This is a genomic window from uncultured Thiodictyon sp. (assembly GCF_903946935.1).
Classification (GTDB): Bacteria; Pseudomonadota; Gammaproteobacteria; order Chromatiales; family Chromatiaceae; genus Thiodictyon.
This window is the reverse complement of the sequence record NZ_CAJAXH010000008.1, coordinates 1-57,671: the sequence shown is the minus strand read 5'-3', so window position 1 is coordinate 57,671 and position 57,671 is coordinate 1. Positions and strand designations below refer to the sequence as shown.

Genomic DNA, 57,671 nt, shown 5'->3' with positions numbered 1-57,671 from the left:
CCTTCTCGTTATAGGGGTTCTGGATATCCACCGCGGTAATCGCGCGGGGCAGGTCCGCGCCGAGGACGGCGTTGAGGAAATGGATCAGCAGGTCACGATTGGACTCTGCCCCCAGCAGGGCCTTGAAGACGCAGTCAACTGCGCTGGCCCCGGCGCACCGCAACCGATTGTTTCCGGCTATATATGACCAAGGCCGGCCGTGCGCTCATGCTTCAGGGCGGCCGTCCGACCCGCGCTTGGTGCAGGGCGGGCGGTGGGTGCTAGAATGTCGGGCTTTTCCAGCCGTGGCCGGCTTGAAGCACCCCCGCCAGTCGCGCGGTGCGATGCGCCGGTGACAAGGCAAGACCGCCCGGTCTAGTCCGGGTGCATCAGCGTCAGGAGTTCTCAACGATGGCCGGGCATAGCAAGTGGGCCAACATCAAGCATCGCAAGTCCGCCCAGGACAAGACCCGCGGCAAGGTTTGGACCAAGCTGATCCGGGAGGTCACGGTCGCGTCGCGCTCCGGCGGTGGCGACCCAGGCTGCAACCCGCGCCTGCGCCTGGCCGTAGACAAGGCCTTCCAGGCCAACATGCCGCGCGACACGGTGGAGCGTGCCATCAAGCGTGGTAGCGGCCCGGCCGAGGGTGAGGACTACGAGGAGATCCGCTACGAGGGCTACGGCCCGGGCGGTGTGGCGGTGATGGTCGACTGCATGACCGACAACCGCAACCGCACCGCCGGCGAGGTCCGTCACGCCTTCACCAAGCACGGGGGCAACCTGGGGACCGACGGCTCGGTCGGCTATCTCTTCACCAAGCAGGGGGTGATCAGCTTCCAGCCCGGCACCAGCGAAGATCGGGTGATGGAGGCGGCCTTGGAGTCCGGCGCCCAGGATGTCGTGGTCAACGACGACGGCTCCATCGACGTCATCACCGATCCGGACGAGTTCACCGCGGTGAAGGATGCACTGACCAAGGCCGGGCTCGATACCGAGGTGGGCGAGGTGACCTTCAATTGCTCCACCAGCGCCGAGCTGGACCGGGAGACGGCCGAGCGGATGCTCAAGATGGTGGATGTACTGGAGGACTGTGACGACGTGCAGGCGGTCTACCACAACGCCGACATCTCAGACGAGATCATGGCGACCATCGATGGCTAATGAAACGCGTGGGATTGGCTGAAGCCTAGCGTGCCCATCCCCCCAGCGGAGACCCTGCGGCACCGCATCCTGGGCATCGACCCCGGTTCCCGCAACACCGGCTTCGCCGTCATCGATACCGACGGTCACCGCAGTCGGCGCGTGGTGAGCGGCTGTATCCGCGTGGGTGGCGAGCCCTGGCCGGCGCGGCTGGGGCTGATCTTCGACCGGGTCGTGGCGATCGTCACCGAGCATCGACCCCACGACATGGCGGTCGAACAACTGATCTTCGCCCGCGACCCCGCGGCCGCGCTCAAGCTCGGGCAGGCGCGCGGCGCCGTCCTGTGCGCCGGCTTGAAGGGCGGGGTGACGGTACACGAATACAGCCCCAAGACCGTCAAGCTCGCGGTGGTCGGCACCGGCGCCGCGGAGAAGTCCCAGGTGCAGCACATGGTGAGGGTCCTGCTGACGCTACCCGACGAACCGGGCGAGGACGAGGCCGATGCACTGGCCATCGCACTGTGTCACGCCCATTCGATGGGCATCCCGGCGCGCAAACGGGCTGCGGCCTCCTGGCGGGACTGGCGGCCATGATCGGGCGCCTGCGGGGTCAGATCCTCGTTAAGCAGCCGCCCCACCTGCTGCTGGATGTGAACGGCGTCGGCTACGAGCTGGAGGCGCCCATGTCCACCTTCTACGAACTGCCCCCGGTGGGCGACACCGTGACCCTCGTGACCCATCTGGTGGTGCGCGAGGACGCCCACTGCCTCTACGGCTTCGCCCGGGTGCGTGACCGCGACCTCTTCCGCGCGCTGCTCAAGGTGAGCGGAATCGGCGCCCGCATCGGGCTGGCCATCCTCTCCGGTATGGACGCCGCGCGCTTCGTCCAGTGCGTGGAGCAGGAGGACATCACCGCACTCACCCGCGTCCCCGGGATCGGCACCAAGACCGCGCAGCGCCTGGTGGTGGAACTGCGCGACCGCCTCGACGGGGTCGGCGCTGGCTTCGCCACCGTGTCAGCCCCCGGCGCGGTCGGCGCCGGCGCGGTTCCCGGTAGTCCCCCCGGCGCCCTGGCCGACGCCGTCAGCGCACTGATCGCGCTCGGCTACAAGCAGGCCGATGCCAACCGCATGGCCCGTGCAGCCGACGACGGCGCCCGGCCCTCGGAAGAAATCATCCGCGCCGCCCTGCGCGCGGTGAACCCCACCTAACCCGGATTTCTCGCGAGTTTCACACCAAGCTCGCAAAACTTACCAAGTTTTCCAGTGTGTTATCCGAAGCCCGGGAATTGCTCACGCCAAGACGCCAAGAAGAAACAAAGAGATGTCCGCAGCATCGGCATCACCCGGAGGGTGCGTTGCTGAACGCCGATAACGTTTTGAAAAATCTTGGCGAGCTTGGCGCCTTGGCGTGAGATATCCGGGCTAGCTCCCTGGGTAGAGGTTCGGCAGCGGATCGGTGCCCGCTGACGCATCGGTGCGCTCCTGCGCCAACAGGGCGGGTTCCAGGACCTGCCAGGCGGCGGTGCCGTCCCAGTCCTGTCCGGCCGGGGCGTAGATGGCCCGATCGATCGCCTCAAGCAGGCCGCCGGCGGCCGGACCCAGGCGCTCGCCGAGCTCGCCCAGACCGCCCGGCGGGTGCTGCGGCCAGCGCGCCTGGCCCCATGCGAGCAGGGCGGTGCGGGCGGCGCGCAGATCGCCCGCGCTGCACGCCTGGCGCGCCTGGGTGCGGGCGGCACGGATGGATTCGACCTGGCGGGCGGCGGCCTTGGGGCTCGACGCCCTGGCCCCTGTTTGGCGGCGCACCGCCCAGGCCAGGGTCAGCAGCCAGGCGAGTGCAAAGAACAGTGCCAGCCAGGACCAGGGTGCATGGGCCTGAAGCCCGGCGATGAGTCCGCTGCCGGCCGCCGTCTTGGTTTCAGTCGCCGCCGCGTCGCCCTGCGGCGCCGCGGGCTCAGGTACGGGCGCCGCGGTGGGGGCCGTGGTGGCCGGCCGCGGCGGTTCGGCGACCGCGTTGTCGCCCGGTGCGACCTGGACCGTGCGTGCGGGGATGACCGCCACGCGCGCCTGGTCGGTGGTGGTGTCCCACCAGTCGAGTCGAATCTCCGGCAGGGTGAGTGCCCCGGCGCGGGTCGGGACCAGCGCGAGCTTCAGGGTCTTGAGCGCGGTGAGGGTCGGGCCCGGGACGTCTTCCAGCTTGGGTGGCTCGGGATAGACCTTGGCGCCGGCCGGTGTGCCGGGGTCCAGGGTCGGCAACTGGGCCGCACTGGTGCCACGGGCGGTGATCGCCAGGGTCCGGGTGACTGGCTCGCCGACTCGCCAGCGCGGTGGGGTTGGGGTCCACTCGTCTGAGAGCTGCACCGACTCGGCCGGCAGCCAGGCGGCGGCGCCGATGTCGGGCTGGGGCCGGATCTGGATGGTGCGATCGGGACCGCGCTCGATCACCCGGCGCCCGGCCGTCTGGTCCAGCAGGTTGGGGAAGCCCGGCCCGAAGTCGCCGAAGTCAGCGAAGGGGCTGCGGCGCGCCGCCCGGGCGTCCGGCATCAGTGCCTCCAGCCGCGGCCCGCCGATGGTGAGCGCGCCGCTGCGTTGCGCCACCACCCGGTAGCGCCGCTCGACCACGCTGTAGCGCTGGCCGTCGACCTCTTCCGTGTAATTCTTGTCATCCCCCTGCCGCTCCAGGGTGGCCCCCTCCACTGCGGGGTCGCCCAGGACCGCGCGCCGCGGCTGCTCCCGAAACAGCACCCGCACCCGATAGATGAAGGGCTGCTGGACATAGGGCTTGGCGGCCTCGATCTGGGTATCGACGAAGATCGGCTTGGGCGCCTGGCCCGCGTTGGCCTGATCCGCCGGTACCACCTCCACCTTGAGCGCCTTGCTCTGCCGACCGCCCTGCGTGAGCGGGGGGACCTCCAGCGTGCCGGTGCGCCGTGGGGCTAGTTCCAGGGTCCACTCCCGGGTCTGGCTCATGGCCCCGTTCACGATGTTCACCCGGCTGCCGCTGGACTGGCCCAAGACCTCGAAGTCCTTGCTCAACGGGCTCAGGTCCGGGTCATCCGCGGATTGGCCCTCGGCGCTGAGGTGCAGGGTTAGGGTCTCGTTGGCGCCGATCCGGTTCCGGTCCAATTCGGCGCTGAATCCATCCGCCCGGGCGAGCGGGACGGCGAGCAGCAGGAGTGCCAACAGAATGAGCCGGGAGATTAGCGGCTGGCGGTGCTTGAGACTCGGCATAGGGGTCGCGCCTGTGTAGATCGAGATTGGCAAACTCACTGCAACCGCCCCTCGCGGCGCAGTTGTTGCAGCAGGAAGCGCTGGCGCAGCAGGCCGGCGGGATCGTCGGGGACGCGCCGCAACTGCGCCTCCATGGCCTGCTGTTGCTCGCGTTGCTCCGGGCTCAGGTCGGCGGTACCGGCGCTGGCGGCCTTGTCGGTGGGTGGGCGGTCATCCGGCTTTCCTTCTTTGGCCGGGCCGGTCGGCCCCGCCGGTTGGTCAGCCGACGGCTTGGCGTCGGGCAAGTCGATCGCAGGCTCCTGCTGACCCAGGTCGCCGGGCTTGGGTGGCGGTGCCTTACCGGTCTGACCGGCCGCTGAACCCTGTGCATTTTGGGTGTCCTTATCCTTGTCCGAGTCCTTGGCCTGCTTGCCGTCGGCGGTCTTGCCGCCTGACTCGGGCTTGGGCTTGGACTCGGGTGGCGCACCCTTCCCGGTCTGTTGGTCCTGACCCTGGGCGCCGGATTGATCGGCGCCGGACGTCTGTTGGTCCGCACCGCCGCCTTGATTCTGTTTGCCGCCCTGGTCATTTTGATCTTTCTGATCCTTCTGGCCGTCTTGCGACTGTTTCCCCTTCTGGTCTTCTTGGTCCTTCTGGTCTTTCTGGTCCTTCTTGTCCTGTCCCTGTTGCCCCTGTTGCCCCTGGTCGCCCGGTTGGTCTTTGCGCTCGTCCTGTTTCTTTTGATCCCGCAACTGCTTGACGAGCTCCAGGTTGGCGCGGGCGTCCGCGTCGTCCGGGGCCTGCTTGAGGGCCTGCTCGTAGCCGGCGATGGCCTCGTCCAGCCGGCCCTGGCGGGCCAAGGCGTTGGCGCGATTGTAGTCGGCGTCCGGCCCGCGGGCGCCGGCCAGGTCGGCCACGGCCGCCGCATAGTCCCCGCTGCGATAGCGGGCGGCGGCGCGCCAGTCCCGGTCCTGGAAACGGGCCGCCGCCGCGGCGGCATCGCCGGCGGCGAGCCGGCTCGCCGCCTGCTGGTCCGGCCGCTGCCACAGGTCATCCCAGCCGAAGGCCCAACCCGGGCTTGGCGGCAACACCAGGGCTAGCGCCAGGACCGGCAGCCACCAGCCGCGTCTGAAAGCCAGCGCCGCGATGGGCAGCAGGACGAGCAGCAACCATGGACCCTCCTCCCGCCACTGGTCGGCAACCAGGCCCTTTTGTTCGACCATGCCGGTCCCGGTGGTGGCGGCCCGCGGTGAGCCGGCGATGAGCGACTTGGTGTCCCGCTCCCCCGGGTCGAAGTCCACATAGCGGCCGTTGCCGGCCCGCGCCAGCCTCTCCAATGCGCCGCGTTCGAGCCGGGACATCGCGATGGCGCCGCCGCGCCCGGCGGCAAAGCCCCCGTCGGCGCCCGGCACCGGCGCCCCCTGGGTAGTCCCGACACCCAGCACCGAGAGTCGATCGCCCTGTGCGGCCAGGGCCCGGGCGGCGGCGTCGGCGCGCTGGCCGGCCCCGCTGTCATCGCCCACGCCATCGGTGATTAGGATCGCCTCACCGCCACCCCCACCGGCCTGGGTCAGCAAGTCGCCGGCCATCGCCAGTGCCCGGTCAGTATGCCGGGGACCCTGGATCGGGAGCAGGTCGGTGGCGAGTCGCTGGACCTGATCGGCAATGGTCCGGGCGTCACCGGTCAGCGGCGAGACGATGAAGGGCTCCGGGCCGAAGGCGATCAGCGCCACCTGGCCCTCGTGGGTGGCGTTGAGCAGGTCCAGGACCTCGAAGCGCGCCCGCGCCAGGCGCGAGGGCGCCACGTCGGTGGCATTCATGCTGGGCGAGAGATCGAGCAGGATCACCCGCTTCGTCGTGGTTGAAAAGACCGGCTGCAGCAGTCGCTCGTAGACCGGGCCGGCCAGGGCGATCGCCCCGATCAGCCAGGCCAGTGCCAGCAGGATGAGCGGCAGGCGGCGCGGCCGGCCCGCCTCGCCCACCAGCAGGTGCGGCAGCAGGTGTACATCCACCAGTCCGCGCCACGCATTGGCCGTGCCCTCGCTACGCCACAGCCCGAGCAGGAGCAACAGCAGGGGCGCCAGTGCCAAGAACCACTGGGGTCTTAGAAAGTGCAGTTCAGGCGGCATCGCGGACTCCCGGCACCCGCCGGCGAACCAGCGACAATGCCATCAGAACACTCAAGACCAAGGCCCCTGCCGCCGGCCAGACAAACAGCGACTCACGCGGGCGGTAGGTGCGCTCGTCGCGGCGGCTCGGCTCCAGCCGGTCCAGCTCCCGATAGACGGCCTCCAGTTCCTTGCGCCCGGTCGCGGCGAAGAAGCGCCCGCCGGTAAGCTCGGCGATCCGCTTGAGGGTTTCTGGGTCATAGTCGTCGCCCTGACGCATCAGACGCACACCAAATGGTGTATTGATGCCGACCTCACCCCCGCCGATGCCGATGGTGTAGATGCGCACCCCGGCCTGTTTGGCCAGTTCGGCCGCCGCCAGGGGCGCCAACGCACCGGTATTGCTGGCCCCGTCGGTGAGCAGGATCAGCACCCGATTGTCCGCCGGCTGCTCGCGCAGGTGCTTGACTGCCAAGCCGATGGCGTCGCCGATGGCGGTCTCCTGGCCGGCCAACCCGACCACCGAGTCGCGCAGCATGGCGGCCACCGTGTGACCATCGAAGGTCAGTGGCGTTTGCACATAGGCATTGCTGCCAAACAGGATGAGCCCCAGTCGGTCCTGGGTGCGCCGCTCGATGAATTTGGCGGCCACCGCCTTGACCACCGCGAGCCGCGAGACCATGCGGTTATCCAGTTCGTAGTCCGCTTGATCCATGCTGCCCGACAGGTCCACCGCGAGCATCAGGTCGCGCCCGGCCATCGGCAGGTGTACCGGCGCCCCGACCCACTCCGGGCGTGCCGCCGCCAGCACCAGCAGCAACCAGGTCAAGAGTGCAGCGGCGACCCGCCACCTGGAGCGGCGCCCGGTCGTCACCGCGGCGACTCCAGGCAGCTCGGCGTAGAAAGGCAGACGCAGCGCGGCCCCACCGGACGGCCTGGCCGGGGGCAACAACGCGGCCAGCAGCGGCAGCGGCAGGGCCGCGAGCACCCAGGGCCAGGCGAGCGAGATCATGCGGTGGCACCTCGATTGGCACGGATCCAGCGCTCGGCCAGGTCCGCCAGGGCCGCGGGGTCCCCGCTGGTCGGCGCGGCGGGGTTGCGGTAAGGGGATTCGGCCAGTACACGTCCCGGCCCCTGCGAGAACCCCTCGCCGCCGCCGGTGGCATCGAGAAAGGCCAGCCAGTCCGCCCCGCTGAGACCGGCCACCCGCTCGCGCGGGAACCGGGTGAGTGCCAGGCGCCGCAACAGGACCGAGACCTTTGCTGCGAAACCCTGCGGGTTCAGCCCGGCGCCCAGTTGTGTACGCAAGGCGTGTAGTTCGCCGAGCGCCGTCCTGACCGCGGCCCCGCGGCGGCGGCGACGCCGCCACAGCACGACGGCCAGCACGAGCGCGCCCAGGGCGAGCCCGGCGATCAGCCACCAGCCCGGGGCCGGCGGCCACCAGGACACCGGCCCCGGCAGGTGCCAGTCGCGCAGCCCGGCCAGGGGGTCGGCGATCGGGGCAGTGGGTAGGGGTGCAGGGTTGGCCATGGACGATGATGCAGCGTGTTGGCGGTCGGGTGGGCCGCAGTTATAACCGAAATTGGCGGTCCTGAGGACCTGGACTGACGGCCCCCGTGGCCCGACGGCGCCCAGCAACGAGCACGCCACCCGCATCCCTCCAGGTCGGCAGCCGCGCCCAAGCGCTATACTCCCGCCCTTTTTGCGGAGTCTCGCCGCCGTGTCATCCCTCGCCGCGTCCACCGCCAAGGTGGGCAGCTACACCTTCCTGTCGCGCCTGCTCGGCTTTGTGCGCGACCTGGCGATCGCCCGGGTCTTCGGGGCGGACGCGGGCACCGATGCCTTCTTCGTCGCCTTCAAGATCCCCAACCTGATGCGCCGGCTGTTCGCGGAGGGGGCCTTCTCCATGGCCTTTGTGCCGCTGCTCAATGAATACAAGGAGCGACGCGACGCCGCAGATACCAAGGGCTTCATCGACGCCATGGCGGGCACCCTGGGGGCGGTCCTGCTGGTGGTGACCCTGCTTGGCATCCTGGCCGCACCGCTCCTGGTGATGCTCTTTGCCCCGGGATTTGGGGACGAACCCGGCCAGAGGGAACTGACGGTGGCGATGCTGCGGCTCACCTTCCCCTATGTCCTGTTCATCTCGCTCACCGCCTTGGCCGGCGGCATCCTCAACACCTACGAGCGCTTCGGGGTGCCGGCCTTCACCCCGGTCCTGCTCAACCTGGCCCTGATCGGCTGCGCACTCTGGCTCGCCCCGCGGATGGACGCACCGATCACCGCCCTGGCCTGGGGTGTGCTGATCGCGGGCATCGCCCAACTCGCCTTCCAGTTGCCGTTCCTGGCGCGTTTGGGGCTGCTGCCCCGTCCACGGCTCGCGCCGCGCGACCCCGGGGTGCGGCGCACCGTGCGACTCATGGGTCCGGCCCTGTTCGGCGCCTCGGTGGGCCAGCTCAACCTGCTGCTCAACACCATCCTCGCCTCCTTCCTGGCGAGCGGGAGCATCTCCTGGCTCTACTACTCGGATCGGCTGATGGAATTCCCCATGGGCCTGCTGGGTGTGGCGCTTGGCACCGTGATCCTGCCGCGGCTCTCGCAGCGCCACGCGGCGGAAGACCCGGGGGCCTTCTCCGACACCCTGGATTGGGGACTGCGCTGGCTCCTGTTGCTCGGGGTGCCGGCGGCGGTGGGGCTCCTGGTCCTGGCCGGCCCGATCGTCGCGACCCTGTTCTATGTCGGTGAACCGGCGGGCGCCGGCTTCAATGCCGAGGATGCCCGTATGACCGCCCGCAGCCTGATGGCCTATGCCCTGGGACTGGTCGGCTTCATCGGTGTCAAGGTGCTCGCCCCTGGCTTCTATGCCCGCCAGGAGATGGTCGTCCCGGTGCATATCGCCGTCATCGCCATGGCGGTCAATGTCGTCGCCAGTCTGCTGCTGATGTGGCCGCTGGGGCATACCGGCTTGGCCCTGGCCACCACCCTCTCGGGGCTCGCCAACGCCGCGCTCCTGCTGTGCGGACTGCGCCGGGCGGCGATCTATCGCCCCCGGCCGGGTTGGGGCGTGCTGCTCGCCAAGGGCCTGGGCGCCAACCTGCTCATGGGCCTCGTGCTGTTCCTGGGCACCGGGCCGATCGACGACTGGTTGGCCATGAGTGGCGGCCGACGGGCCGTGGAACTCGGTCTATGGCTGCTGGCCGGCGGCGGTGTCTATGCCGCCACCCTGCTGGCCGTCGGCATCCGGCCGCGGCACTTGCTCCAGGTCTGAAGGCCATCGCCGCACCGGTTTCGGCTTGTCGCTCCCGCGGCCGAGGCCTGCTGCCGCTCTTGCGCGGGCGTGCTAACCCGGCGTCGCGGGGTTATGCTTGCCCCTTGCCCCGACCCAGTGAGGAGGACCCCCTTGATGAACCCCCTCTCCCATTACGACCCGGACGACCCTTACCCTTCGAGCGACGGCGCACCCATGGCGGAAAACACCGAGCAGTATGAATGGCTGGTGAAGATCAAGGAGAACCTCGAGATACTCTTCGCGCAGGACCCCAATGTATTCGTCGCCGGGGACCTGTTCTGGTATCCGGTCCCCAACCGCCGCATCACCGGCCCGCTGGCCCCGGACGTAATGGTGGTGTTCGGCCGGCCCAAGGGTCCGCGTGGCTCCTACAAACAGTGGGAGGAGGGCGGCATCGCCCCCCAGGTGGTGTTCGAGGTCCTCTCCCCGGCCAACAGTGCCAAGGAGATGGCCGATAAGCGCGGCTTCTATGACACCTACGGGGTGGAGGAATACTACGTCTACGACCCCCCCGCCAATACCCTGGAGGTCTGGCTGCGGCAGGACGGACGGCTGCGCCGGATGTCCCACATCAAGGGCTGGACCAGCCCGCGGCTGGGCATCCGTTTTGCGCTGGGCGGTGCAACCCTGGAGATCTTCGATCCGCAGGGTCAACCCTTCCTGACCTCGGTGGAACTGGCCGCGCGGCTGCGCGAGGCGGCCGAGCGGGCCGCACAAGAAGCCGCCCGGGCCGAGCAGGAGGCCGCCCGGGCCGAGCAAGAGGCGGGACGCGCGGATCGGCAACAGCACCGGGCGCAGCAGGAGTACGAACGGGCGGAGCGCCTGGCCGAGCGGCTGCGTGCCCTGGGCATCGAGCCTTGAGCCCGCCCAGCCCCATCGCCGGCACCGCCACCGCATGAGACTTATCCGCGGCTTACACAACCTGCGCCCAGCGGATCGGGGCTGCGTTGCCACCATCGGCAACTTCGACGGGGTCCACCTGGGACACCGCGCGGTCTTCCAGCGACTGATTGCGCGCGGGCGCGCCCTGGGTCTCCCCGCGACGGTCATCACCTTCGAGCCCCAGCCGATGGAGTTTTTCGCCCCGGCGCGGGCCCCCGCGCGCCTCACCCGCTTGCGCGAAAAGCTCAAGGCCATCCTGGACTGTGGGATCGAGCGTGCCATGCTCCTGGAGTTCGGGCCGCGTCTGGCCACGGTCGATGCGCGCGATTTCGTCCAGCGCCTGCTGCTCGACGGCCTGGGCGTGCGCTTCCTCATGATCGGCGACGACTTCCGCTTCGGCCACGGTCGCAGCGGTGACGAGGCACTGTTGCGCACCATGGGTGCGGCGGCCGCCGACGGGGGCTTTGAGGTCGAGAACCACCACACCATCACCCATGCGCAGGAGCGCGTGAGCAGCACCCGGGTCCGCGAGGCCCTGGCTCGCGGCGACCTGGAACAGGCCGCGCACCTGCTGGGCCGGCCCTACCGGATGCAGGGCCGCGTGGGTCATGGCGACCAACGCGGGCGCACCATCGGCTTTCCCACCGCCAACCTCGACTTGCACCGCCGGGTGAGTCCATTGCACGGTGTGTTCGCCGTCCAGGTCCATGGCCTGCCCGGCGCCCCCCGCCCCGCGGTGGCCAACATCGGCACCCGCCCGACCGTCGATGGCCAGGGGTATCGACTGGAGGTCCACCTGTTCGACTTCGACCAGGACCTTTATGGTCGCCATCTGGAGGTCGAGTTCAGCCTCAAGCTGCGCGACGAGCAACGCTTCGACTCGTTCGAGCAACTGCGCCGCCAGATCGACCTGGACGCGTCAGCGGCGCGGGCGTTTCTCGGCGGCGTGGGCCGGGCACCAGCGCACGAGACGAGCTGCCTGTGAGCCTTGGCTCCCAAGAAAAGCCGTCAAGCCGCAAATGGTCTTTCTAGATTCGCCGATCAACCCCACTCGCCCGGAGCCCCGCCATGGACGACACCCCCTTGCCCCTTGTCTCTGACTCCTTGCCCCTTGCTCCGGACGACCCGCCCGCCGCCGACGCCCTCGCCCCCGCCCTCATCGACACCTTCATCGCCCGCTGGTCCACCGCCACCGGCACCGAGCGGGCCAACTATCAGCTCTTTCTGACCGAGCTCTGCGCCCTGCTCGGCCTGCCCCAGCCCGACCCGGCGCGCGCCGACGGTGAGGACAACGCCTACTGCTTCGAGCGCCGGGTGGTTTTCCAACACGGCGACGGCACCGCCAGCCTTGGCTTCATCGACCTGTATCGCCGCGCCTGCTATGTGCTGGAGTGCAAACAGACCGGCTTGGGACTCGATACCGGCGGCTGGGACAAGGCGATGCTGCGTGCCCACGGCCAGGCGGTGCAGTATGTCCGCGCACTGCCCCCGCCGGAGGGTCGCCCGCCCTTTGTGGTGGTGGTCGACGTGGGTCGCAGCATCGAGCTCTATAGCGAGTTCAGCCGCAGCGGCGGGGCCTACATTCCCTACCCGGACCCGCGCTCGCATCGGCTGCGCCTGGATGACCTGCGCCGGCCTGAGATCCGCGCCCGGCTGCGCGCGCTCTGGCTCGATCCCGGCAGCCTCGATCCCAGCCGCCGCGCCGCCCGCGTCACCCGCGACATCGCCGAACGGCTGGCGCGCCTCGCGGTCTCGCTGGAATCCGCCGGCCACCCGCCGGAGGTGACCGCGTCATTCCTCATCCGCTGTCTATTCACACTCTTCGCCGAGGACGTGGGACTCCTGAAACCGGACGGATTCACCGACCTGCTGCGCTCGGTGCGCGGCGACCCGGCCCAGTTCGTCCCGCTCACCGAACACCTGTGGCGCGACATGAACACCGGCGCCGCCTTCTCGGTGATCCTGCGCGAGCGGGTGCCGCGCTTCAACGGCGGGCTCTTCGCCCAGGGCCAGGCCCTGCCGCTCGACCGCGACCAGCTCGATCTGCTGATCGACGCGGGCCGCGCCGACTGGCGCCAGGTCGAGCCCGCCATCTTCGGCACCCTGCTGGAGCGCGCGCTGGACCCGCTGGAGCGCCACCGGCTCGGCGCCCATTACACCCCGCGTTCTTATGTCGAGCGCCTGGTCCTGCCCACGGTCATCGATCCGCTGCGCGAGGAATGGACCGCGGTCCATAGCGCCGCTTTCAACCTGCACGAACAGGGCAAGGACGCCGAGGCCATCAAACTGGTCAGCGCCTTCCAGGTCCGCCTGGCCGGCATCCGGGTGCTGGACCCCGCCTGCGGCTCGGGCAACTTCCTCTATGTGACGCTGGAACACCTCAAACGCCTGGAGGGCGAGGTCCTGGACACCCTGGAGTCCTTGGGTCAGCGCCAACTGCTGATGGCCATGGAGGGCATCAGCGTGGACCCCCACCAACTGCTCGGGCTGGAACTCAACCCGCGGGCCGCCGCCATCGCCGAGACGGTCCTCTGGATCGGCTATCTGCAATGGCACTTCCGCACCCACGGCGCGGTGAAGCCGCCGGAGCCGGTCATCCGCGACTTCCGCAATATCGAGTGCCGAGACGCCGTGCTCGACTATGACCGCATGGAGTGGGTGACGGATGAGGCCGGCCGCCCCGTCACCCGCTGGGACGGGCGGACCGTCAAGCCCAGTCCGATCACCGGCGAGGCGGTGCCGGACGAGGCCGCCCAGGTACCGCAGGAACGCTATGTCAACCCGCGGCGGGCGCGGTGGCCGGCGGCGGATTTTGTGGTCGGCAATCCGCCCTTCATCGGCGCCGGCCCCATGCGCCGGGCACTGGGCGACGGCTATGTCGAGGCCCTGCGCGGGGCCTGGTCCGAGGTCCCGGAGTCCGCCGACTATGTGATGTATTGGTGGGAGAACGCCGCCGAGCTCACCCGCACCGGGGCACTGCGCCGCTTCGGCTTCATCACCACCAACAGCCTGCGCCAGACCTTCAACCGGCGGGTGCTGGAGCGACACCTCACCGCCGCCGAACCCCTGTCGCTGCGCTATGCCGTACCGGACCACCCCTGGGTGGACGCGGCGGACGGGGCGCAGGTGCGGATCGGCATGACCGTTGGCGAGGCGGGCGAGTCGCCCGGCGTGGTCGACCAGGTGGTGGCGGAACGCACTGGCCAGGGCGAGGGGCTGGAGGTCGATCTGGAGCGGACGGCCGGCCGTATCCATGCGGACCTGCGCATTGGGGCGGATGTGACCGCGGCGGTGGCGTTGCGCGCCAATCAGGGACTGAGCTCCCCCGGGGTCAAGCTCCACGGTGCCGGGTTTATCGTGACCCCGCTGGAGGCAGCGGCCCTGGGGCTGGGCCGGGTGCCTGGCCTGGAGCGGCATATCCGGCTGTATCTCAACGGCCGCGACCTGACGCAGAGTAGGCGCGGCGTCATGGTCATCGACCTGTTTGGCCTGACCGCCGACGAGGTTCGGGGGCGCTATCCGGAGGTCTATCAGCGGGTCCTGGAGCGGGTGAAGCCGGAGCGGGACGCCAAGGGCCACACCAAGGACGGGGCCGGCTATGCGGCCTTGTGGTGGTTGCACGGCAAACCCAGACAGGAGTTGCGGCGCTATCTCGCCGGGCTGCCCCGCTACATCGCCACTGTCGAGACCGCCAAGCACCGGGTGTTCGTCTTCCTGGATCGGAGCGTCCTGCCGGACAACATGCTGATCGCCATCGCGCTGGACGACGCCTGGGCACTGGGCGTGCTCTCCAGCCGCGTCCATGTGTGCTGGGCGCTGGCGACCGGTGCCCGATTGGGGGTCGGCAACGACCCCCGCTATACCAAGACCCGCTGTTTCGACACATTTCCTTTTCCGGCCCCAGCGGGGCCGGAAAAGGAAATCGGCCAACTGGCCGAGGCCCTCGACGCCCATCGCAAGGCGCGCCAGGCGCTGCACCCTGGGCTCACCATGACCGGCATGTATAACGTGCTGGAGCAATTGCGCCGCGGCGAGCCCTTGGGCCCCAAGGACCGGGCGATCCACGAACAGGGCCTGGTCTCGGTCCTGCGCCAGCTCCACGACGAGCTCGACGCCGCCGTCCTCGCCGCCTACGGTTGGGCGGACCTGACCGCCGCGTTGCTGGCAACCGTAGGAGCGGCGCCCCGCCGCGACGGACCTCGCAGCGACTCAGACGCCGCAGATCGCGCCGGAACGGCCCTCCCACCGGCTGAGTCAGGTTCGACGGGGGTGGAAGAAACCATCCTGCAACGCTTGGTCGCACTGAACGCCGAACGCGCGGCGCAGGAGCGCCGCGGCCTCATCCGCTGGCTGCGCCCGGCGTTGCAGAATCCCGGCCAGCCGCCCGGCGCCACCGCCGTCCAGGCGGAGACGGCGCTGACCGCCACCCCCCCCGCGAGCGGCCCCAAACCGGACTGGCCCAAGACCCTGCCCGAGCAATTCCAGGCCCTACGCGCCGCACTCACCACCCGTCCCGGTCCCAACAGCGTCGCGGACCTGGCCCAGTGCTTCACCCGCGCCCCGCGCGCCCGGGTCGCCGAGCTGCTGGAGACGCTGGCCAGCCTCGGCCACGCCCGCCGGCTGGAGGATGGCCGTTATCTGCCCGGCTAGCACGCCCGCCCCGTCGTTCCAGGTACAGGGCCGCGGATGTTCGCGCCTGGGAGCGCCGACATTCTGTCGGCCAACCGCCGCAGGCGGTTCGCGATTTCGCGGTTAATCGCAAAGGGCCTTGGTTTCGCGAGGACCGAACGGCGCTTCGCGCCGTCGCCGACAGAATGTCGGCGCTCCCAGGAGCGGCGACGTTTGATGTGGCCCAAATACCCGCGCAAGGTCCTGGACGTTTCGTTCTGTGGTGGCTGATTCATTGCCGGTATATCCTAGACCACGTTGGTTGTCGGCAAACGATGGGCGGTTCGGGTCGATCGGATAGGCCGTCTTGATGCGGCAGTCATTGGTGAGGATTGTAGTCCATGGGGAGATCTCCCCGCCGTCAGCGGATACCTCGGCGGGACGGGGCGGATGCCCCGTCCGGGCCAGAGGCTTGGAGAATGAGCGATAACGTGATGAATGATATGGATTTCCTCGACGGCTGGGATTTCTTCCATCTGTGGTCGGATCAGTGCTGTCGGTGTCGACACAAGACGCCGACACCCCGGCACACGTGTGCAGCGTTTCCGCAGGGCATTCCCCGGCCTATCCGGTTGGGGGAATTTGATCATCATGAACCCTGGCCAGATGACCAGGGTATTCGGTTCGAGAAACATGAGAGGGCAAACGCGGGGGGACGGCCATAGGCATCGGGCGCGCGCAGTTCATCATGCCCGGCACGGCGCCGGGGCACGATGGTCCCCAAGAAGGCCTTCCCTCTGGCGTGCGCGCACGCCTGTGGCTGCGCGGCGACTGGCTCGGCCAGCGCAATGAACAGTCGTTCCTGTGGTTGCATCTGAACGACGGCCGGGTGCTCGCCTTTCGCCTGCCGACGGCGGCCTTGGCGGACGATGAACCCATTGGCGCGTTGGTGGAGCAGTTCGCGCAGGACCAGCGCGGCACCCTGCTGGAGGCCCGGTTCGGGGACGGTGTCGCGATCCCGCTCTATGCCGCGCCGGCCGCCCCGCTCCCGGCACTGCCGTGGGGCGATCCCAGACATCACGCCGCCCGGGACTTTGCCGCAGGGCTCGATCAGGAAGTCCTGAGCCTCTTGGCCAGCCTCAACCGCCACCGTCAGTGGGACTCGCTGCGCAACTACAACCGCCTGGCCGCCCTCGCCCCGGAACGGCGCAGCCGTCGACTACAGGCCGTGACCCGCTTCCCGCTGCTGGCCGCGCCGGTCCTGCTCAGCGCCCATCGGTATCTGGAGTTCGCGGGCGGCAAGCGCCATGCCTGGCGAAACCACGATGCCAGGGTCCTGGAGGCGATCGATTGGGGCCGCGACCTGACCGGCGCACTCGCCCGCCACTACGGCATCTCCAAGGGCCTGGTTCGCTCACCCATCTGCGCGCAAATGTGGGGCGACACGGCGCTCTCGCATCGGCGACTGCTGCGGCTGCTGGACGGTATCCCGGCCCATCGCCGCCCCCGAGCGTGCGGGGAGTTCACGCAGGCCATCGATCTATTCAACCTCACCAACCTGCTCGACGACGACGCCGACCTCGTACGCCTGGGGGCGACCGCGTTTCGCGAGGGCTTAGAGGCGGTCTGCGCGCCGTTGCAGGAGCGCTTCGCACCCTTGGGGCCCGCGTTCGCGGACTGCTTCGACTTCATCCGGGCGGCCCTTGAACGGGCGCGGCAAGCCCATCCCTGCCCCCGTGGATTGACCGCGCACCGACTGGAGTTGGCCTGGATCGAGTCACGCGGCTTTCGCTCGCTGCTCGTGGCATCGCGGCGCTGGCACGAACGCGTCTGGGACCAGGCAGACCCAGAGCAGAACTGGGACCAGCAAGACCGGACCCGGATTGCGGCCATCCTTGGCGAACACCAAGAGGGTGAGGCGCATGGGCGGGAGCTGTGCGAGGCGGCGGTCCTGGTGCGCGAGGGCGAGACCATGCACCACTGCGTCGCGCAGTATTGGGCCGAGTGCCGCGACCGCGGTACCCGCATCTTCGCACTTGGCATCGGGGCCGAGCGTGCCACCGCGCAGTACCAATTCACTCTGTCCGAGGCACGCTTTTCGCTCGCCCAACTGCGCGGGCCGCACAATGCGCAGGCCAGCGGACCGCTGATGGCGTTTGCGCAGGCCATCCTGACCGAACTCAATGCACTGGGGCGCGCCCCGGCGCGCGCCGAGCTGGCCCTTGACCTGAGCGCCCGGCGGGCCGGTCAAAGTTCCGCGCCTCGCCAGACCAGGCGGCTCGACCCCGCGGGCGAACGCGAGCTGGCGGCGGTGCTGGCGCACCTGCGCCCGGCCCTCGCTGACGGCGAACTGCTGCGCGACTTCATCGCCGGTTACCAATTCCACGGTGGGACGGAGCTTGAGCCCCAGATGGACGTGGGTGACACGCTGGAGTTGGTACGCGAACCAGACAATCCGCATGACCCCCAGGCGGTGGCCGTGCGTTGGGGCGGCGAGCGCATCGGCTATATCCCGCGCCGGGTCAATGCCGACATCGCCCGGCGACTCGACGCCGCAGAGCACCTGGTCGGCCACCTCACCCGACTCGACGCGCATGCCGACACCTGGGGACGGGTGGAGTTCGCCATCCGCCAGGCCCCGGCGCACTGATCCCCGGGGCGCTCGCAGGGCGCGGGCGGCGGCGCCTATCCGTCGGCGTGCCGGCGTGTTCGATTCACTGGCGACAACGGCCAGAAACAATTATCAATCGTGTGCAAAATGCGCGGCCCGTCACATTGTTAAGTTGGCTTGACACTTTGAGGATGTAGTAGACTACCGGACAAGCCAAGCGCCCGGTCCGGAGCCGATCACGCGACCCATGGACGGCCTTGATCATGGTTTCAACCAGGCAAGCGGTTCGTCCAGCGAACCCGAAGGCCGCGGGGTCAAACCCTAGCAGCCTGTCGGACTTGATGGCGTAACCGATTGATTAAACAGGAAAACGACTTTTTGGCGCAAAAGAGGAAACTCTTTGCATTCAATCGGTTGCATCACTAAGTCCGACAGCCTGCTAGGGTCCGCCATGTGGACCAAAGACCTCGCCCGAAGCGGGGTGACCGAGACGACGATCGCGGCCACACCAGACCTGACAAGAACACGCATTGGTTCAGCTAGCACCATGAATGTCTATTGGACGCTGTTGTACGCTTTTGTGTTCAGCACCAGCCTCACCGGCCTGCTGATCACACCGGCGCGGGCCGTCGGCTGGGTGGACAGACCTGCCATCCGCAAGCACCATTCCCACCCGGTGCCGCTGATCGGCGGGGTGGCCATGTGCATCGCCTTCTGTGGGACCCTGTGGCTAATGCCTGATAATTCAGATGGTTACATGGGTCTACTGACCGGTATGGCGGCACTCGCCCTGATCGGCGCCTACGATGACCTGCGCCACATCCGGCCGACGATCCGGCTGGTGTTGCAGGCCGCCGTGGTGCTATCGGTCATGGTCTGGGACAATCGGTGGCTAACCAACCTGGGTGATCTGGTGGGCTGGGGCGCCATCGCGCTGGCCGGTTTCGCGCTGCCATTCACCCTGTTTGGGGTGGTGGGAATCATCAACGCCTTCAACCTGATCGACGGACTCGACGGCCTGGCCGGCGGGCTGGCCCTGATCGCCGCCGGTTGGCTGGCGGTCCTGTGTCTCACCGCACCGGCTCCCGATCCCGGTGCCGCCGCGGCGCTCATGGCACTGGCCGCGGTCCTGGCCGGGTTCCTGGCCTGGAACCTGCGTCATCCCTGGCGGCAACGGGCCAGCGTGTTCATGGGCGACGCCGGTAGTACGCTTTTGGGTTTTGCCCTGAGCTGGTTCCTGGTCGATCTGTCTCAGGGCGAGCAGGCCGTGATGGCCCCAATCACGGCCGTGTGGATTCTGGCCGTGCCGCTGCTCGATACGGTGGCGGTGATGATCCGCCGTCTGCGCGCCGGACTCAATCCATTCGCTGCCGACCGCCAGCACCTGCATCATCTGCTGCTGGTTGCCGGCCTGTCGGATGCCAAGGTCACCGCGATCCTGCTGGCGACCGCCCTGATCACCGGTGGAGTGGGCGCCGCCGCCTGGTGGTTGAACGTACCCGAATACCTGCAGTTCGGGGCCTTCCTGGTGCTGTCCCTGCTGTATTACCAGGTGACGACGCGCTGCTGTATACGGCAACAGGCAACGGAGCTCACAGGGTCTGACCGCCGCGAAGGCGTCGCCGAACCGACGTGGCCCTAGTTAAGTGGCCCGCTATCGGCCAGACCCCAGGGTGAAAACAGGGTGAAAATCCGTCTCTGGAGTGCCGGCCGCAGGAACAGGGCGACTGACATCGTCAGCCGCCAACCGGCAGGCCGCGCGAGCAGTCTGCGATAACCCCAGAAAGGGCAGATGTGACGCCAAGGCGCCAAGTTCGCCAAGGTTTTTCAGTGTGTTGTCGGCGGGCTATTCACCCGACGAACGAGCTGGATGCCTAACCTAATCTTGCTGGATTTCTTGGCGCCTTGGCGCCTTGGCGTGAACACCTGGCGGCTTTGGGCTAATCGCTCAGGCGATACCGCGCCCCGCAATAAGGGCACATCGCCTCGCCATCGGGTTCGTCCTCAATCGGCAGATAGACCCGCGGATGCATATTCCAGAGGGTCTCGCTCCGGCCTGGGCAGGCGAGCGGCAGGTCGGCGCGGCTGAATGGGATGGCGCCGGGTGAAGCGGTCCCGATCGGGGTCGGGACTGGGGTCTGAGACATGGGGCCTCCGTTGTCTGGTGCTGGTGTGGGCCTTGATCATCGCGCCGACCACTGGCGTGACACCGTTGAGCGGTGTCACGCGGGCGCATGGTGTCAGGCGAGCGTCAGCCATTCCGGGTGGGTATCCCGGCGGCCGTGGACCTGGTCGAAATAGCGCGTTTGGAGTCGCTCGGCGATGGGGCCGCGCCCGCCCTTGCCGATGGTGCGGCCATCGACCTCGCGGATCGGCGTCACCTCGGCGGCGGTGCCGGTAAAGAAGGCCTCGTCGGCGATATAGACCTCATCGCGGGTGATGCGCTTCTCCACTACTTTGAGCCCCAGCTCGTCACACAGCGTCATGACTGTACGACGGGTGATACCATCCAGGGCGGAGGTGAGGTCCGGGGTATACAGCACGCCGTCGCGCACGATGAATACATTCTCACCGCTGCCTTCCATCACATAGCCGGAGGCGTCGAGCAACAGGGCCTCGTCATAGCCGTCGCGCAGGGCCTCTTGCAGGGCCATCATGGAGTTCATGTAATTGCCGTTGGCCTTGGCCCGGCACATGGTGATATTCACATGATGACGGGTGAATGACGACACCTTGATGCGGATGCCGTTCTGCATGTTGTCCTCGCCCAGATAGGAACCCCACTCCCAAGCGGCCACCATGCAATGGACCTTGAGGTTGTCCGCCCGCAGGCCCATGCCCTCGGCACCATAGAAGCACATGGGGCGGATATAGGCCGACGCGAGCGTGTTCTCATGCACCACGGCGCGTTGGGCGTCATTCAGGGTCTCCCGATCCCAGGGCATGGCCATGCCTAAGATATGGGCTGAGTTGAATAACCGATCCGTATGCTCGGTCAGGCGGAAGATCGCCGCGCCCCGCTCGGTCTGATAGGCGCGGACCCCCTCGAAGACGCCCATCCCATAGTGCAGGGTATGGGTCAGGACATGGGTCTTGGCCTCGCGCCAGGGCACCATCTCGCCGTCCAGCCAGATCAGACCGTCACGGTCCGCCATCGTTGCCATTTGTTACTCCGAAGGGCGGGGCCGTTGGCCCCACCCTGATTGATCTAAAGAAGATTCGCCAGGGACCTTAGTCGCCTATCAAGTCCAGCCACAGCGCGTTGACGCGCTCGCGCTCCGGGAGCAGTTGGTCGTCCGCCACCGTCTTGGGCTGGTCCTGCAGGGCACTGCGGTGATAGGCGCCGCGGAGCCGCTTGTAGGCCGCCGTGAGCTGCGCTGCCGCCGTGCCTGGCAGCAGGTCCAGTCGGGCCAGGGTCTCAAGCTGACGGATATTGTCCGTCCAGTCGGCCAGCTCCTGGTGGTCCGCGGCCCAGCGCAGGACCGAGTATTGAACCATAAACTCGATATCGGCAATACCGCCGCGGCCCTGTTTGAGGTCGAAACGCCCGCGCCCGCTCTTGTCCAGGGTCTCACGCATCCGCTTGCGCATGGCGCGCACATCCTCACGCAGCCGTTCGGGGTCGCGCTGGCGGCAGATGGTGGCGCGGCGGATCGCGGCGAAGCGCTCGGCGAGTCCCGGGTCCCCGGCCACTGGTCGGGCGCGGATCAGTGCCTGGTGCTCCCAGGTCCAGGCCGAGTTGGTCTGATAGTCCGCGAAGGCGCTGATGGAGCGCACCAACATGCCCTTGTTGCCATCCGGGCGCAGGCGCATGTCCAACTCGTAGAGGATGCCCGAGGGGGTATGGGTGGTCATCATGTGGATCAGGCGCTGGCCCAGCCGGTTGTAGAACTGCTCGGCGCTGATGGCCTTGGGGCCGGCCGTCTCGGCCGCGGGTTCGTCGGCACCGTGGAGAAACACGAGATCCAGGTCGGAACCATAGCCCAGTTCCAGCCCGCCCAGTTTGCCGTAGCCCAGGATCAGGACCCCGGTGTCAGTGTCGGCGAGCCCCGCGGGCCGGCCGTGGCGCTCGCTCAGGTGGGCGAAGGTCAGGGCCAGGGTGCGCCCGACGGCGACCTCGGCAATCTCGGTGAGATAATCGCTGATCTTCATCAGCGGCACGCCGCCGGTGAGGTCCGCGGCGGCCACCCGCAGCACATTGCCGTGGGCAAACTGGCGCAGCCGCTCCATCTGCTGCTCCAGGTCCTCCCGGGCGATGGGTGCAAGCAGGGCATCCAGCTCAGTCTCCAGGTCCGCGCGTTGCCGCAGGGCATAGAGCCGGCCGGGGTCGATCAGTTCATCGAGGAGCAGGGGCTGGCGGGCGATCTGCTCCGCGATCCAGGGGCTCATGCCGGCGAGCCGGGCGAGTTGGGCCAGGGCCATGGGCCGCTCGATCAGCATCGCCAGATAGGCGGTGCGCCGCACCACCGACTCCAGCACCTTGAGCACCCGCTCCAGGGCCAAGTCCGGCGACTCACTGTCGGCAATCACCTGGAGCGCCTGGGGCAGCACCTGCTGGAGCCGCTCCGCCCCCTTGGCGCTCATACCCTTGCGGGCGCTGGCCAGGCGGAAGGCGGCCAGGCGCTCCTGCGCCGCCGCGGGGTCGGCAAAGTGGTGTGCCACCAGGATCTCCCGGGCGCGCTCCGCGTCCAGGGTCCCGCGCCAGAGCGCCACCAGGTCCTGGTCCGGTCCCGCGGGTTCGGCCTTCCGGGGGGTGAAGACCTGATCGAACAGCCCCTGGACGCGCTGCCGGTGCCCCTCCAGCAGCGGCGCAAAGCTGGCCCAATCGGGGCAATCCATGCTGCGCGCCAGGCGCAGCCGGCCCAGGTCGTCGCTCGGCAGCAAATGGGTCTGCTTGTCCTTATAGGCCTGGATGCGGTTCTCCACCAGGCGCAGGAAGCAATAGGCGTCGTCCAGGGCGGGCAGGGCCGCGGGCGGCAGCAGGTCGCGCGCCGCAAGCAGGGCCAGCACCTGGCGGATCGGGCGGACCTGGAGCGCCGGGTCACGCCCACCGCGCACCAACTGAAGCGCCTGACCGATGAACTCGATCTCACGGATACCGCCGGGGCCGAGCTTGATGTTGGCGTCCATGCCCCTGGCATAGAGCTCCTTGGCGATCATCTGCTTCATCTCACGCAGCGAGTCGATGGCGCCGAAGTCGAGATAACGGCGATAGACGAAGGGCCGCAACAGCGCCTCCAGGGTCACGCGGTCTTGCGGCTCACCAGTCAGCACGCGCGCCTTGATCATGGCGTAGCGCTCCCACTCCCGCGCCTGGGATTGGTAATAGTCCTCCAGCGCATCGAAGCTCGCGACCAGGGGACCCGAGTCACCGAAGGGCCGCAGGCGGGTATCGACACGGAAGACGAAGCCGTCGACGGTCTGGGCATGCAGTGCCTGTACCAGCCGCTGGGCAAGGCGGGTGAAAAACTGCTGATTGTCGAGCGGGCGCGCGCGCCCCGCCACCTGGCCCGGGGCGGGGAAGGCGAAGATCAGGTCGATATCCGATGAGAGGTTGAGCTCGCGCGCCCCGAGCTTGCCCATGCCGATGACCAGCAGGCGCTGCTCCCGGCCCTGGTCATCCCGCGGGGTGCCCAGTTCAGTGCAGGTCCAGTCATGGAGCCGGTCCAGGGCGGCGCGGATGCAGCAGTCAGCCAGCTCGGAGAGGTCTTCCAGGGTTTCTTCGAGCCCCGCCAGCCCCCCGAGATCGCGCCAGATGATGCGGGTCATCTCGCGGCGGCGGGCGAGGCGCAGCACGCGGTGCAGGGCGGGCTCGTCCGCGACGCCCGCAAGCGCGGCAGCCAGTCGGGCGGCAAGGTCTCCGGGGCGGTCGGCGCGCCCCAAGTCGCCGGAGTCCAGGAGTACCGCGAAGTCCTCTGGGTGGCGGGCGGCCGCCTGGGCGACATAGTCGCTGCCCTCCCACACCCGCGCCCGGATGGCCGCCACGTCGGCCGCGAGCGGCACCGCCCGGCCCTGGGTCTGCGCCCAGTCCAGCCATACCTGCCAGCAGCGCTCAGGGATCTCCGTCAGGGCGTGCAGCGCGGCGGTCACCGTGGCCGTCACAGGGGCTCGATGGCGTACTCGGCCGCCAGGCGCGCCTCGCCGCCACCGGGCACCTCGATCACCTCCGAGGCGGTGTTGACGGTCTCCACACACAGCATGATGCGATAGTCCAGGTCGTCCAGGTCGGCCATGGCGCGGGCGGTCTCGACCCAGGGGTTCCAGACCACGCAGGTGGCGCTGTGCCGGCTGGCGATGCGGATACGCCGCTCCAGCACCGGGTCCTCGATCGTCAGCGCCGCGGGTACCGACTCATAGATGCGGTTGACCTCGGCGGCCACCGTCACCGGCCCCTGCTGGGTCACGATGGCGTCATTGGCTCCGGCCGCCTTGTCGATATAGCTACACCCATCCAACCCCAGGACGCGCACCCGGGTGGCATCGCCGACCCGAAAATAGCTGTGCAGGCCCTGGGTGATCTGGAAGGCCTGGTCGCCGGCATTGCGGGTGATCAACTCCACCGTGAGGGCGGCGCCCACGGTGATCTCTACCAACAGGTTGAAATGATAGGGCCAGAGCGCCTGAGTCTCACCGTCGTCCGCCAGGCCCAGGGTGATGCGGGTCGCCCCGCTCGGCAGCGTGGCGGTGGCGAGGATGGACCAGGGCAGGGTGCGCGCGAACCCGTGGGCGGGCCCGGTCTGTCCCGCGCGAGCCGCACCGAACCAGGGCCAGCAGATGGGTATCCCGCCCTTGATCCCCTTGCCGGACTCAAAGAAGGCGCGCTCGCTGACGAACAGCAGGTCATCGGCCGCCGCCACCGGGCAGTAAGACAAGACCTGTCCGGCATAGGGTGAGAGGGTGGCGTTGGCCAGGGGATTGTAAACCTCGATGATCGCCAGCCCGCCGCGCCCCGCGACGATGCGCAGGGTCCCGTCGATCCCGAATTCGGCATTGAGTGCGTCGATGTTCAAGCTGAGGCCTCCGGAAATAGATCCGCCGATCGCGGATGAATGGATGGGGCAGGGCGCGCAAAACGCGAGGGTACCCCCGACGGCGGGAAACGGGAAGCGCGCATAGGGCGGCGTGTCTTGGATTGGGGAGGATCCACCCCCACTCTTCGGGGTCATTGAGACGCGCCGCTTACCGTGAAAGTCGCGCCGGGAGCGCGCTCAAATTCTTCCTCCCCTATTGGGGGAGGGCGGGGTGGGGGAACGGCCAAGGCGCCCGCCACTTTCATCTTGCGGGGTGCGCGGGCACCATGGCCGTTGCCGCCGCCCCTGGAAATCTGCATAACGTCATGTCCGATCTGCAACACCCCCCAGTCCCAACACCGCGGCCCGCGTTCGGGTTGCGCCTCCTCGGCTCCGTCCTACTCATCGGCAGCGTCGGTCTGGTCTCGTGTCAGGCACTGTTCACCCTTTAACTTGACGAGGTGTACGCGGTGACCATCCCCCCCGAACCACCCCGAGCGCTGCGTCCACACGACCTGCTGCCTCTGGTGCGCTCCCTCTTCGCCGGCGCGCGGCCGGACGCGTTGCCACTGCAAGTCTCCCAACCCCGGCCGATAGTCCTGCCGGGGCGTCTCGGCACCCTGTTGCAGCCCCGACCCGGACAGTTGCCCCGCCGCAAAGGTGCCCTGTTGTGGGTCCTGCCGGCCCCGCTGCTGTTGGCCGCCGTAATCGCATTGGGCGCCGGGCACCTCGGTAGCTTTCTGGCGAAGGCCGGCGGGTTTGCACTCTTCATGACTGCCGCGTGGCTCACCAGACGCGGATTGCGCGCCGACTATGCCGGGCCCCAGCCGCGCTTTGTCCGCCTGGCGCGCTGGCCGCTCAAGACCCTGGGCGGGGTGCTGACGGCCCTGGGCGCGGGTGTGACCGCAAACCTCGCCGCGGGTCATGGCCCGGGCATCAGCCTGGCCTTCGCGGCCGTGGCGGCCATCGGATTTCATCTGGCCTACGGTTTCGAGCCCCTGGGGCGGCAGCGGGCCTTCGGCGGCGGCAACGAACCATCGCGCCGGGTGGCCGAGGCCCTGGCCGAGGCCGAGGGCCGGCTACTGGACCTGGAGCAGACCGCACAGTCACTCACCAATCCGGAACTCAAGGCGCGGCTCACGCGCCTCGGTGCCCAAGGACGCGGCATCCTCGATCAGATCGCCGATCGGCCGACCGATCTCTACCGGGCGCGTAAGTTTCTGAACGTCTATCTGGAAGGCGTCCAGCAGGTCGCCGCCGGTTATGCCAGCACCCACCGGCGCGCCGACTCCCGGGAGTTGGAGCAGAACTTCCGTAATGTGCTGGTGACGGTGGAGGAGGTCTTCGAGCAACAGCGGCAACGGCTCCTGGAGACCGATGTACTGGACCTGGACATCCAGATCGAGGTGCTCAAGAAGCAGCTCGAACGCGAGGGCATTGCATAGCGATTTCCCCGAGAGATCTGATAGAAAGGACGCTGGGCGAGACGCCCGCTCCTTTGATAACGCATTGCCGGGAAATCGCTTTGGCTGAACACATAGGAACCCATATCAGGAGACCCTGACGTGACTGAACACACCGACTTGATGCAGACCAGTCCCACCAACCTCACCCCGGCCGCCGGCACCGACCTGGACCCGGCGGTCGCGAACTTGCTCAAGGAACTCGACCTCACCGACAGTCAGTCGGTGCTGTTCTTCGGCGCCAAGGCGCAGGAGCAGTTGACCCAGGTCTCGGACCGGATGCTGGAGGGGGTGCGCGCCAAGGACGTCGGCCCCGCCGGGGCGGCGTTGAGCGAGATGGTGACCACGCTCAAGGGCTTCGACGTCGCTGCGCTGAACCCCAACCGCAAGCCGGGTCTGTTTTCCCGGTTCATGGGCCAGGGCCGACCGATCGCCCGCTTTCTGGAGGAATACGAGGCGGTGCGCGACCAGATCGAGGTGATCGGCCGCACCCTGGAGCGTCACAAGACCCAACTACTGACCGATGTCACCGCGCTCGACCGGCTCTACCAGGCCAACCTGGACTATTTCCGCGCACTGGAACAATACATCGCGGCCGGGGAGACCAAGCTGCGCGAACTCGATGAGTCGGTCATCCCCGCCCAGGCGGCGCGGGTCGAGTCGGCCGCCGACATGGTCATGGCCCAGCAGTTGCGCGACCTGCGCGGCGCCCGCGACGACCTGGAGCGGCGCGTCCACGACCTGAAGCTGACCCGGCAGGTGACTATGCAGGGCCTGCCCAGCATCCGGCTCGTGCAGGAGAACGACAAGGGCCTGATCAATAAGATCAACTCCACCCTGGTCAACACCGTGCCGCTATGGCGCCAGCAGTTGGCCCAGGCCGTCACCATCTACCGCTCCGGGCAGGCGGCCGATACCCTGCGCGCGGCCACCGATCTCACCAATGACCTGCTGCGCGCCAACTCAGAGAACCTCAAGACCGCCAACACCCAGGCGCGCCGCGAGATCGAGCGCGGCGTCTTCGACATCGAAGTCGTCCGCCAGGCCAACCAGACCCTGATCGCCACCATTGAGGAGGGACTGAAGATCGCCGACGAGGGCAAGCGCGCCCGCGCCCTGGCCAGCCAGGAACTGGAGCGCTTGGAAGGCGACCTGCGCCGGGCGCTCAGTGCGGCCTCGGCCAAGGGCGATCGGCCGGGTTGAGCGGACAACCTCATGACGTCGTCCCTATGTGACGCCTTGATCATCGTCGCGACCAGCGGCGGTCCCTCTGCAACAGGTCGAGGCTTTAGCCGGTGGCGGCTCCCGACAGTTCCAAGAGAAATCATTGGTGTCTGCACGCCGGACCGGCTAAAGCCTCGACCTCCAGTGGCTGGAGTCAAAGGCTTCAGCCTTGGATGGACAGGACCAAGGCTGAAGCCTTGGACTCCAAGCTGATGATCTGATCCTCGACGCTTTCCGCCGCATACTCCAGGGCCTGGCGGATATCCTCATCTTCCAGTTCGGGATACTCGCGCCTCATCTCAGCGCGGTCCGGATAGAGGGCGACCGCCGCGACCACCCGTCGCACGGTGAGCCGCATCCCGCGAATGCAAGGCTGGCCGTTCATGCGGTCGAAGCGCTGGGCCATGGCGGTGGTACCGGATAAGGGGGGACTTGGGACTGATTATATCCGGTTGCCGGGTTCCGCTTGGTAACCGGGTCAGGGAAATACCCCTTCCCTGGACGGCGACGGAAAGCAGCGCTTTCCGAGCTGCATTTCCGCAGGGAGTCAGGCGCGCATGGTATCATCGCCGGAACCGGCTCGAGCGGGCCTTGGTCATAATCCCGGCCACCGCGCTAACGGCGAGGTCGTTGGTCCGCACAGCGGACCCTACGGGCGCGGTGCAAGCCGTAGGGTCCGCTGTGCGGACCGATCGCCGGTCGCTATGAAGTGCAGCGCATCAAGCGGCACCGCGGCTATGACGAGGGCATCGGCCGGGACCTGGGCATCCTACCAATCGCGGACACCACCGAGCATTCGGTGCCCGAGTTCACCCTCACCACCGTGCAAGGTGCCAAAGTGGTGGAGGTGCATATCGATTACACCAAATTTGGCCACGGCGGCGTCTTGGTCGACAATCGCATCAATGCCGGCCCCTGGTTGCCGCTCGGTCATTTCACCCAAGAGACCATCAGCAACGACCGCCCGCTCGCCAGCCCGGGTGTCCCGGAGAGCCGCGAGTACCGCCTGCGCTGGTGGGATAAGGACCAGGCCCATGCGACTGGAGTATCGTGCAGACAGTGTTGGTGGGGGCGTGAGGCGGAACCTGGCAAGAAGCGGAATCAAGTACTGAGAACCTGTGGCCGATTCCGGCTTATCATCAATGGCACTGGATTCCGGCATCCTGCCGGAATGACGCGGTACTTTCGCCCCGGCGCGGAGCGAAAGCCGGCGCTCCACGTCCAGCGGCCAGACCGGACGCAGAGCGTCCGCACGGCATTCCCACGCGGGAGTGTGGGAACAAGAAAGCACTTTCTTCGGAAGACCGGCGGACACCTTCGTTCCACCGGTTAGGCGGTAAAAGTCCTCACGCTTACGCTTTCCGTCATAGCTCCGGAACTCTAGCCGCCTGGCCGCCCGGCAAGTGCTGTGGCCAGGGCGATGAATAAGGTTCGCGATCTTATGCCTGTAATTCGGCCGCAATCGAGCTGAATTGCTCAAAGGCGGCTTGCAAATCGTCGGCGATTTCCGCGGCCAGCATGTCCGGTTCCGGCAGGTTCTCCGCGTCTTCCAGGCCCTTGTCCCTGAGCCAAAAGATGTCGAGATTCGCCTTGTCGCGTTTGATCAGGTCGGCATAATCGAAGCACTGCCAGCGGCCCTCCGGGCTTTCCGCGCTGAAGGTTGGCTCCCGGTTGAATCGCGTCAGTGACGGCGGGAGTAGCGATTGCTTGGGATCGCGCATCGCCGCGACCGCGTCGGGTGCGATGTTGAACCAGCAGCCGATGAAGTCATCCAAGTGCTTGCGCCGCAACGGGTTGGTCTTCAGAGTGAAATGGATATTGGTGCGGAAATCATAGACCCACAGCTTGTGCGTCCACGGGGCTTCCTGAGCAGGCCTGGCATCGAAGAACAACACGTTGGCCTTGACCCCTTGGGCGTAGAAGATCCCGGTCGGCAGCCGCAACAGGGTATGCACGTCATATTGCTTGAGCAGGGTACGCCGAATGGTTTCGCCGGCCCCGCCCTCAAAGAGCACATTGTCGGGAACCACGATGGCGCAGTGCCCGTTGATCTTGAGCAGCGTGGTGACATGTTGCAGGAAATTGAGCTGTTTATTCTTGGTCGTCACCCAGAAGCCTTGGCGCTCGTAGGTGTGGTCCTCCTTTTCCAGATCGCCTTCGCCGTTGACGATGGCGATGGTGCTCTTCTTGCCGAACGGCGGATTGGTCAGTACCAGGCTGAACTTTTCGCTCGGGTCGCTGGCCAGGCTGTCGACACCGGAGCGGATTGGGCAGGGACTGGCATTGATGCCGTGCAGCATGAGATTCATGATGGCCAGGCGTCCGGTGGCCGGTACCAACTCCCCGCCCTTAACGAAACCGGTGCGCAGGTGGCGCTTCTGGTCGGGATCGAGCGCCGCGCCGAAATGGCGTGACACATAGTGGTGCGCCGCCAGTAGAAAACCGGCGGTGCCGCACGCCGGATCACAGACCGTATCCTCTGGTGCCGGCTGCATCACATCGACGATGGCCTTGATGACCGCCCGCGGGGTAAAATATTGCCCGGCGCCCTTGGGTGACTCTTCCGCTGACCGTGACAGCAAGCCCTCGTAGATGTCACCCTTGATGTCGGCGTCCATGGACAGCCAGTTCTCAGGTTCGATGAGATCGACAATCAACCGCTTGAGGGTCGCCGGGTTCTGGATATCCGGGCGGGCCTTCTTGAAGATCTCGCCGAGCATCCCGCGCTTCTTTCCCAGTTCCTCGAGGACATGGCGGTAATGAATCTCCAGTTCGTCGCCGTCCCGGCGCAGCAGACTGGTCCAGCCGAGATCCGGCGGCACGATGTGTGGTTGATTGTGCGGCGGTAGGGTTTGCTGATGGGCCATCTTGAGGAACAGCAGCAGGCTGATCTGCTCCGTATAGCCCATATAGGACAGTCCGTCGTCGCGCAGGACATGGGCGAAATTCCAGGCCTTGTTGACGATTTGCTGGGTCAGGTTGTTCATAGCTTGCCCCGGTCCGCTAACAGAGTTTCAAAGCCTTCCCGGCTCAAAGGGCAGTCGACAAGATTGAGAAATTCCTGTTTGTTCAAGTGACATTGCTTCGCCATTTGCGTGAGTATACTGTCACCGATTTCCTTCATCTTGGGTGTGTGGCTGGTTTTCGTGCGAATGCTGGTCTTGCGACCTTTGATAGTTCGGTAAACAAAAAAATGATGATCGCCTTCATTGCGCTCGAACCCTTTGCCGGTTAGAGCCTCTTCGATTTTCCGCTTATCACGCGGCATGGGTTTTCTCCTCCCGGCAGCGGTTCAACAACGCGGCTTGCAGTTGCTGCGCCGTTACCGTTAATTGTTCCGCGGGCTCCTTACCATATTCGTCCCATAAAAAGAACATCTCCGCAGCCAAATCGTCCGCCAACTGTTCGCGCGTTTGCGCATAGACACGCAAGTCAAATACATCGTCCGTAACGATCAATAGCTGTTGACTTTCTTCGTCCAGGAAGGGTTCGAGAACCAGCGGCGGATCGAGGCACAAGGCCCTCTCGCCCTGCTCGAATGAGTCGAATATCATTTGACTTAGATCCACCGGCTCGATGCGAGACACATCGGTCAGGCTCTTCGGATGGCCTTCGGTATCAAGCGTGAAGCGTCCGGTGACCTGGATCAGGCCGCGCCGATTCTCGACGATGGTGTCCTCGATATCCTGCACATAGCTGCATTCCAGCTCACGGGCCGTCGGTGGGTAGCGTAAGGTGACGAGATTCTTGTCGAAATCGATTCGAATCAACTCCCCGGTGACGGTCATGGTGGCGTCCTGTTCCTCTTCCTGTAGCAGCCAGTGCTCGACCGTGCGGACTACTTTTGACTCAAGCGTTACCGGCGGTTGGGCGCCATGCTGAAAGCTCATTCCCCAACGGCTGCCCGGCCTGGGCAGAAACCGGGCCATTTCCCTTAGCACCTTTTCGAGAAACCGCGAATCCGGCAACAGTCCTTGCAAGCGCTCACGCGAGCCGTTCGCGACCGTAGCAAACAGTTCGTTCACCGCGGATAGGATGTCGTGTTCCGGGAAGAGATCGGGTTCGAGCGACAACTGGATAATCGGCAGGCGATAGCTGCCGGGTTCCGGTATGCCCACTTGCAGGGTGTAAAGTCGCTTGATGTCCTTGCTCGGGCTAAAGCGCGTCTGCAGTGGCTGTTGATGTTTCGCCGTCGCCAGGAGAAAAGCGGTCTTCTGAATGCCGTTCAACACCTTGGTCACGGTTTCGATGGACGCACTGTGTCGTGCCGTTTCAGTGCCGGTAATGGTGAGCGTGCAGGGAGTGGACTCAGTTTCCATGGGCATCAGTGGGTTCAGTGGGTTCGGTCTTGCGGGTGCGTTTGGACACCGCGGGTTTCTGTTTGGCCCGCTCGGCGCGGATGCGTTCCAGCAGCGCGCTGGCCGGCTCGTCGTTGGGGTCTTGCGGCACCAGGCGGCCTTCAAATGCGCGTTTCAGGATGGCTTGGCGCAGACGGGCGGCGCGCTTGAGTGCGCTGTCGATGGTCTTTTCGGTGGCGTCGGCGATGGAGAGGCGGCTCTCGATTTCGTTCGTGATTTCAGTTTGTTCTGCAATGGGGGGTAGCGGTATTGGGAGTGAGCGAACCTTTCCGACGCTTAGTGTGTATAAGCCAGAAGTGGAACTTGCAATATTCCGAATATGGCGTCTTCCATCCAGAGACAAGAACCAGTTAAGACCCCATCTCGGTGTACACCCGAATTTCATCCGCACCTTGATCAAATGATTTTGATGGACGCATGGCGTAATAGAGCCATCCCAAACGGCGACCCGCCCGATCTGATCTGGGCTTCCGTTGCCCTCGACAATCAATAAATCTCCTTCATTCAGCAGCAGCCTCTCAAGTTCCTCGTCTTCTACCCCGATCTCTTCGATTTCTTCAAGGCGAAGCTCATTAGCGTAGACATTTGCAACTCTAAGATACGGCAGCTTCTTCGGCAGGGCCGCCCGCTTCGGGTTCTTCGTAAGTCCACCTATCACGTCACCCACAATCGCGACTCTCGCCCAACACCAGCCGTCAGGCAATCCTGGAAGTCGGTTCGTGTCGGCATCAAGCGGCGGCAAACATTTGTCCCGACAGGCTATCGATTCTTTTCTCGGTCTGGAGGTATTATTAACTTGTTGGTTAGCGCTCTGTTTTTCACGTTCTTTGAGGATGCGGGCCAACAATTCCGCGCCGGTTTCGGTCGGAGGATTGCTCTTTCGCCATTCCGCCGTCAGCCTGCCTTCAACGGCGGCCTTGAGTACTGAGGCACGGTAACGCTTAACATTCGCTCTTGCCCGTTCCAGTGCGACGATTCCGGCATCTAGGTCGGAGAATATTTCCTCGATCTTGGCGATGACTCGCAGTTGTTCCTGGTGTGGCGGAATAACAATTGGGAGCAAAGCCACCGATCGACCAGAGATTTCTTGGAACGTTGTGCCGCTAGCTAGTTCTAAGGCTAATGCCTTCGCAAACTTGAGGTAGTAATATAAGAAGTGAGGCTCTAATTCCTTTTGCAAAACAAAGCTCTTGAAGCCCTGATTGGTTGTTAAGTCGTTCTGTGCTATTGCAACGTAACCAATCGGCGCGCGAGAGCTAAATAACACGGAGCCAGCCGGCATAAGGACTGCCGATGACGCTAACATTCCCTTTTCAGTAATGTTACGTCTTCCCCGGGAAATATATTTCTCATTATAGCCAGACAAATCGGCGGGCGTAATCCATGGGATATCACCGTCTCTGTAGTTATCAATCTCATCAGTGCGCGGAGTCCCGCCACTGACAATCCTGCTCACCTCACCCATGCGACTCCATACCCAAGTCTCAGGCGTTTTCCATCGGCTAATAGTCACGCCGCCAACCTCTCATTCAACTCATCCAAGACCATCTCCAGCTTATCGCCAAACAACTGATACACCTTCCCCAGCCCGCCGCGCTGGATAAAGGGCGTCTCCTGAAAATCCTCCCGATCGATGGCCAGGCTCGTCGCCACATGGTTCTTGATCATGTCCAGCCATTCACGTTGTTCCGGGCTAAAGGTGATGCCGCGCGTCGCCTGATCGTTCAGCCAGTCCAGGTAACGCGCCTCGATTTCGGTTTGTAGCGGGATCACCGGCTCCTGCGGGTGCAGTGCATGGCGCACCAGTGCAATGAGGTCCACCAGCCCCCTGGGCTCGCCCTGGGTCTGCTCAGGTTCGGCCTGCCGCTGTGTGCGCCAAAGCTGCAACACGCTGTCCGGTTTGGCCGGATCGATATGGAAGGGTGCGCGGTTCAATTGCTTGGCCAGTTCCTTGATTTGCCGGTAGCGCAGCCCGGCCCGGTGCGGTTTACGATACAGCAGTTGCAATGCCTCGATGTCGTCACGATGCGCCTCGCAAAAGGCGCGCAGTTCGCCCATGACCGCTTGCGCCTTGTCCCGTGCCGCCGAGTCGAATCCGGCGGTCAGCAACTCGTCCTCGTTGACCTCGTCGATGACCTGCTCCAGGCTACGCTTGATCCTGAGCAATAGCTCGCGCAGCGCCGGATCGCAAAACGGCCGCAGGGCCGCGCCCATGGCCGCGCGCTCGGCGGCGTCCAATTGCTGTTCGGTTGGTTCGGTGTCCGGTGGCAGTTTGAACATGACCCTGGCCCGCGCCTCGTTCAGGTCGGGGTCGAGCGATTCCAGCAGTCCAGTCGTCAGCCCCTCGATGGGTTGGCCGGCGGTGGCCCGGACTTCGGCCGCCTGCTCCGTGTTCATCTCCAGGGCCAGCCGCGCCAATCGCGCCGCCAGGGTGGACACCAGGTCGGGATGGACGACACCCTGGGCGACCAGTGACAACACCTTGTCAAAACTGACCGATGGCTTGCGGTCCAGCGGTTTGGATTGGGTCTTGTCCCGCGCGCAGACGCCCACGGCATCGACGATGACAAAACGGGTCTTGGATGGGGTCTGGTAGCCGGACACGGCACGCAGGCTGTCGTGGTCGATGATGCGCACGCCCCGGCCCTTCATCTGCTCGAAATAGGAGGCCGAATTGACGTTGCGCAGGAACAGCAGACACTCGATGGCCTTGACATCGGTGCCGGTGGCGATCATGTCGACGGTGACGGCGATCCGGGGCAGGTAGCTGTTGCGAAACCGTTGCAGCAGGGTCTCAGGTTTCTCGCCGGTCGTCTTGGAGGTGATCTTGACGCAAAAGTCGTTGCCCTTGCCGAATTCAGCGCGGATGACCTTCACGATATCCTCGGCGTGCAGGTCATTGCGAGCAAAGACCAGGGTCTTGGGTACGTCGATGCGGCCGGGGAATATCTCGGTGAACAGCCGGTCGCGGAAGGTCTGCACGATCAGGCGCAGTTGCGGCATGGACACCACGTCCACATTCAATTGGTTGGCGGTATAGGTGAGGTCGCCATCCAGTTCCGCCATGCGCCGTTTCAGGGTCCGGCGGTCGCGGTGCGGAACGAAAAAGCCGGGTTGACTGGCCAGCGTGGCGCCGGCCGCGGTGATCCGGGTGGCGATGCGATAGACGTCATAGCCGACATTGACACCGTCGGCCACGGCCCGCTGATGGGAGTAATCCTGCACCACATTGCCGTGGAAAAAGCCGATGGTCTGGGGCGAGGGCGTGGCCGTCAAGCCGATCAGAAAGGCATCGAAATATTCCAGGACCTGCCGCCACAGGTTATAAATGGAGCGGTGGCATTCGTCGATGACGATGAAGTCGAAGGTCTCAATCGGGATCAGCGGGTTGTAGACCACCGGCAGGGCCTCGTGCCCCAGCGGGCTGGCCGATTCAAAGAGCGATTCCTCCTCGTTCTCTTCCCGATACTCCGGCTCGCCCCGCAGTATGGAATAGAGCCGCTGAATGGTGGTGATGACCACCTTGGCGGCCGGGTCGATGGTATTCTTGGTCAGTCGCTGCACCGGGTATTCCTCGGTGAAGCTGTAGTTGGTGGCGATGCTTTGATACTGCTGGAATTCGTTGAAGGCCTGCCGGCCGAGGTTGTTGCGGTCCACCAGGAACAGGATGCGCCTGGCCTTGGCAAACTTGATCAGTCGGTAGCACAGCGAGACGGTGGTATAGGTCTTGCCCGATCCGGTCGCCATCTGGACCAGTGCGCGCAGGCGCTGGTGGGCCAGTGAGTGTTCCACGTTGGTAATGGCCGTCGTCTGCACCGCCCACAGCCCTTCGGTGTCCAGCGGCGGCAACTGTTGCAGCCGTCCGCGCAATTGGGTGTCCAACTGGACCAGACGCAACAATTCTTCGGGGCGATGGAAGGTGAATGCCTCCCGGCTGCAGGGCTCGGGGTCGAGCGCATTGGTGAATTGAGTCACGGCCCCCGTGCTTTCATAGGCGAAGGGTAAGGGGCGATGCCAGACCGGGACCTGGTCCGGCAAGCCAAAGGTGTATTTCGATGATTGGAACTCCACCCCGGTCAGCGTATGACCCTTGGGTTTGGCCTCGACCACGCCGATGGCTTGACCGCCGGCATACAGCAGGTAGTCGACGGTACCCGCCTTGAGCTCAAATTCCCGAATCGCCACACCCGCGGCGGCATGGATGTGCATGGTCTTGAAATCCTGAACCTGCCAGCCGGCGGCTTCCAACTGGCGGTCGATTTCTTGGCGCGCGAGTTCTTCGGGGGTGGGCACGGGGCGTTCCTGTCCTAGGTGGTCGATGAGCGCGGGAAGTTTAGCCCAAGTCTGACCCCAAGGGCAGCGGCATCGCGGGGTGGCCTCGGTCGTAATCCTGGCCGCCGCGCTGACGGCGAGGCCGTTGGTCCGCGCAGCGAACCGATCGCCGCAGGCCGGAGTTATGATCAAGGCCCGCCGGGTCGACGGGCTTGAGATCCACAGGGTCCTTTCTCCGAATCATGATCGAGCCAAGGAATTTCGCTTGTCAATCCGCCCGGATCGGCGCGACCTTGAGCACCTCCTCCATGCTGGTCACCCCGCGGGCGGCCTTGAAGGCGCCGCTGATGCGCAGGGGGCGCAGGCCCTTCTGGTAGGCGAGCCGGCGCAACGGGGTCTCGTCGAAGGTGGCGGTGATGAGGTCGCGGATCTCGGCATCGAGGGTGAGGATCTCATAGAGCCCGATGCGTCCGAAATAGCCGGTATTGCGGCACTCCAGGCACCCCTTGGGGTGCCACAGGTTGGGCGGGGCGTTGAGCTTCCAGGGACTGACCAGCGATTCCCAGAGGTCCAAATCGGTGGGGGCCTCTTGTTTGCAGTGAGGGCAGAGGGTGCGGACCAGACGCTGCGCGACCACGCCGACAATGGTCGCCTTGAGCAGGTAATGGGGCACGCCGATGTCCAAGAGCCGGGTGATGGCGGACGGGGCGTCGGTGGTGTGCAGGGTGGACAGGACCAGGTGCCCGGTGAGCGATGCCTGCACCGCCATCTCCGCGGTCTCCCGGTCGCGGACCTCGCCGACCATGATGATGTCCGGGTCCTGACGCATCAGGGTGCGGATGCCGCTGGCGAAGTCCAGGCCGATGTTGTGCTGCACCTGCATCTGGTTGAAGGCGGGCTCCACCATCTCGATGGGTTCCTCCACAGTACACACATTGACCTGCGGGGTGGACAGGGTCTTGAGGGTGGAATACAGGGTGGTGGTCTTGCCCGAGCCGGTCGGGCCGGTCACCAGGATGATGCCGTGCGGGCGGCTGACCATGGCCTGCCAGCGCTTGGAGTCCTCTTCGCCGAATCCCAGGTCGGTGAACTTACGCAGCAGGACGTCCGGGTTGAAGATGCGCATCACCAGCTTTTCGCCGAAGGCGGTGGGCATGGTGGAGAGGCGCAGTTCCAGCTCCTTGCCGTCCTCGGAGCGGGTCTTGATGCGGCCGTCCTGCGGGCGGCGTTTCTCGGCCACGTCCATGCGCCCCAGGATCTTGATGCGGCTGGTGACCGCGGTCATCACCAGGGCCGGCACCTGGTAGACCGCGTGCATAACCCCATCGATACGGAAGCGGATGTTGCCGACCTCGCGCCGCGGCTCCAGATGGATGTCGCTGGCCCGCTGGTCGAAGGCGTACTGGAGCAGCCAGTCGACGATGTGTACGATGTGGCTGTCGTTGGCGTCGAGCTGCCCGGACTTGCCCAGTTCCACCAGGGCCTCGAGGTTGCCGAGGCCGACAAAGCGCTTGTTCCCATCGGCGGCGTTCGCCCCCTTGACCGACTTGGATACACCGAAGAACTCCTTACGGTAGCGCTCGATGTCGCGCGGGTTGGCCAGCACCCGGCCGATCTCGCGCTTGATGATCCCGCCGAGCTCCTCGATCCAGCCGGTGAGATAGGGCTCGGAGGTGGCAAACACCACTCGCTGCGGGCTGATCGACACCGGCAGGATGCGGTTCCAGGTGGCATAGGAGGCGGTGACCAGGTCGCCCACGTTGGGGGCGTCGATTTTCAGCGGGTCGATGCGCAGGTACTCAAGCCCGGTGCGCTTGGCGAGCCACAGGGTCAGCTCCTCCAAGGTGATGATGCGCTTGGAGTTGGTATGATGGAGCTTGGCGTCGGCCACCACCTCCAGCGCATGGCGATCCGCCCGGTCCTTGGCGGTGACGCTGAATAGCAGGGTCTGGGCGGCCGGGGCCGTGATCAGGCCGTCTGCCACCAGGTCGTCCAGGACCTCTTCCACGCTCAGACGATGGTCGGGACGGCTTTCGATCTCTTTTGCTGACGCCACGTGTGGCTCCTTCAGTCGTCTGGGGCGCGGCGCACCCGCCGCTGCCGATGATGTACAAACCAGCGCTCGGGAGGCCGATCAGTCCAGCAGGAGGCCGAACTGCCTGGCGAGGCGCTCGTAGCGTGCGCGGATTTCTTGCGGGGGGCCGTTCGAGGCGCTCGGCCGCGATCTCGATCTCCCGCGCGCGGATCGGCGAGCGCGGATCAAGCAGCGGATTTACGCCAATACGGCCGTGCGAAAGCAGTTTGCGGTCGATCTCGTCTTCGCAGCTCTTAGCGAGGCCATCCAACGCGGCGATCCGTAGAAACCTATCGTCGCTGTCCAGATAGTCCTGTAACGCGTTGAGTCCCCGCTGCTCGCCTATGGCGCCCAAAGCATCCAAAATGGCCGCTTGAGTTCGGGGCGGGCTCGCGGGCAAGCGCGTCAGCAAATGGACGACAGCCTGACCTGTCTTAGCGTAGCCGAAAATATGCGCCAGCCAGTACAGCGTTTCGCTTTCACAATCCGGACTCATGACTGCGGCGATAAGCCGAGCTAGCTGCTCACAGTCCGGTCTCCAACCGCTATCCTCATAGTCGCTGAGGGTGGTCGACCAACGTGATCGGCCCAATTCCATCGCCGCAGCGTCCAGGCTCAAGGGCGCAGATCCCCAACCATCGCTTTTTTTTTCGATCGACGCAACGAATGCGCGGCATGTCTCCTCCGCCATCCCATTGCTGACGTTCGGCTCGTCGGCAAGGCAGAGGGCGGCCATGATCGCGCGGGGGCGCGCAGTGAACGTCTCACCGGGCAACGGGCTTAGGATTGCGAGCAGCGCGGCGTCCACCTCGTCATCGCCGCAGGCCGCGATGCATAGGCGCAGCGCCTCACGCCAGTTCTCCACGACGGCGAATTCCCGTTTGTACGGGTCATCGGGGCTGTAGCGCTCGCCCACGTGCCCCGCGAGCAGCGCCAGCGCTTCGGCCATGTCCTTATAATGGTCCCGCTCCCGGTAATGCCCCTGCACCAGCGCGATGCCGGCCAGATACTCCTGAAACGTCAGATGGCGGAACTCGTAGACCGGCACGCTGTGCCCCTGATGGCGGGTGTGGCCGCTCTGGACCAGCAGTCCGGTGCGGCGCTCCAACAGGTCGAGGAACTCTTCGGGGCCGTGCTGCCCAAGCGCGTGGATCTGCGGGAAGTTCGCGCGCACGCGCCGCAGCACGTCCAGGGCCTGGTCCTCGCGGACCTGCTGTACGCCGTCCGCGTACATGGCATGGGCCAGGTATTCGAGTTGCGGCGGGGCCTCGCGTGGGTCCAACGGGGCATCCACCAGGCTTCGCCAGTTCAGCAGCACCTCGACGGCCTTCTCGTACAGGTCCACCCGCCGCTGCGGCAAGCGCCCGATCTTGCGCTTGATCAGGGCCGTCGTGGTCAGCAGCATCGGGTTGCCGGTCAGGCGCTCAATGCGGTCGCTGGCATGGATGTCGCGGATCAGTTCGGCCGCAGCGGCGTCGCGGCGCTCGGCGCGTTCGGTCAGCCCGCACCAGCGTCGCGCAAAGTTGTCCTTGTCCTGATCGGACAGGTCGGCGACGGTCAGGTGCTCGAAGCCGCTCCTGATCCGATGGCCCACCTCCCGGTAGCCGACGATGCGCGACGTGACGACCATGGCTGCCCGGTCATAGGCGCGGTGGATCGTCTCCAGGTGACCGGCAAAGCGCGCGCGGACGCCGGGGTCGGTAATCTCGTCGAGCCCGTCCACGAGCAACAGGGCCTCATCGCGGGTGAGCTTGCCCCGCAGCAATTGGCGCAGCGGCTCGCAGTGCTCCGCGGCAATCTCGCCGCGGCGTAGGCTGTGCAGCAGCATCGCGTCCAGCGTATCGGCCTCCGGCGGCAGGTCGCGGCAGCGGATCAGGATCGGCAGCCAGTCCTCGTCGGGCAGGGTCGCGATGTCCGGCAGGTTGGCCCAGTCCGGGGCTTGTTGCAGCCGCAGCAGGTACGAGGTCGCGAGCCAGCGCAGCAGCGTGCTCTTGCCAGCGCCGGGGCCGCCGAGCACCACCAGCCGGCGCACCGCGCCGAGGCGCTCGCCGACGGACACGCGGTCCTTATCGCCGTGGTGACGCCGATGATCGCCCCAGGCCGGGACCCGGCGGCGTTCCAGCTCCTTGAGGGTCGCGTCGTCCGGCTCGTCACCGGCGCGGACCTCCAGGTGCATGCGTAGCGCGACGTAGAGCCGACGCAATTCCAACTCGCGCGTGTCGATGTCGGGCGGGTACTGCTTGCGCAATGCCGCGACCAAGTCCGCCGGGGCCTTGGTTGGGTCTTGCCAGTAGCGGGCGACTTTCTCGCCGAAATCGAGCGAACCGGTGTTGGCTTTCTCTTCCATCTGCACGACGAAGACCCGCACGCCCGGACGGGCGCGGGCGGCCTGCACCACCTGGGGCGCCCATCCGGTGCCGATCGCGTTGATGGTGCCGCACAGCACCACCGGCGAGCCCTCGGCCAGCAGCCGGCTGGCCTCGGCAACCACCGATTCGCCGACCATGACCGTGCCCGCGTGCGCAACCTCGTAGCCAGCGGCGCGGATTGGCCCGGCGAGCCGATCCGCCTCGGCCTCTTCGCCCTCGGCGTGCGCAATCAGTACCTTGATCGTCATCGGATGGCCCGCAGCAGGTCGGTAACGCCCTTATTCCAGTCGGCGACCAGGTCCGCATAGGCGATGTCCGCGAGGATCGCGGGCCGCACGCCGCCACTGATGCGTGCGGGCAGGATCTTGACCGGATGCCCAGCGAGTTGGCGGTGCAGCGTGGACTGCCATTCGCGGTCGGTCCAGTCCGACGGCCCGTCGGCCGAATAGCAGGTCACCAGGTAATGGGAGCTGGGCAGGCCCTTGTCGATCTCGGCGACGATGGAATCCCCAACGCCGATCCGCCAGTCGTCGAGCCAGACCTGATGGCCCGCGCCGCGCAGTTCGATGGCAAGGCGCTCGACGAGCGCGGCGTCGGCCTTGCGGTGGCAGAGAAACACATTGACCATCGGGGGTACCTACTGACAATCGCCAGGGATCGGGGAGGCATCGACGCCGCGCGGGGGCCGGCGTGCGTGGATTATCCATCAGCAGCGCCGGGGTGCCTACTCGGACGAGTGGCTGAGCGGGGCGCGTACCCGTCGGACTCCGGCGCAGCCTGTTCTGGAGTCAGCGGGGCGCGGCGGATCCTGGCGGGATTCTCGAAAACCAGGGAACGCCGAACCGACCGTGGCCGCGGACCTGCTCGGTGACCTCGACCGTCTGTGGGACAGTCAGGATGGGGGCGCTTCGATGGGGTGTTGGAGCGGGTCAATCAGGAATCGTCCGCCAACGACGCCCGCAACGCGCCGCTGTCTCGCACCCTGCCTTTTCGGTTGCGACGGTGATCCGCTGACTTGCCGCACGGGGCCACGACGTGCTAAATACCGTTCGCCGTCCTCCGACGCTCCAGCGTCCTGTGTTACGCGCAGCAAAGCTTTGCGGACCGCGTGCCCAACTGGAAGTTGGGAACTGGCAGGACGGGATGCAGCGAGAATAATCACGTAGTCTATCCCATCGCGATGCAACCGGAGTTTCGATCAATGACCGAATGGCGTAACCGTATCACCGTCGACCCCGAGGTGCTGGTCGGCAAGCCGATCGTCCGCGGCACCCGCATCTCCGTGGAACTGCTCTTGGATCGGCTCGGGGACGGCTGGAGCATTGAGCAGATCCTTGACGCCTATCCACGGCTGAGCCGCGATGACGTGCTGGCGGCGATCAGCTTTGTCAGCGAGGTCTTTCGTGAGGAGCGGTTCATCGCGGTGGCGAAGGCGGGCGTATGAAGCCGCGACTGCTGCTGAACGAAAACATGCCGATCCCGGCGGCACGACGCCTGCGCGCGGCAGGCTGGGAGGTACTGCACATCGCCGAGCGGTACGCGAGCGTGACCGACGAGGCCGTGATGGCGCTGGCCTGCGCAGAAGCCCGTTGGCTGATCACCTTTGATCGCGATTATGGCGAGCTGGTATTCCAACGGCACCTGCCGCCGCCTCCGCTGATACTGTTGTTGAGGGTGCCGTCCTACGAGCCCGAGGAACCGGCGCGATGGATGGTGGAGCTCTACGCGAGTGGCGCATTGTTGGAAGGGCATTTCTGCGTCTTTGACGGCGAGACCCTCAGGCACCGGCCGTTGGCGAACAGGCCAGGTCGGGCGCATTAGCACCGGCGCCACCTTTGCCCTGCCTTACGGTGCAACGATCCGAATCCATTGCGCGCGCCGATCTCTCCCGCGCAAGGGTCCGTTACGGTCGTGCAACACGGGTTTCGATCCGGTCGACTTCCGGCGGATTGCCCGTGTCTCCCAGACTGAAGAACGCACGCGCTGTCACGGTCTCGCGCCGCGTGATCACCGGGGCCGACACCCACGCGAGCAACAGACGGCCGGACCGCACCTCGGCCTGTCGCTCCCTCATCTACCGGACACGTAAGGATTGCAGATGATGACCAGTGTTTTTCCATCGCAGACGGCCGGCGCGGTCAAGGCCCGCGTGCCGGAGATTAAGGCGACCTTTCTCGGCTATATGGCCGCGGGTAAAAGCACCTTCCTGACCGCGGCCTTGCTCGCGTCTCCACTCGGGCGGTTGAGCTCCAGCGCATCGGGTCGCGCGCTCGGCATCACGGAAAAGCTCCTGAAAGGGGAAGCATCCTAATTTCTCGTATCCGGTCGACGCACAGGGAACTGCTGATCGACTTCGGCTGCGCACTGCCCGATCTCTCGGGCTCACGCGATGGTCAGCTCCGCGACGAGGATCACGTGGCGCAGAGCCAGGGCGGCATCACGCTGGCCGAGATCCGCGACCTGGCGCGCGCCGGTCTCGTGGTCAGCGTCGGCGTCTTGATGCGTCCGGTCGCCGATGCCTTCCTCTCCCGCTGTCCGCGGGTGTGGCACCTGCATCTGCCGCGGGTGATGGAGCCAGCGGCCGGCCGCGGCACTGCAATGGATCGCCTCAGGACCATTGGCACGCCGAATGCTGCATTTTGGCCAAGGGACCCCATCGGGGACAGCACCAAGACCGGGAGAACCAAGATGTACGCCGATTCACTACAACTAAGCATCGCGACCGTCGAACCCCAGCAGCAGGAACGTACACGCCAGTTGCGGGGCGCACTGACCCAATTGTCACTTCGGGACGAGAACATCTTGTTCGAGCGCACCCGGGGTATCAGTCTGAACAATGACCGCCACGGTTTCCTGCCCGGTTTTCGCGACAACGAGAGCGGCGATCTGGCCATCTCCCGGTTCGCGGACGGCTCGGCGGCCCCGCTGCATGTGCTTGATGGGCTTCCCGAAAACTGGATCGCCGAGCGCGATGAGCACGGGCATGTGACCCACACCTGCCCCGGGCTCGTCAGCGGTTTCATCCGTGACGGACGCTTCTACACCCGTGACGAGGCCGCTCGCGCCTGCGCGCACTAGCCCTCATAAATTCCCTGGTCTCGCCGCTCGCGCGCAGCCCTGCCAGCGGCGTCGGCGTGACCCGAGCGACTGGGCCGGCTGTCACCTGGGTTCCGGCGGCGCTCGACCATCCCGGTCCTTCCCTAGTGTGCTCGGTGGTTGGTGCCATACGTGCCACTTAAGTGACAAAAAGGTCATCCCCAATCCGTTCGATCTGGTCGCCCAGCGCCCGGTTCAAGGCTTCGCTCAGTGTATCGGTCGTTACCGTGAAAGTCGCGCCGGGGGCGCGCTCCAATTCTTCCTCCCCTTTTATGGTAAGGACGGGGTGGGGGAACGGCCATTGCTGTTAGCCTGGCAGCCCCTTCCCCGGATTGAGTATCCCCGCCGGGTCGAAGCCCTGCTTCACCGCGGCCATCGCCGCCAGGGTGGGGGCGTCGATCTCCCGGGCGACGAAGTCGCGCTTCTCCAGCCCCACCCCGTGTTCCCCGGAGAGGGTCCCGTCGAGCCCCAGCACCAGTGAGAAGACCCCGTCCAGACAGTTCCGGGCGCGCGCCATCTCCTGCGGGTCGTCCGGATTCATCAGCAGGTTGACATGGATATTGCCGTTACCGGCATGGCCGAAGTTGACAATGCGGATGCCGGTCTCCCGGGCCAGGCGCTCCAGTCCATCGATAAACTCGCCGAGGCGCGAGACCGGCACCACCACGTCCTCGTTGATCTTCTTGGGGGCGGCCTGGCGCAGTGCCGGTGACAGGGCCTTGCGCGTGCGCCACAGGGCCGCGACCTCCGCCTCATCCCGGGCGTGACGGACCTCCAGCAGACCCTCATTACCGGCGGCCTGCGCCACGGCGGCGACGGCACCGTCGATACAGGCGGCCGGTCCGTCCACCTCGATCATCAGCAGGGCGCCGGTCGCCGCCGGCACGTCGAGCGCCGCATAACCGCGCACCATGGCCAGCGCCGCGGCGTCCATGAATTCGAGTGCGCAGGGGATGACCGGCTGGGCCATGAGCGCGGAGACGGCCGCTGCCGCCGCATGGATGTCGCGGTAGGCGGCGCGCAGCGTGCGGGTGGCCTCGGGGAGCGGGGTGAGCTTGAGCGTCGCCTGTGCGATCAGCGCCAAGGTCCCCTCGGAGCCGATGATGAGCCGTGTCAGGTCATAGCCGACCACGCCCTTGGTGGTCAGTACGCCGGTGCGGATGGTCTCCCCGCGCCCGGTCACGGCCGTGAGCCCCAGTGTGTTCTCCCGCGGGGTGCCATATTTCACCGCCCGGGGGCCGGCCGAGTTGTAGGCCAGATTGCCGCCGATGGTGCAGACCGCCGCACTCGTGGGGTCGGGCGGCCAGAAAAAGCCCTGTGTACCCACCGCCCGCTGCAGGTCGGCGTTGACCACCCCGGGTTCGCAAATGGCGAGCCGGTCACCGGGGGCGATGCGCAGGATGCGGTTCATGCGCTCGAATGAGAGGACCACCCCGCCGCGATCCGGGACCGTCGCCCCGGTCGTCCCGGTGCCGCGTCCACGGGCGATCAGTGGCAGGCCTGCCCCAGCACAGAGCCTGACCAGGCGGGCGACCTGCTCGCCATCCGCGGCAAAGACCACCGCCTGGGGCAGGGCGTGTCGGCGGCTGTTGTCATAGCCATAGGGCCAGCAGTCCGCCGGGTCGGTGAGCAGCCGATCCGGCCCGACGGCGGCGGCCAGGTCGGAGCGCAGTCCGGGGCTGAGTTCAGGTCCTTGGTTGCCGATACTCAAAGAGCTTCACCACTTGCTTGACCCCGGGGACATAGCGGACCTGCTCGGCCGCCGCGTTACCCTCCTCCTCCGAGACCAGGCCCAGCAGATAGACCACACCGTCCTCGGTGACGATCTTGACCCGGGTCGGGTCGAAGTTGGGGACCTCGACGTTGAAGAGCGCCAGCTTCGCCCGCGAGGTCACGAGTACATCCTCGCTCTTGCGTGGCAGGCTGATGTCCGGTCCGATCGTGACCTCGTTGATGACCTTGCGCACCTTGGACATCCGGCGGACCACCCCGGCGGCCAACTCCTGCTCCGCGGCGCCGCGCACCTGTCCGGTCAAGAGCACCTGGTAGTTGTAACTGGTCACCGAGATGCGACCACGCCCCTTGAGTCCAGGCTCGTCCTCGAGTGCGCGCATGGCGTTGAATTCGATCTGCTGGTCTTCCATGACGGCGGAGGGGCCACGGCGGTCATAGACGGCCGCCGCACCCAGCGCCGCGCCGCCGATGATGACCGGGACACAGCCGGTGAGCGACGCCGCCACCGTCACCAAGAGGAGTGCCGCTCGCCGCCGCGGGCCGTTGGAACGTCCAGGTTTCTTCAGATGAGACACGTTGGTTCAGCCTCCCGGTACACTGAATGCATTCTTGATCCACCGGATTTGATCCTGGGCGCGGATCGCCACCACGTCGAAGCGGCAGGGTAGCACGCTGGGATGACACTGGAGATAGTGGGCGGCGGCGGCGCAGAGACGCCGTTGCTTGTGGTAGTCCACGGTCTGTTCAGGGCTGCCGAACCGCCCGCTGCGACGATAACGGACCTCTACAAAGACCAGACAGTCACGGTCGCCCATCACCAAGTCGATTTCGCCGAAACGACAGCGATGGTTACGGGCCAACAGGCGCAGTCCCTGGGCCTGAAGGTACTGGGCGGCGAGGCGTTCCTTGTCCTCGCCGACCGCGCCCGGGGACGCGGGGTCGGTCACCCGGGCTGCGCGACCGGCTCCGGCCGCGGCACCGGGGCGATGGGCTGCGGCCGCGCGATCGGGGTCGGCGGCTCCGGGTTGGCCGCGGGCGCTGTCTGGGCGGCGGGTTTTGGTTTGGCGGCGGGCTTGGGCTTGGCTGCACGCTTTGCCTTGGCGGGTTTGGCTGGCTGGTCGGCCGGTGCCGCCGTGGCCGGCGCGCCGGGCTTGGCCGCCACCATGGCGGTCGTCGGCTGGGGGCCGCTCGCGGTGAACTGGGCCAGCGTCAGTTGGCGTTGGACCCGCCCGGCGCCGTCGATCGACAGGGTGCCGGACTCGCCCGGGAAGGTGGCGTTCGCGCCCTTGGCCAGCGTGCTCAGGCGCGGGGCCAGCCGGTAGGCGTCGATGCCCATGGCATAGAGTCGCAGTCCCAGCGGCGTGGCGAGCGCATTGGAGCCCCGCTTGAGCTTGCTGCGTGCCAGCGGATCATCCGCCGCACCCACCCCCAGGACCCAGGGGGCGTCGACGAAATACAGCCCGGCCAGTGTCTGGTCCCGAACCGGGTCGGGCTGACCGGAATAGACCGCGGAGGTGGCCACCACCGGCAGTGCGACCGACCCGTCGCGCACCGCCGGATAGACCTTGCGGGCCTGGTCGGCGTCGGTGGCCAGGAACAGGAAGTCCGCCGCGCCCTTGTGCAACAAGGCGTTCAGTGGCTTGGCCAGGTTTGCCGTGCCCGGGTCGACGCTGGCCTCGCCCACCAGGGTCCCGCCGAGCGTCTTCCACTGGTGGCGGAAGGCCTCGGTGCGCCGGCTCCCCGCCTCGCCCTTGGGGGAGAGCATCAGCGCGCGCGTGAAACCCAGGGCCTTCGCCTTGTTGGCCACCTCCACCGCCTCGGTTTCCGGGGCCAGGGCGAACTGATAGAGATTGGCCGCAGGCTTGCCGGGCCTGGTCGTCTGATTCAGTGCCAGGGTCGGCACCTTCAGCGCCGGGCCGCCCGCCAGGACGTCCACGGCGGGCTTGAGCAGCGGGCCGATCACCTGGGTTGCGCCCGCGCCGATGGCCTCCTGATAGGCAACCGGGATCTTTTTCGGGTCGTCGTTGGCAATGAAGGTCAAGGCCGGTTTGGCGGCCGTGTCGTCCGCACCGTTGGCCGCACGCAGCCCCTCGCGGATCGCGTTGGCCGCCTCTGCCACCGGACCCTTGCCGGGCAGGATGACCAGCAGCTTGTCGCCGGCCGCATAGCCGCCGCGGGTGTTGGGCGGCGGCGCCTTTTGCCAGGGGAAGCCGGCGCAGCCGCTCAGGGCGAGGGCCAGGATCAGGGTGCCGGCGACCCGGGCCGGGGCACAATACGCGTGGGGGACGGGGCGATCTTGGTGCATGATAGACGTTCCATTACAGCAGCGGGATGATCGGAATGGACGAACGACGTGGCTTACTATACGTGGTGGCAACGCCTATCGGCAATCTGGGCGACCTGACCGAGCGGGCGCGCAAGGTCCTGACGGACGTCGACCTGATCGCTGCCGAGGACACCCGCGAGACCCGCCGACTACTGGCCCATTGCGGCATTACCACCCGGCTCATCGCCTATCACGACTACAATGAGGCCACGGCCGCCGCCCGTCTGATCGAGACCCTGGAGTCTGGGCTCAGTGTCGCCCTGGTCTCGGACGCCGGCACCCCCCTGATCAGCGACCCGGGCTACGATCTGGTCGTCGCTGCCCGCGCCCGGGGGCTCACCGTGGTGCCGGTCCCCGGGGCCAATGCCGCCATTTGCGCACTATCGGCGGCCGGTCTGCCCAGCGACCGCTTCCTCTTCCTCGGCTTTCCGCCCCGCACCGGCGCCCAGCGGCGGGTCTGGCTAGAGGCCGTCGCGCGGGAACCCGGCACCCTGATCCTCTACGAAAGCGGCCGCCGCGCCGCCCTGACGCTGGCCGATGCGGCGACCGTGCTCGGGGAGACCCGCCGCGCCGTGGTGGGCCGGGAGCTCACCAAGCGCTTCGAGACCTTCCTTAGCGGCACCGTGCGGGAGCTGGCCGACCGGCTGACGGCCGAGGACGAGCAGCGCCTGGGGGAGATGGTCCTCCTGATCGAGGGCTTGCCGGACGCGGGGTCCGCGGACCAGGTGGAGCAGGAGCGCGTGCTGCGTGTACTTGCCGCCGAACTGCCGCTGCGCCGGGCCGCGGGACTGGCCGCCCGTCTCACCGGCGGGCGCAAGAACGACCTGTATCGGATGGGGATTGAGCTGGGGTTGGGGCAGGGGCTGCTTAAGGAGTAGGGGCGTTGCGCTCCCGGTTTGATCATCGGTCCCGCCGCCCTGGAGCAGCGCGCGCATGCCCTCGCCGCCGGGTTTCTGCTGCCGCGCGGCGCGCCAGGCGGGCTTGAGGGAGCGGTCGCTCAAGATGGTCACGCCCGCAACCCACACAAGCTATGCTCGTGCGCCCGACCCCTATTTCGACCTGGGTCAGGGCGAGGACTCTATCTACCGCGGCACCACGCGCTTCCATAACCCCGATGCACAGCCTGATGCAGGTCCTGATGGTCCGCCATACCGCTCTTCGGGTCATGCGAGCGCCCATCGAGATGTTACGAGGTCCTGACCGATTCCTGCTCAACCCCGGTAAACGCCAATGAATATCAATGCAGCCATCATCGATCAGCGCCTCGCCGGAATTGCGGAGGAGATCCGCGTCCAGGCGGAGGCGGAGCTTGGGATCAAGGACGCGGAGCGCCGCAAGACGCTCGCCTTCGTCTATCTGTGCGTCAAGACCATGCTCGATCTGGATCCGGAAGAGGCGTTCGATTGCCTAACCGAGGGCGGCGGGGACTTTGGCGTCGATGCCATGCATATGACCGAAGAAATCGACGGCGAATTCGGGGTCACACTATTTCAGGCGAAATACAAGACCAAGCTCGAGGGGGATGCGAATTTCCCGGAAAGCGGCATCGACGCCTTGGTGGACGCCATTCGCCATCTCTTCGACCCGGCGTCCGCGCTCGGTGCGATCAACGACCGTCTCAAGGCCAAGGTGGAGTCCGTTCGCGCGATGATTCGCGACGGATTCATTCCGCGCGTCCGGGCCATCGCCTGCAACAATGGGCTGCACTGGGACGTCAACGCGCAAGTGGCGATCACGCGTGCCGACTTCGGGAGTCAGGTGACCTGGGAGCATGTCAACCAGGATGTCTTGATCGGCGTTCTGCAACACCAGCGCCCGATCGACGAGACCCTGCGCCTGGCCGGCAAGGCGATCGTCGAGGACATGAATTTCAGCCGTGTGTGCATCGGTCGCATTCCGGTCGCTGAGATTGCCGAGCTGATGCGCAGGCATGGCGAGCGGCTCTTGGAGCGTAATGTTCGCCGTTACCTGGGATTGCACGGCAACCGCGTCAACGAAGGTATCCGCGAGACGTTGCGCTCCGACAATCCGGCGAATTTCTATTTTTTCAACAACGGCCTGACGCTGGTGTGCAGCGATTTTTCTTACAATGCCTTGCAGGGCGGCGATTATCGGGTGAAGGTTGAAAACCTACAGATCGTCAATGGCGGACAGACCAGCGTGACGATCGCGAGGACGTTCGATGAGCTGCTGGCCGCGGGGCAACCCCTGCCGCAGGATGCCAGCGTCCTGGTGCGGATCTACAAGCTGCCCAAGGACGACCGGGATATTGTCCTGCAGATTACACACGCCACCAATAGCCAGAATCCGGTCGATCTGAAAGACCTTCGCTCCAACGACGAGAAGCAGCGACGTCTGGAGACCGGCATCGCGGATTTAGGCTTTGCCTATCGGCGCAAGCGGATGGAGAGTGCCGCCAAGCCGAGCGAAATCACATCCGGGGCCGCTGCCGAGGCCATTCTCGCCGTCTGGCGCTACGCGCCTCATCAGGCGAAGTTCTTGACCCGCGAGCATTTCGGTAAGCTTTACGACACCATCTTTACCGCTACCCTGAACGCCGCACAGACCATCGTTGCCGTGCTGCTGTACCGGATTGCCGAGAACCGTCGCCGCCGCCCGGAGCCGAGCGATCCGCCCTTTGTACGCTATGCCTCGTGCTTTGTTGCGATGCAGATGGGGGGGCGACTGCTCGACGACTTGCAGGCGAAGTTCGATGGCTTGGATCATCGCAACTTCGCGCGGGCGAAGGCGCTGATCGAAGCGCGCGGCGAGCACTACTTCGCAGCGTGCGTCGCGGATGTCGAATGGGCGCTCAAGCGTCTTTACGGTGAGCAGCAGGTGTCGATGCAGCAGCTTTCCGCAACCTTCAGGCGCGGCGACTTGATCGATATGTTGCGCCACAGAAAAGTCTGGGAGGAGCGGGATAGCGGCCCGCAATCGGAGGACTTATTCTAGTCGTCCCCGAATGTTTGGGGGCCGGCGGGTATAGCGGATTCGCCAGCCGCTTCAAACGGTTTCGGACGGGGCGAATGCCCCGTCCGGCGCGGGAACGGCGGCATCTCCTGGGATCGCCGACTTTCAGTCGGCGAGTATCGCGGCCGACCGGACAGAGCCCATGGGATCGGCCGCGACGGGGGTTCGCGCCGACTAAAGTCGGCGGTCCGGGAGGCCGAGCTCGGTGGCGACCCGCACGAGTTGAGGCCAGAGGCCCCACTGGCCGAGGGTGCGCAGGCGCGACTCGGCGCGGGCCAGGGCGGCGTGGGCCTCGTCGGGGCGGGACTGGTGGTGCTTGAGGCGGGCCTCCAGGAGGTGCAACTCGGCCTCGCGGCGGGCGTAGCCGGTCTCGCGAATTAAGAGATCGGCCTGGGTCCAGTGCCGGGCGGCCTCGGGGACCGGGTCCGGGGCGGCGGGGTTTGGCGCGGTGCCGGCCTGGGCCCGGTCCAAGGCGAGCTGACCGGCCAGCAGGGCGGCCTCGGCGATGTAGGTGCGCATGCCGGGCGGGGTGGCGATGGCGAGTGCGGACTCGAGGTCGGCACGGGCGCCGGACGGATCGGCCTGGGTGCGGCGGTGGTGGGCGCGCGTGAGGTACAGGAGCGGCAGGTATTGCGTCTTGCTGGCCCGGCGCATGGTCTCGATGGCCAGATCCAGGGCGCCGGCTTCCCGAGCCTCGCTATCGGAGCCGCCCGCCGATCCGTTCGGCCTGGCAAGTGCCTGGCCGATGGTGCAGTGGTCGAGTGCGACGGACACAAGATGACCTGCAGGCTCGACTATCGCCAGTGACGCCCGCGCGCGCTCCAGCACCGCGCGGAGCTCGGCCGGGGTCCGGGCCTGCTCCAGCAAGAGCTGGGCGTAGTCGAAACCATCCAGGCCCACTAGCGTCGGCAGGTGCGGAGTGCGCTCGGTCTGTACGGCCTCGGCCTTGGCGAAGGCCTGCGCCGCCTTCAGGGGTCGGCCCTGACCCTGCAATGCACGGCCGATGCGGGCCAGAGCCGCGAGCCCGAGTCGCCGGGCCTTGTCCTTGTCTACGACGCGTCCCGCGGTCTCCAGCGCCTCGCGCGCCACTGACTCGGCCTCACGCCAATTGCCGAGCGGAGTCAGCAGATCGACCAGGTTCTCCGATGAGCGACAGAAGCTGTCCCAGTCCCCGGCCTCGCGCCACTGCTCACGCTCCATCCGCCGCGGCCCCAGTGCCTCGTCGAGTCGGCCGAGCGACATGAGACAGTAGGCGACCGTGGCGATCAGCCAGGAGCGCTCGGGTTCGCTCAGGTCCCCGGTCACCGGCGCCCGCGACCACCCATCGGGGAAGAAGCCCGCCAGGGCCGAGAGGTCCGAGGAGATGGCGCCGAGTTGTAACAGGCTGTAGTACTGGTCGCCGCGCAGGATGCGGTCCTGGTAGACCTCGCGCCGCGCCTGTGCATACCGCCCCGCCCGACACCCATGCCCGATCGCCCGGTAGAGCGGCTCCAGCCCTTCCAGCGTATCCGACCGGTGCTGTTCGGGCAGTGCCCGGAACCAGTTGAACAGCAACCCATGGGCCGCCCGCCAGGCCGCGGGTGCCTCCTGCTCCAGTGCGCGCCCGAAGTGCTCGCGCACCAGCGGGTGGGCGTCAAGGAGCGCCGACATTCTGTCGGCGTGTAACCCAAAAAAACACCCAGCGCCGGCCCCGTGACTGTCCCGGTCCGCGAGCCCCCATTGCCGCAGCCGCGCGAGCGCCTCCTCGAGCTCCGCGTCCGTGGCCCTATGCAGCGGCTCGGTCAGCCCGGCGATGGGCGGGTCCTGTTCCTTGAGTGCCTGGATCGCCCCCCAGGGCGCCGGGCGGTCGAAGAGCCCGAGCACCCGCACCAGGGCACGGTCGAGGGCCGCGTGCTCGTCGCGCAGTGCCTCATCGAACCAGCCCATGACGGTGGCGGCGTGCCGGTCGGGTCCCGCGGCGGCCGGCACCGGCCAATCGCGGTCCAGAAAGGTCTGGGCCTGGTTGTCGAGAAAGCCGTGGGTCAGCTCCGCGGCCAGGACCAGGGCTAGCGGGTGGTCGGCGCAGCGCCCAGCCAGGGCGTCGAGTTGGTCCGGGGTGCCGGTGAGGCCGCGGGCCGCGAGCAGTTCGACCGCCCCCGGGCGCGGCAGTACACCGAGCCGGACCTGGTGGAAGGCCGGCTGGCACTCGATCAGCGGGTCCGGGATCGGCAGGCGCGAGGACGCCAGGCACAGTGCCTGGCCCGGGGCGGGCCCGAGCCCTTCGAGCAGGGCGGCGAGCCCCTGGTCCTTGAGTTGGCCGTTAAGCTTGGGGTCGGCGGACGCCTGCTGTAGGGGCTCCAGCCCGTCGAGCGCGATCAGGGTCGGGGCCGCGGCGGCAAGCCCGGCGAGCCGGTGGCCGAGGTCGTAGTCCGAGGTCGTGGGCTCGGGCGTGTCGCCCAGTTCCGCCAGCGCGCGGAACAGAAAGGCGCGGGCGCTGACGCTCTGGTTGTGGCTGCCCTGCGAATAGAAGGAGTGGCCGATGCAGCGGGTGCCGGCCGGCCAGTCGCGGTGCGCGATCCACCAGCGGGTGAGGGCCGACTTGCCGACCCCGCCGGGGGCGACCCACAGCAGCACGCCGCCTTGACTGGGCCGCGGTCCGCCGCCGAAGCGGGTGTCGAGGCGGGCCAGGTCCGCCGCGCGGCCATAGAGGCGGGCGGTGGCGCCGGGGAGCTCGGCGAGCAGGGCGGCTAGGGCGTCCTGGGTGCGGTCGGTGGGCGCAATCGGCTGGGCGCTGCGCCGGGCCAGGCCGCGGTCCTTGCGGTGCCAATCCAGGACTTGATGGATCTCGCGCACCACGGCGGTGTAGGCCATGGACTTGGGCCGGTGGGTGGTGATGGGCTTGGCGTCCCTGGGCACCATCTGGTGCGCCTTGATGATCGGGTCCAGGTCCCAGTTGCAATGGTCCGCCAGCACGAAGAGGACCAGGGTGCCGGCGTCGCGCCGACGGGCGAGGAAGGCGGGCAGTTCCTCGTCCATGCAGAACGCCGAGTTCAGAAAGTCCGCGCAGACGATGAAGAGGGCCCCGTCGGCGCGCTCGATGGCGGCGGCGATCTCATCGCGCCAAAGTTCTCCGGGCGGGATCTCCCGGTCGGTCCAGGTCGAGATCAGCCCGGCACGCTTCAGCGGTGCCAGGTGGACCAGCAGCCGGTCCTTGATCGGCTCGGCGGCGTGCGAGTAGCTGACGAAGAGCTCGAACGGGCGCTCGAAATCGCGGTCGCGGCGAGCCTGGCTGGCGGCGGGCATGGCGGGGTCCGTCGGGGGCGTGGGTTTAGGGCTTTATACCCGCGGCGGGGCGGGTTGGCAATGCGGGCTTCTGGCGGGACGGGGTTTGAAACCCCGTCCGTTTCAGCATGTAAGCCCCTAAAATGCTTACATAGCAAGGACTGCTGCGCCTTGCTATGTATAACATGCCTGCATAACATGCCCCCGTCCGCCCCCGCCCGGGGGCATGTATCGGGGGCAATCAGTGAGCAAGACCAAGCAAGACACCAAACATCTAACCCAACGGGGTAGCCTGACATGGTACCTCGTGGTGCGCAAGCCCGCCTTCCTTGGCGGTAAGATCATCGTCCAGTCGCTCAAGACGCGCGACCTTAAGGAAGCGCAGCAACGCCGAAATATCGCCCTTGGCGACCTTGAACGGGCTTGGGCTGCACACCGGACGGCTGCACCCGAGTGGACCACGCCCGCGGGTATCCTCGCGGTAGGGGCTGCCGTTGCCGCAGAGGTGGCGCTGGGCAGGGTCCGCCCGGGTGACGCCCTAGAGGGGTTCGACCTTGAGGCGTGGCACCGGGCGCGCGACTCAGACCCCAACGGTTTGACCTTCCCCCCGGACCTTGCCCCCGCCATGGCAGAGGCCCGCGCGCTCCTTACTGGGGAACCCCTGCCACTGGCCCTGAGTGCCGCTGTAGCCTCCCACCTTGCCGACCTGGCCCACGCCCGCCCCTCCACTGTCAGAACCCGCTGCCGCCGCCTGAACGCCTTGGTAGAGGCCCTGAAGGACCCGCCCCTTGCCAGCGTCACCCGTGCGGACCTTGCCGGGTTCGTGCGCTCCCATGTGACCGCCGCCGACCTCGCACCCAAGACGAAAAAGGCGTTCGTGGTAGACCTGCGGGTGTTCTTCCGTTGGGCGAAGGCATCGGGCTTGCTGGACGCCGATCCTTCCGAAAATCTCACCAAGCTTGTGCGTGACACGACACGCGGAGTTACTAACCCCGCCGCCGTGCGTGCGTGGACAGATAGCGAGCTTTCGCAGTTACTAAACAAGATGCGGGAAGAACTGCCGCCCGATGATTATATGTTTACGCTTGTTCACGTTGCACTGTATAGCGGTATGCGTGCAGAGGAAGTATGCAACATCCGCGGTTCGGACATCGTAGATAACTGCTTTGTGATTCGTGAGGCCAAGAACAAGAACAGTTTGCGCAGTGTTCCCGTGCATAGTGCGCTAGCTTGCTATGTTACCGGGCTTGGTGCCGATGAGTATCTGATTCCCGGCTTAACGCCCGCGGGAGTCGATAACAAGCGTTCGCGCCCTGCATCAAACAGGTTTAGCCGATATAAGACCGTTTGGGGCTTTGATGGCTCGCTGAATCTGCACTGTATGCGCAAGTCCTTCATAACGAAGCTGGAAGCCGCGGGAGTACCCCAGTCGGTTGCAGAGTCGCTTGCGGGGCACGGTAGAAACTCAATGTCGTTCGGGAATTACAGCGCGGGGCCGGGTGTCGCTGTGCTGCGTGAAGCGGTTGAAAAAGTGCGATATAAAATTTCCTAATCGTAGTTTTTTTAACTCGTATTAAGCGGGGGTTGATTCGCCCCCGGCGTTTTCATTGCTTTCGGGCTCCCGGCTGCTTATTCTGTAAGAAGCAGTAACAACACGGGAGCCCCGCCACCATGCCGACCGCCGCCGCAAGCTACACCCCGCCCCCCGCCGTCCCCCGGGCACCGCACCGCGGCGCCATTGCCGTTGACTTGGCCACGCGTGAGGCCATTGCCGCCGCCGCCGTGCGCCACGGGACAACCCGCTATGCCGTCACCGAGGCCCTTATTTTCGCAGCTCTGGAAGCCGTTGAACAAGGGCGCATGGTGATTGAGCCGGCACCGGACCTGCGGCACGAGGCCCGCGGCTGCGTGGTGAGGTGGGCACGGGTCCGGGAAGAACAACACCAAGCCGCCCGGGCTGCGTTCGCACAGGCACGCAAAGCCGCCGCCTGACGCGCAAAGAAAAGGCCCCGGCGTGGCGACTAGCCTGCACGGGGCCTTAAGAACTCAACCTCAAACCCAAAAGCCGCGGTTTACCAGACCGCAACCCCGATGCAACCGATCCCGGGATCGGTTGCACCGGCAACGTATCCCCCGAAGCGACAGGAAACACGAACATGAATAATACCGCACAACTCAACCGCACGCAACAGATTCAAGAGATTGACACCTTCCTTTCCCTGTTTCGGGACGGTGGGGAAGTGAACATTGCCCGTATCGTGGAAGGGGCCAACCGGGTTGATACCCGGTTTACGGGTGACGTGTTCGGCTTCGATGATGCAGCCGGGCACGCGTGGAGCCACAACGCTGAAAGAATCCCATCTGCTAACCTCTACTTCACCGTGAACCCGCACCGTGAAGGAATCGAGAGTCGGCGCAGTGTCGGGAAAGAGCACATTGCAGCCGCGGAGTACCTTCACGTTGACATAGACCCGGACCTTGCAGCCGCCCGGGGGCATCTGCTTAACAGCACCGTGCCCATGCTCCAAGCATCGGCGCACCCCCCGACCTTTATTGTGGACTCGGGGAACGGCTTAGGGGTGTTCTGGAAGCTGCGCAACAGTTTCACGTTACCCGACGAAGAACCCGCACGGGGGGAAGCAATCGCACGGATTGAGACACTTAACAAGAAGCTGGCGTTATCGCACGGCGGGGATAACTGCCAGGACATATCCCGGCTAATGCGACTGCCCGGGACGCTCAACCACCCGACAGCCAAGAAGCTTGCAAAAGGCTACCCGGTTGAAGCGGGCCTTTCGGGTTTGCTGGCTCATAACCCCGGTGCGCTGTACAGCGTGGAAGATATGGAAGCCGCGCTTTCTAATGTTGCGGTTGCAGTTACGGTTGCGCACAGTGGGGCGCAGTCTACCGGGAGCACGAAGGAGACGGGAGACGAAACCCCGCTGGGTGACGAAGAAGCGCGGCTTCTTATGGTTCGCTTCAACGCTGCGAAAGATCAAGATAGCGAGCTTCGCAAGTATGTTACCGGGGATAAGACCGGCGGGGATACTACCGGGAGCGGGTACCTGTTCATGCTGGCGGGACGGCTCAAGAAGTGGGGTTTCACCGAGAAAGAGTATTTTCACGTCGCGTTCTATGCTGAGAACTTAGCCGCGGATAAGCCCGACCAACACCGCCAAATCTGGCGAGCATGGGACCGAAGCGACACCGAAACGGGCAAGCCCACGGTTGCGCAAATGTTCGATAATGCTGAGACGTTGAATCCGCCGCCACTGCCCCCGCGCACCAATGCCCGTCGCGCGTGTGATAGGAACATAGACGTAGCAGCCGCGCTTCAGCGATTCGTCTTTGTGAAAAGGAAGGGGATTGTTGACCTGACAGACCCGCCGGATACTGACCCAATGTCAGTGCAGCAGTTAAAGGATTACTTAGCCTCGCACAAGACTAAAGCAAAGGATAAGGATAAAACAACAGACGATCAAAATACGTTCCCGTTATGGGAAACGTCTAAGAATCGCCAAGAAGCCGACGCACTAGGGTATGCACCTAGTACCGCAGGATGAAAGTGCTCGGACCATGTCAAGCTAGGCTGCCAACGGCTTGCCTTGGTAGGTCCAGCGGAATGGTTTGGCCATTGTCTTGTTGAAATAGTCGATGAAGTTTTTGATTTTCTGGCAAAGGTCGT

At 66.2% G+C, this 57,671-nt stretch carries 43 protein-coding genes and 1 pseudogene (1 of these 44 running past the window's edge); 21 read left to right on the top strand and 23 right to left on the bottom strand.

The genetic code is table 11. The features are described 5' to 3' along the window. A protein-coding gene (locus QZX93_RS00545) for an Rpn family recombination-promoting nuclease/putative transposase (protein ID WP_295392658.1) crosses the window boundary here: on the bottom strand, positions 1-163 show its 5' portion. 119 nt of this gene lie to the left of the window's left edge; the window shows 163 of its 282 coding nt (coding positions 1-163); the start codon lies at positions 161-163; its stop codon lies off the left edge, out of view. Positions 164-390: 227 nt separating this feature from the next. Between QZX93_RS00545 and QZX93_RS00540 the strand changes: the two genes are divergently transcribed. Genes QZX93_RS00540 through ruvA form a run of 3 tightly spaced genes read left to right on the top strand, consistent with a single transcriptional unit; the run spans position 391 to position 2,330 of the window. After that, entirely contained in the window at positions 391-1,140 is a 750-nt protein-coding gene (locus QZX93_RS00540; RefSeq protein WP_295392657.1) for a YebC/PmpR family DNA-binding transcriptional regulator, read from the top strand. Between the two features lie 30 nt (positions 1,141-1,170). After that, positions 1,171-1,713, top strand: a complete 543-nt coding sequence (ruvC, locus tag QZX93_RS00535) for a crossover junction endodeoxyribonuclease RuvC (protein ID WP_295392656.1) — start codon at positions 1,171-1,173, stop codon at positions 1,711-1,713. After that, positions 1,710-2,330, top strand: coding sequence for a Holliday junction branch migration protein RuvA (gene ruvA / locus QZX93_RS00530; RefSeq protein ID WP_295392655.1), 621 nt, complete (start codon positions 1,710-1,712; stop codon positions 2,328-2,330). Before ruvC ends, ruvA begins: the two co-directional genes overlap by 4 nt. Positions 2,331-2,543: 213 nt before the next feature. On the opposite strand, the gene QZX93_RS00525 is transcribed toward ruvA, so the two are convergent. Genes QZX93_RS00525 through QZX93_RS00510 form a run of 4 tightly spaced genes read right to left on the bottom strand, consistent with a single transcriptional unit; the run spans position 2,544 to position 7,966 of the window. Then, on the bottom strand, positions 2,544-4,349 hold the full coding sequence (locus QZX93_RS00525) for a BatD family protein (protein WP_295392654.1): 1,806 nt from the start codon (positions 4,347-4,349) through the stop codon (positions 2,544-2,546). A gap of 35 nt (positions 4,350-4,384) precedes the next feature. Then, the gene (locus QZX93_RS00520) at positions 4,385-6,457 is read right to left on the bottom strand and encodes a VWA domain-containing protein (protein ID WP_295392653.1); all 2,073 of its coding nucleotides are present in this window, start codon (positions 6,455-6,457) and stop codon (positions 4,385-4,387) included. Further along, positions 6,447-7,448 (bottom strand): VWA domain-containing protein, encoded by a 1,002-nt coding sequence (locus QZX93_RS00515; RefSeq protein WP_295392652.1) that lies wholly within the window; start codon positions 7,446-7,448, stop codon positions 6,447-6,449. Before QZX93_RS00515 ends, QZX93_RS00520 begins: the two co-directional genes overlap by 11 nt. Then, positions 7,445-7,966 carry a DUF4381 domain-containing protein gene (locus QZX93_RS00510; RefSeq protein ID WP_295392650.1) on the bottom strand — a complete coding sequence of 174 codons (522 nt, stop codon included), beginning with the start codon at positions 7,964-7,966 and terminating at the stop codon, positions 7,445-7,447. The genes QZX93_RS00515 and QZX93_RS00510 overlap by 4 nt, the downstream gene beginning before the upstream one ends. Positions 7,967-8,156: 190 nt before the next feature. Here QZX93_RS00510 and murJ point away from each other — a divergent pair, with 190 nt between their 5' ends. From murJ to QZX93_RS00480, 6 genes are all read left to right on the top strand, one after another. Further along, positions 8,157-9,704, top strand: a complete 1,548-nt coding sequence (murJ, locus tag QZX93_RS00505) for a murein biosynthesis integral membrane protein MurJ (RefSeq protein ID WP_295392649.1) — start codon at positions 8,157-8,159, stop codon at positions 9,702-9,704. A 135-nt stretch (positions 9,705-9,839) separates the two neighbouring features. Continuing rightward, positions 9,840-10,586, top strand: coding sequence for a Uma2 family endonuclease (locus QZX93_RS00500; RefSeq protein WP_295392647.1), 747 nt, complete (start codon positions 9,840-9,842; stop codon positions 10,584-10,586). 34 nt (positions 10,587-10,620) lie between these two features. Beyond that, positions 10,621-11,592, top strand: coding sequence for a bifunctional riboflavin kinase/FAD synthetase (ribF, locus tag QZX93_RS00495; protein ID WP_295392645.1), 972 nt, complete (start codon positions 10,621-10,623; stop codon positions 11,590-11,592). An 83-nt stretch (positions 11,593-11,675) separates the two neighbouring features. Continuing rightward, the gene (locus tag QZX93_RS00490; protein WP_295392644.1) at positions 11,676-15,257 is read left to right on the top strand and encodes a DNA methyltransferase; all 3,582 of its coding nucleotides are present in this window, start codon (positions 11,676-11,678) and stop codon (positions 15,255-15,257) included. Between the two features lie 706 nt (positions 15,258-15,963). Continuing rightward, complete coding sequence (locus QZX93_RS00485) at positions 15,964-17,865, top strand: HIRAN domain-containing protein (RefSeq protein WP_295392642.1); 1,902 nt, start codon at positions 15,964-15,966, stop codon at positions 17,863-17,865. A 508-nt stretch (positions 17,866-18,373) separates the two neighbouring features. After that, entirely contained in the window at positions 18,374-19,468 is a 1,095-nt protein-coding gene (locus tag QZX93_RS00480; RefSeq protein ID WP_295392640.1) for an MraY family glycosyltransferase, read from the top strand. Between the two features lie 298 nt (positions 19,469-19,766). Here QZX93_RS00480 and QZX93_RS00475 read toward each other — a convergent pair whose 3' ends face one another. The 4 genes from QZX93_RS00475 to QZX93_RS00460 form a co-directional block, all read right to left on the bottom strand. After that, positions 19,767-19,973, bottom strand: coding sequence for a zinc-finger domain-containing protein (locus QZX93_RS00475; protein ID WP_295392639.1), 207 nt, complete (start codon positions 19,971-19,973; stop codon positions 19,767-19,769). 93 nt (positions 19,974-20,066) lie between these two features. Continuing rightward, the gene (locus QZX93_RS00470) at positions 20,067-20,990 is read right to left on the bottom strand and encodes a branched-chain amino acid transaminase (RefSeq protein WP_295392638.1); all 924 of its coding nucleotides are present in this window, start codon (positions 20,988-20,990) and stop codon (positions 20,067-20,069) included. Between the two features lie 67 nt (positions 20,991-21,057). Next, complete coding sequence (glnE, locus tag QZX93_RS00465) at positions 21,058-23,928, bottom strand: bifunctional [glutamate--ammonia ligase]-adenylyl-L-tyrosine phosphorylase/[glutamate--ammonia-ligase] adenylyltransferase (RefSeq protein ID WP_295392637.1); 2,871 nt, start codon at positions 23,926-23,928, stop codon at positions 21,058-21,060. Next, a complete protein-coding gene (locus QZX93_RS00460) occupies positions 23,925-24,836 on the bottom strand; it encodes a D-hexose-6-phosphate mutarotase (protein WP_295392635.1) in 912 nt (303 codons plus the stop codon). The genes glnE and QZX93_RS00460 overlap by 4 nt, the downstream gene beginning before the upstream one ends. Positions 24,837-25,306: 470 nt before the next feature. Here QZX93_RS00460 and QZX93_RS00455 point away from each other — a divergent pair, with 470 nt between their 5' ends. Continuing rightward, on the top strand, positions 25,307-26,281 hold the full coding sequence (locus QZX93_RS00455) for a 5-bromo-4-chloroindolyl phosphate hydrolysis family protein (RefSeq protein ID WP_295392633.1): 975 nt from the start codon (positions 25,307-25,309) through the stop codon (positions 26,279-26,281). 120 nt (positions 26,282-26,401) lie between these two features. Further along, positions 26,402-27,502 (top strand): toxic anion resistance protein, encoded by a 1,101-nt coding sequence (locus QZX93_RS00450; protein WP_295392631.1) that lies wholly within the window; start codon positions 26,402-26,404, stop codon positions 27,500-27,502. A gap of 184 nt (positions 27,503-27,686) precedes the next feature. Here QZX93_RS00450 and QZX93_RS00445 read toward each other — a convergent pair whose 3' ends face one another. Then, complete coding sequence (locus QZX93_RS00445; protein WP_295392630.1) at positions 27,687-27,929, bottom strand: DUF433 domain-containing protein; 243 nt, start codon at positions 27,927-27,929, stop codon at positions 27,687-27,689. A gap of 303 nt (positions 27,930-28,232) precedes the next feature. Here QZX93_RS00445 and QZX93_RS00440 point away from each other — a divergent pair, with 303 nt between their 5' ends. Then, positions 28,233-28,856, top strand: coding sequence for a hypothetical protein (locus tag QZX93_RS00440; protein ID WP_295392628.1), 624 nt, complete (start codon positions 28,233-28,235; stop codon positions 28,854-28,856). Between the two features lie 106 nt (positions 28,857-28,962). Here QZX93_RS00440 and QZX93_RS00435 read toward each other — a convergent pair whose 3' ends face one another. The 8 genes and pseudogenes from QZX93_RS00435 to QZX93_RS00400 all read right to left on the bottom strand — a co-directional run bounded on the left by QZX93_RS00435 (position 28,963) and on the right by QZX93_RS00400 (position 41,224). After that, complete coding sequence (locus QZX93_RS00435) at positions 28,963-30,510, bottom strand: class I SAM-dependent DNA methyltransferase (RefSeq protein WP_295392626.1); 1,548 nt, start codon at positions 30,508-30,510, stop codon at positions 28,963-28,965. Next, positions 30,507-30,791, bottom strand: a complete 285-nt coding sequence (locus QZX93_RS00430) for a hypothetical protein (protein ID WP_295392625.1) — start codon at positions 30,789-30,791, stop codon at positions 30,507-30,509. The genes QZX93_RS00435 and QZX93_RS00430 overlap by 4 nt, the downstream gene beginning before the upstream one ends. After that, positions 30,781-31,848, bottom strand: a complete 1,068-nt coding sequence (locus QZX93_RS00425) for a hypothetical protein (protein ID WP_295392623.1) — start codon at positions 31,846-31,848, stop codon at positions 30,781-30,783. Before QZX93_RS00425 ends, QZX93_RS00430 begins: the two co-directional genes overlap by 11 nt. Beyond that, complete coding sequence (locus tag QZX93_RS00420) at positions 31,832-33,394, bottom strand: restriction endonuclease subunit S (protein ID WP_295392622.1); 1,563 nt, start codon at positions 33,392-33,394, stop codon at positions 31,832-31,834. The genes QZX93_RS00425 and QZX93_RS00420 overlap by 17 nt, the downstream gene beginning before the upstream one ends. Then, positions 33,391-36,174: a DEAD/DEAH box helicase family protein gene (locus QZX93_RS00415; protein ID WP_295392620.1), complete on the bottom strand. Its 2,784-nt coding sequence runs from the start codon at positions 36,172-36,174 to the stop codon at positions 33,391-33,393. The genes QZX93_RS00420 and QZX93_RS00415 overlap by 4 nt, the downstream gene beginning before the upstream one ends. Before the next feature lie 247 nt (positions 36,175-36,421). Further along, positions 36,422-38,137 carry a GspE/PulE family protein gene (locus QZX93_RS00410; RefSeq protein ID WP_295392619.1) on the bottom strand — a complete coding sequence of 572 codons (1,716 nt, stop codon included), beginning with the start codon at positions 38,135-38,137 and terminating at the stop codon, positions 36,422-36,424. Between the two features lie 1,606 nt (positions 38,138-39,743). Beyond that, positions 39,744-40,403, bottom strand: a pseudogene (locus tag QZX93_RS00405) (NACHT domain-containing protein); the annotation flags it as partial. Between the two features lie 437 nt (positions 40,404-40,840). After that, the gene (locus QZX93_RS00400; protein ID WP_295392617.1) at positions 40,841-41,224 is read right to left on the bottom strand and encodes a toll/interleukin-1 receptor domain-containing protein; all 384 of its coding nucleotides are present in this window, start codon (positions 41,222-41,224) and stop codon (positions 40,841-40,843) included. Positions 41,225-41,797: 573 nt separating this feature from the next. On the opposite strand from QZX93_RS00400, the gene QZX93_RS00395 reads away from it, so the two are divergent. The 4 genes from QZX93_RS00395 to QZX93_RS00380 all read left to right on the top strand — a co-directional run bounded on the left by QZX93_RS00395 (position 41,798) and on the right by QZX93_RS00380 (position 43,674). Further along, positions 41,798-42,040 (top strand): DUF433 domain-containing protein, encoded by a 243-nt coding sequence (locus QZX93_RS00395; RefSeq protein ID WP_295392616.1) that lies wholly within the window; start codon positions 41,798-41,800, stop codon positions 42,038-42,040. Next, positions 42,037-42,417, top strand: a complete 381-nt coding sequence (locus QZX93_RS00390; protein ID WP_295392614.1) for a DUF5615 family PIN-like protein — start codon at positions 42,037-42,039, stop codon at positions 42,415-42,417. Before QZX93_RS00395 ends, QZX93_RS00390 begins: the two co-directional genes overlap by 4 nt. Positions 42,418-42,688: 271 nt before the next feature. Beyond that, positions 42,689-42,907, top strand: a complete 219-nt coding sequence (locus tag QZX93_RS00385) for a hypothetical protein (RefSeq protein ID WP_295392613.1) — start codon at positions 42,689-42,691, stop codon at positions 42,905-42,907. A gap of 104 nt (positions 42,908-43,011) precedes the next feature. Next, positions 43,012-43,674 carry a hypothetical protein gene (locus tag QZX93_RS00380; RefSeq protein WP_295392612.1) on the top strand — a complete coding sequence of 221 codons (663 nt, stop codon included), beginning with the start codon at positions 43,012-43,014 and terminating at the stop codon, positions 43,672-43,674. A 325-nt stretch (positions 43,675-43,999) separates the two neighbouring features. Here QZX93_RS00380 and QZX93_RS00375 read toward each other — a convergent pair whose 3' ends face one another. The 4 genes from QZX93_RS00375 to QZX93_RS00360 are packed head-to-tail and all read right to left on the bottom strand — an operon-like array spanning position 44,000 to position 47,731. Further along, positions 44,000-45,403, bottom strand: coding sequence for an FAD-linked oxidase C-terminal domain-containing protein (locus QZX93_RS00375; protein ID WP_295392610.1), 1,404 nt, complete (start codon positions 45,401-45,403; stop codon positions 44,000-44,002). Beyond that, positions 45,378-46,001 carry a BON domain-containing protein gene (locus QZX93_RS00370; protein WP_295392608.1) on the bottom strand — a complete coding sequence of 208 codons (624 nt, stop codon included), beginning with the start codon at positions 45,999-46,001 and terminating at the stop codon, positions 45,378-45,380. The genes QZX93_RS00375 and QZX93_RS00370 overlap by 26 nt, the downstream gene beginning before the upstream one ends. A 6-nt stretch (positions 46,002-46,007) precedes the next feature. Further along, complete coding sequence (locus tag QZX93_RS00365; RefSeq protein ID WP_295392607.1) at positions 46,008-46,373, bottom strand: YraN family protein; 366 nt, start codon at positions 46,371-46,373, stop codon at positions 46,008-46,010. After that, complete coding sequence (locus tag QZX93_RS00360) at positions 46,370-47,731, bottom strand: penicillin-binding protein activator (RefSeq protein WP_295392605.1); 1,362 nt, start codon at positions 47,729-47,731, stop codon at positions 46,370-46,372. The genes QZX93_RS00365 and QZX93_RS00360 overlap by 4 nt, the downstream gene beginning before the upstream one ends. A 35-nt stretch (positions 47,732-47,766) precedes the next feature. Between QZX93_RS00360 and rsmI the strand changes: the two genes are divergently transcribed. Then, a complete protein-coding gene (rsmI, locus tag QZX93_RS00355) occupies positions 47,767-48,630 on the top strand; it encodes a 16S rRNA (cytidine(1402)-2'-O)-methyltransferase (protein WP_295392604.1) in 864 nt (287 codons plus the stop codon). A gap of 493 nt (positions 48,631-49,123) precedes the next feature. Continuing rightward, on the top strand, positions 49,124-50,707 hold the full coding sequence (locus QZX93_RS00350; protein ID WP_295392603.1) for an AIPR family protein: 1,584 nt from the start codon (positions 49,124-49,126) through the stop codon (positions 50,705-50,707). Between the two features lie 192 nt (positions 50,708-50,899). Here the strand turns inward: QZX93_RS00350 and QZX93_RS00345 are convergent, their stop codons facing one another. Further along, on the bottom strand, positions 50,900-54,007 hold the full coding sequence (locus QZX93_RS00345; RefSeq protein ID WP_295392601.1) for a toll/interleukin-1 receptor domain-containing protein: 3,108 nt from the start codon (positions 54,005-54,007) through the stop codon (positions 50,900-50,902). A gap of 223 nt (positions 54,008-54,230) precedes the next feature. On the opposite strand from QZX93_RS00345, the gene QZX93_RS00340 reads away from it, so the two are divergent. From QZX93_RS00340 to QZX93_RS00330, 3 genes are all read left to right on the top strand, one after another. Beyond that, on the top strand, positions 54,231-55,538 hold the full coding sequence (locus QZX93_RS00340) for a tyrosine-type recombinase/integrase (RefSeq protein ID WP_295394284.1): 1,308 nt from the start codon (positions 54,231-54,233) through the stop codon (positions 55,536-55,538). Positions 55,539-55,657: 119 nt separating this feature from the next. Continuing rightward, positions 55,658-55,978 (top strand): hypothetical protein, encoded by a 321-nt coding sequence (locus QZX93_RS00335; protein ID WP_295394282.1) that lies wholly within the window; start codon positions 55,658-55,660, stop codon positions 55,976-55,978. Positions 55,979-56,142: 164 nt separating this feature from the next. Then, the gene (locus QZX93_RS00330) at positions 56,143-57,549 is read left to right on the top strand and encodes a hypothetical protein (protein WP_295394280.1); all 1,407 of its coding nucleotides are present in this window, start codon (positions 56,143-56,145) and stop codon (positions 57,547-57,549) included. Positions 57,550-57,671 lie beyond the last annotated feature (122 nt).

Bases quoted from the DNA above. Each gene is read 5' to 3' on its own strand.
- QZX93_RS00395 (WP_295392616.1), top strand. From the start codon at position 41,798: ATGACCGAATGGCGTAACCGTATCACCGTCGACCCCGAGGTGCTGGTC.
- QZX93_RS00515 (WP_295392652.1), bottom strand. From the start codon at position 7,448: ATGATCTCGCTCGCCTGGCCCTGGGTGCTCGCGGCCCTGCCGCTGCCG.
- rsmI (WP_295392604.1), top strand. From the start codon at position 47,767: ATGGACGAACGACGTGGCTTACTATACGTGGTGGCAACGCCTATCGGC.
- QZX93_RS00500 (WP_295392647.1), top strand. From the start codon at position 9,840: ATGAACCCCCTCTCCCATTACGACCCGGACGACCCTTACCCTTCGAGC.
- QZX93_RS00520 (WP_295392653.1), bottom strand. From the start codon at position 6,457: ATGCCGCCTGAACTGCACTTTCTAAGACCCCAGTGGTTCTTGGCACTG.
- QZX93_RS00445 (WP_295392630.1), bottom strand. From the start codon at position 27,929: ATGGCCCAGCGCTTCGACCGCATGAACGGCCAGCCTTGCATTCGCGGG.
- QZX93_RS00335 (WP_295394282.1), top strand. From the start codon at position 55,658: ATGCCGACCGCCGCCGCAAGCTACACCCCGCCCCCCGCCGTCCCCCGG.
- QZX93_RS00390 (WP_295392614.1), top strand. From the start codon at position 42,037: ATGAAGCCGCGACTGCTGCTGAACGAAAACATGCCGATCCCGGCGGCA.
- QZX93_RS00435 (WP_295392626.1), bottom strand. From the start codon at position 30,510: ATGAACAACCTGACCCAGCAAATCGTCAACAAGGCCTGGAATTTCGCC.
- QZX93_RS00345 (WP_295392601.1), bottom strand. From the start codon at position 54,007: ATGCCCGCCGCCAGCCAGGCTCGCCGCGACCGCGATTTCGAGCGCCCG.
- QZX93_RS00475 (WP_295392639.1), bottom strand. From the start codon at position 19,973: ATGTCTCAGACCCCAGTCCCGACCCCGATCGGGACCGCTTCACCCGGC.
- QZX93_RS00360 (WP_295392605.1), bottom strand. From the start codon at position 47,731: ATGCACCAAGATCGCCCCGTCCCCCACGCGTATTGTGCCCCGGCCCGG.
- QZX93_RS00470 (WP_295392638.1), bottom strand. From the start codon at position 20,990: ATGGCAACGATGGCGGACCGTGACGGTCTGATCTGGCTGGACGGCGAG.
- QZX93_RS00400 (WP_295392617.1), bottom strand. From the start codon at position 41,224: ATGGTCAATGTGTTTCTCTGCCACCGCAAGGCCGACGCCGCGCTCGTC.
- QZX93_RS00490 (WP_295392644.1), top strand. From the start codon at position 11,676: ATGGACGACACCCCCTTGCCCCTTGTCTCTGACTCCTTGCCCCTTGCT.
- QZX93_RS00480 (WP_295392640.1), top strand. From the start codon at position 18,374: ATGAATGTCTATTGGACGCTGTTGTACGCTTTTGTGTTCAGCACCAGC.
- QZX93_RS00510 (WP_295392650.1), bottom strand. From the start codon at position 7,966: ATGGCCAACCCTGCACCCCTACCCACTGCCCCGATCGCCGACCCCCTG.
- ruvA (WP_295392655.1), top strand. From the start codon at position 1,710: ATGATCGGGCGCCTGCGGGGTCAGATCCTCGTTAAGCAGCCGCCCCAC.
- QZX93_RS00350 (WP_295392603.1), top strand. From the start codon at position 49,124: ATGCTCGATCTGGATCCGGAAGAGGCGTTCGATTGCCTAACCGAGGGC.
- QZX93_RS00430 (WP_295392625.1), bottom strand. From the start codon at position 30,791: ATGCCGCGTGATAAGCGGAAAATCGAAGAGGCTCTAACCGGCAAAGGG.
- QZX93_RS00485 (WP_295392642.1), top strand. From the start codon at position 15,964: ATGCCCGGCACGGCGCCGGGGCACGATGGTCCCCAAGAAGGCCTTCCC.
- QZX93_RS00330 (WP_295394280.1), top strand. From the start codon at position 56,143: ATGAATAATACCGCACAACTCAACCGCACGCAACAGATTCAAGAGATT.
- ribF (WP_295392645.1), top strand. From the start codon at position 10,621: ATGAGACTTATCCGCGGCTTACACAACCTGCGCCCAGCGGATCGGGGC.
- QZX93_RS00540 (WP_295392657.1), top strand. From the start codon at position 391: ATGGCCGGGCATAGCAAGTGGGCCAACATCAAGCATCGCAAGTCCGCC.
- QZX93_RS00425 (WP_295392623.1), bottom strand. From the start codon at position 31,848: ATGCCCATGGAAACTGAGTCCACTCCCTGCACGCTCACCATTACCGGC.
- QZX93_RS00525 (WP_295392654.1), bottom strand. From the start codon at position 4,349: ATGCCGAGTCTCAAGCACCGCCAGCCGCTAATCTCCCGGCTCATTCTG.